The organism is Vagococcus proximus (genome assembly GCF_029143285.1).
GTDB classification, from domain to species: Bacteria; Bacillota; Bacilli; order Lactobacillales; family Vagococcaceae; genus Vagococcus_D; species Vagococcus_D proximus.
On the sequence record NZ_JAPDSH010000001.1, the window covers coordinates 287,799 to 345,469 of the forward strand.

At 33.2% G+C, this 57,671-nt stretch carries 57 protein-coding genes and 2 pseudogenes (2 of these 59 cut by a window edge); 54 read left to right on the forward strand and 5 right to left on the reverse strand.

Going from position 1 to position 57,671, the window contains the following annotated elements; genetic code table 11:
* The 15 genes from OL233_RS01390 to murQ all read left to right on the forward strand — a co-directional run.
* Positions 1-468, forward strand: partial view of an acetate and sugar kinases/Hsc70/actin family protein gene (locus OL233_RS01390; protein WP_275470581.1) — the 3' portion only. The gene continues 45 nt to the left of window position 1, outside the view; only the last 468 of its 513 coding nucleotides appear in the window; the start codon falls outside the window, past its left edge; the stop codon is at positions 466-468.
* Between the two features lie 2 nt (positions 469-470).
* Entirely contained in the window at positions 471-1,415 is a 945-nt protein-coding gene (locus OL233_RS01395; protein ID WP_275470828.1) for an FGGY-family carbohydrate kinase, read from the forward strand.
* A gap of 2 nt (positions 1,416-1,417) precedes the next feature.
* Entirely contained in the window at positions 1,418-3,199 is a 1,782-nt protein-coding gene (locus OL233_RS01400; RefSeq protein WP_275470582.1) for an L-fucose isomerase, read from the forward strand.
* Between the two features lie 50 nt (positions 3,200-3,249).
* Positions 3,250-3,897 (forward strand): L-fuculose-phosphate aldolase, encoded by a 648-nt coding sequence (locus tag OL233_RS01405; protein WP_437184397.1) that lies wholly within the window; start codon positions 3,250-3,252, stop codon positions 3,895-3,897.
* Between the two features lie 65 nt (positions 3,898-3,962).
* Positions 3,963-4,739 (forward strand): DeoR/GlpR family DNA-binding transcription regulator, encoded by a 777-nt coding sequence (locus tag OL233_RS01410; RefSeq protein WP_275470584.1) that lies wholly within the window; start codon positions 3,963-3,965, stop codon positions 4,737-4,739.
* A gap of 227 nt (positions 4,740-4,966) precedes the next feature.
* On the forward strand, positions 4,967-5,857 hold the full coding sequence (locus OL233_RS01415) for an N-acetylglucosamine kinase (protein WP_275470585.1): 891 nt from the start codon (positions 4,967-4,969) through the stop codon (positions 5,855-5,857).
* Positions 5,858-5,868: 11 nt separating this feature from the next.
* Positions 5,869-6,720, forward strand: coding sequence for a MurR/RpiR family transcriptional regulator (locus OL233_RS01420; protein ID WP_275470586.1), 852 nt, complete (start codon positions 5,869-5,871; stop codon positions 6,718-6,720).
* Between the two features lie 100 nt (positions 6,721-6,820).
* Positions 6,821-7,144 carry a PTS lactose/cellobiose transporter subunit IIA gene (locus OL233_RS01425; protein WP_275470587.1) on the forward strand — a complete coding sequence of 108 codons (324 nt, stop codon included), beginning with the start codon at positions 6,821-6,823 and terminating at the stop codon, positions 7,142-7,144.
* A gap of 7 nt (positions 7,145-7,151) precedes the next feature.
* The gene (locus OL233_RS01430; RefSeq protein WP_275470829.1) at positions 7,152-8,429 is read left to right on the forward strand and encodes a PTS sugar transporter subunit IIC; all 1,278 of its coding nucleotides are present in this window, start codon (positions 7,152-7,154) and stop codon (positions 8,427-8,429) included.
* 16 nt (positions 8,430-8,445) lie between these two features.
* Complete coding sequence (locus OL233_RS01435) at positions 8,446-8,751, forward strand: PTS sugar transporter subunit IIB (protein WP_275470588.1); 306 nt, start codon at positions 8,446-8,448, stop codon at positions 8,749-8,751.
* A 17-nt stretch (positions 8,752-8,768) separates the two neighbouring features.
* Entirely contained in the window at positions 8,769-9,035 is a 267-nt protein-coding gene (locus OL233_RS01440) for an acylphosphatase (protein ID WP_275470589.1), read from the forward strand.
* A 58-nt stretch (positions 9,036-9,093) separates the two neighbouring features.
* Positions 9,094-10,191: a DUF871 domain-containing protein gene (locus tag OL233_RS01445; RefSeq protein ID WP_275470590.1), complete on the forward strand. Its 1,098-nt coding sequence runs from the start codon at positions 9,094-9,096 to the stop codon at positions 10,189-10,191.
* A 4-nt stretch (positions 10,192-10,195) separates the two neighbouring features.
* Positions 10,196-11,314 carry an exo-beta-N-acetylmuramidase NamZ family protein gene (locus OL233_RS01450; RefSeq protein WP_275470591.1) on the forward strand — a complete coding sequence of 373 codons (1,119 nt, stop codon included), beginning with the start codon at positions 10,196-10,198 and terminating at the stop codon, positions 11,312-11,314.
* Positions 11,315-11,328: 14 nt separating this feature from the next.
* Positions 11,329-12,480 (forward strand): GNAT family N-acetyltransferase, encoded by a 1,152-nt coding sequence (locus OL233_RS01455; protein ID WP_275470592.1) that lies wholly within the window; start codon positions 11,329-11,331, stop codon positions 12,478-12,480.
* A 32-nt stretch (positions 12,481-12,512) separates the two neighbouring features.
* A complete protein-coding gene (gene murQ, locus OL233_RS01460; RefSeq protein WP_275470593.1) occupies positions 12,513-13,403 on the forward strand; it encodes an N-acetylmuramic acid 6-phosphate etherase in 891 nt (296 codons plus the stop codon).
* A gap of 310 nt (positions 13,404-13,713) precedes the next feature.
* Here murQ and OL233_RS01465 read toward each other — a convergent pair whose 3' ends face one another.
* Positions 13,714-14,484 carry a DeoR/GlpR family DNA-binding transcription regulator gene (locus OL233_RS01465; RefSeq protein ID WP_275470594.1) on the reverse strand — a complete coding sequence of 257 codons (771 nt, stop codon included), beginning with the start codon at positions 14,482-14,484 and terminating at the stop codon, positions 13,714-13,716.
* 165 nt (positions 14,485-14,649) lie between these two features.
* Between OL233_RS01465 and ulaG the strand changes: the two genes are divergently transcribed.
* Genes ulaG through araD form a run of 7 tightly spaced genes read left to right on the forward strand, consistent with a single transcriptional unit; the run spans position 14,650 to position 20,226 of the window.
* Positions 14,650-15,711: an L-ascorbate 6-phosphate lactonase gene (ulaG, locus tag OL233_RS01470; protein WP_275470595.1), complete on the forward strand. Its 1,062-nt coding sequence runs from the start codon at positions 14,650-14,652 to the stop codon at positions 15,709-15,711.
* Positions 15,712-15,723: 12 nt separating this feature from the next.
* The gene (locus tag OL233_RS01475) at positions 15,724-16,173 is read left to right on the forward strand and encodes a PTS sugar transporter subunit IIA (RefSeq protein ID WP_275470596.1); all 450 of its coding nucleotides are present in this window, start codon (positions 15,724-15,726) and stop codon (positions 16,171-16,173) included.
* A 9-nt stretch (positions 16,174-16,182) separates the two neighbouring features.
* Entirely contained in the window at positions 16,183-17,679 is a 1,497-nt protein-coding gene (gene ulaA, locus OL233_RS01480; protein ID WP_275470597.1) for a PTS ascorbate transporter subunit IIC, read from the forward strand.
* Positions 17,680-17,704: 25 nt separating this feature from the next.
* Entirely contained in the window at positions 17,705-18,007 is a 303-nt protein-coding gene (locus OL233_RS01485) for a PTS sugar transporter subunit IIB (protein ID WP_275470598.1), read from the forward strand.
* A gap of 12 nt (positions 18,008-18,019) precedes the next feature.
* Positions 18,020-18,658 carry a 3-keto-L-gulonate-6-phosphate decarboxylase UlaD gene (locus OL233_RS01490; protein WP_275470599.1) on the forward strand — a complete coding sequence of 213 codons (639 nt, stop codon included), beginning with the start codon at positions 18,020-18,022 and terminating at the stop codon, positions 18,656-18,658.
* Between the two features lie 4 nt (positions 18,659-18,662).
* Positions 18,663-19,520, forward strand: a complete 858-nt coding sequence (locus OL233_RS01495) for an L-ribulose-5-phosphate 3-epimerase (RefSeq protein WP_275470600.1) — start codon at positions 18,663-18,665, stop codon at positions 19,518-19,520.
* Complete coding sequence (gene araD / locus OL233_RS01500) at positions 19,510-20,226, forward strand: L-ribulose-5-phosphate 4-epimerase AraD (RefSeq protein WP_275470601.1); 717 nt, start codon at positions 19,510-19,512, stop codon at positions 20,224-20,226. Before OL233_RS01495 ends, araD begins: the two co-directional genes overlap by 11 nt.
* A 37-nt stretch (positions 20,227-20,263) precedes the next feature.
* Here araD and OL233_RS01505 read toward each other — a convergent pair whose 3' ends face one another.
* Positions 20,264-22,327, reverse strand: coding sequence for a 3'-5' exonuclease (locus OL233_RS01505; protein ID WP_275470602.1), 2,064 nt, complete (start codon positions 22,325-22,327; stop codon positions 20,264-20,266).
* A gap of 206 nt (positions 22,328-22,533) precedes the next feature.
* On the opposite strand from OL233_RS01505, the gene OL233_RS01510 reads away from it, so the two are divergent.
* Positions 22,534-22,899: a YxeA family protein gene (locus tag OL233_RS01510; RefSeq protein ID WP_275470603.1), complete on the forward strand. Its 366-nt coding sequence runs from the start codon at positions 22,534-22,536 to the stop codon at positions 22,897-22,899.
* A 43-nt stretch (positions 22,900-22,942) separates the two neighbouring features.
* Here OL233_RS01510 and OL233_RS01515 read toward each other — a convergent pair whose 3' ends face one another.
* Positions 22,943-23,689, reverse strand: a complete 747-nt coding sequence (locus OL233_RS01515) for a class I SAM-dependent methyltransferase (RefSeq protein ID WP_275470604.1) — start codon at positions 23,687-23,689, stop codon at positions 22,943-22,945.
* A 208-nt stretch (positions 23,690-23,897) separates the two neighbouring features.
* Between OL233_RS01515 and OL233_RS01520 the strand changes: the two genes are divergently transcribed.
* The 7 genes from OL233_RS01520 to rplS all read left to right on the forward strand — a co-directional run bounded on the left by OL233_RS01520 (position 23,898) and on the right by rplS (position 28,283).
* Complete coding sequence (locus OL233_RS01520; protein ID WP_275470605.1) at positions 23,898-24,236, forward strand: putative DNA-binding protein; 339 nt, start codon at positions 23,898-23,900, stop codon at positions 24,234-24,236.
* A gap of 18 nt (positions 24,237-24,254) precedes the next feature.
* The gene (gene ffh / locus OL233_RS01525) at positions 24,255-25,685 is read left to right on the forward strand and encodes a signal recognition particle protein (protein WP_275470606.1); all 1,431 of its coding nucleotides are present in this window, start codon (positions 24,255-24,257) and stop codon (positions 25,683-25,685) included.
* A 201-nt stretch (positions 25,686-25,886) separates the two neighbouring features.
* Positions 25,887-26,162, forward strand: a complete 276-nt coding sequence (gene rpsP, locus OL233_RS01530; RefSeq protein WP_126830757.1) for a 30S ribosomal protein S16 — start codon at positions 25,887-25,889, stop codon at positions 26,160-26,162.
* Between the two features lie 16 nt (positions 26,163-26,178).
* A complete protein-coding gene (locus OL233_RS01535) occupies positions 26,179-26,424 on the forward strand; it encodes a KH domain-containing protein (protein ID WP_126830755.1) in 246 nt (81 codons plus the stop codon).
* Positions 26,425-26,534: 110 nt separating this feature from the next.
* Positions 26,535-27,053 (forward strand): ribosome maturation factor RimM, encoded by a 519-nt coding sequence (gene rimM, locus OL233_RS01540; protein ID WP_275470830.1) that lies wholly within the window; start codon positions 26,535-26,537, stop codon positions 27,051-27,053.
* A 2-nt stretch (positions 27,054-27,055) separates the two neighbouring features.
* On the forward strand, positions 27,056-27,799 hold the full coding sequence (trmD, locus tag OL233_RS01545) for a tRNA (guanosine(37)-N1)-methyltransferase TrmD (protein WP_275470607.1): 744 nt from the start codon (positions 27,056-27,058) through the stop codon (positions 27,797-27,799).
* A 133-nt stretch (positions 27,800-27,932) separates the two neighbouring features.
* A complete protein-coding gene (gene rplS / locus OL233_RS01550; RefSeq protein ID WP_126830750.1) occupies positions 27,933-28,283 on the forward strand; it encodes a 50S ribosomal protein L19 in 351 nt (116 codons plus the stop codon).
* Between the two features lie 315 nt (positions 28,284-28,598).
* Here rplS and OL233_RS01555 read toward each other — a convergent pair.
* Positions 28,599-28,742, reverse strand: a pseudogene (locus tag OL233_RS01555) (helix-turn-helix domain-containing protein); the annotation flags it as partial.
* A 200-nt stretch (positions 28,743-28,942) separates the two neighbouring features.
* Here OL233_RS01555 and OL233_RS01560 point away from each other — a divergent pair.
* From OL233_RS01560 to uriH, 10 genes are all read left to right on the forward strand, one after another.
* Positions 28,943-29,785: a HipA domain-containing protein gene (locus OL233_RS01560; protein WP_275470608.1), complete on the forward strand. Its 843-nt coding sequence runs from the start codon at positions 28,943-28,945 to the stop codon at positions 29,783-29,785.
* Complete coding sequence (locus tag OL233_RS01565) at positions 29,782-30,531, forward strand: HIRAN domain-containing protein (RefSeq protein ID WP_275470609.1); 750 nt, start codon at positions 29,782-29,784, stop codon at positions 30,529-30,531. Before OL233_RS01560 ends, OL233_RS01565 begins: the two co-directional genes overlap by 4 nt.
* Positions 30,532-30,716: 185 nt before the next feature.
* Positions 30,717-31,529, forward strand: coding sequence for an abortive infection family protein (locus tag OL233_RS01570; RefSeq protein WP_275470610.1), 813 nt, complete (start codon positions 30,717-30,719; stop codon positions 31,527-31,529).
* Positions 31,530-31,635: 106 nt separating this feature from the next.
* Positions 31,636-32,019, forward strand: coding sequence for a site-specific integrase (locus OL233_RS01575; protein WP_275470611.1), 384 nt, complete (start codon positions 31,636-31,638; stop codon positions 32,017-32,019).
* 3 nt (positions 32,020-32,022) lie between these two features.
* Complete coding sequence (locus OL233_RS01580; protein ID WP_275470612.1) at positions 32,023-32,787, forward strand: tyrosine-type recombinase/integrase; 765 nt, start codon at positions 32,023-32,025, stop codon at positions 32,785-32,787.
* Between the two features lie 271 nt (positions 32,788-33,058).
* Positions 33,059-35,164: an AAA family ATPase gene (locus OL233_RS01585; RefSeq protein ID WP_275470613.1), complete on the forward strand. Its 2,106-nt coding sequence runs from the start codon at positions 33,059-33,061 to the stop codon at positions 35,162-35,164.
* A gap of 2 nt (positions 35,165-35,166) precedes the next feature.
* Positions 35,167-36,405 (forward strand): HNH endonuclease, encoded by a 1,239-nt coding sequence (locus OL233_RS01590; RefSeq protein WP_275470614.1) that lies wholly within the window; start codon positions 35,167-35,169, stop codon positions 36,403-36,405.
* A gap of 869 nt (positions 36,406-37,274) precedes the next feature.
* Positions 37,275-37,733: a GNAT family N-acetyltransferase gene (locus OL233_RS01595; protein WP_275470615.1), complete on the forward strand. Its 459-nt coding sequence runs from the start codon at positions 37,275-37,277 to the stop codon at positions 37,731-37,733.
* Positions 37,734-37,746: 13 nt separating this feature from the next.
* The gene (locus OL233_RS01600) at positions 37,747-38,220 is read left to right on the forward strand and encodes a hypothetical protein (protein WP_275470616.1); all 474 of its coding nucleotides are present in this window, start codon (positions 37,747-37,749) and stop codon (positions 38,218-38,220) included.
* 166 nt (positions 38,221-38,386) lie between these two features.
* Complete coding sequence (gene uriH, locus OL233_RS01605) at positions 38,387-39,322, forward strand: uridine-preferring nucleoside hydrolase UriH (protein WP_275470617.1); 936 nt, start codon at positions 38,387-38,389, stop codon at positions 39,320-39,322.
* Between the two features lie 44 nt (positions 39,323-39,366).
* Here uriH and OL233_RS01610 read toward each other — a convergent pair whose 3' ends face one another.
* Entirely contained in the window at positions 39,367-40,452 is a 1,086-nt protein-coding gene (locus OL233_RS01610; RefSeq protein WP_275470618.1) for a PfkB family carbohydrate kinase, read from the reverse strand.
* Positions 40,453-40,710: 258 nt separating this feature from the next.
* Between OL233_RS01610 and licT the strand changes: the two genes are divergently transcribed.
* The 14 genes and pseudogenes from licT to OL233_RS01680 all read left to right on the forward strand — a co-directional run.
* Complete coding sequence (gene licT, locus OL233_RS01615) at positions 40,711-41,550, forward strand: BglG family transcription antiterminator LicT (RefSeq protein WP_275470619.1); 840 nt, start codon at positions 40,711-40,713, stop codon at positions 41,548-41,550.
* Between the two features lie 89 nt (positions 41,551-41,639).
* A complete protein-coding gene (locus OL233_RS01620; RefSeq protein ID WP_275470620.1) occupies positions 41,640-43,502 on the forward strand; it encodes a beta-glucoside-specific PTS transporter subunit IIABC in 1,863 nt (620 codons plus the stop codon).
* The gene (locus tag OL233_RS01625; RefSeq protein ID WP_275470621.1) at positions 43,502-44,950 is read left to right on the forward strand and encodes a 6-phospho-beta-glucosidase; all 1,449 of its coding nucleotides are present in this window, start codon (positions 43,502-43,504) and stop codon (positions 44,948-44,950) included. Before OL233_RS01620 ends, OL233_RS01625 begins: the two co-directional genes overlap by 1 nt.
* Before the next feature lie 270 nt (positions 44,951-45,220).
* A complete protein-coding gene (locus OL233_RS01630) occupies positions 45,221-45,565 on the forward strand; it encodes a hypothetical protein (RefSeq protein ID WP_275470622.1) in 345 nt (114 codons plus the stop codon).
* 170 nt (positions 45,566-45,735) lie between these two features.
* The gene (locus tag OL233_RS01635) at positions 45,736-46,701 is read left to right on the forward strand and encodes a D-2-hydroxyacid dehydrogenase (protein WP_275470623.1); all 966 of its coding nucleotides are present in this window, start codon (positions 45,736-45,738) and stop codon (positions 46,699-46,701) included.
* Positions 46,702-46,724: 23 nt separating this feature from the next.
* Positions 46,725-47,285 carry an LOG family protein gene (locus OL233_RS01640; protein WP_275470624.1) on the forward strand — a complete coding sequence of 187 codons (561 nt, stop codon included), beginning with the start codon at positions 46,725-46,727 and terminating at the stop codon, positions 47,283-47,285.
* 265 nt (positions 47,286-47,550) lie between these two features.
* Positions 47,551-48,462: an ABC transporter permease gene (locus OL233_RS01645; RefSeq protein WP_275470625.1), complete on the forward strand. Its 912-nt coding sequence runs from the start codon at positions 47,551-47,553 to the stop codon at positions 48,460-48,462.
* A 14-nt stretch (positions 48,463-48,476) separates the two neighbouring features.
* Positions 48,477-49,358, forward strand: a complete 882-nt coding sequence (locus OL233_RS01650) for a carbohydrate ABC transporter permease (protein ID WP_275470626.1) — start codon at positions 48,477-48,479, stop codon at positions 49,356-49,358.
* 18 nt (positions 49,359-49,376) lie between these two features.
* On the forward strand, positions 49,377-50,975 hold the full coding sequence (locus OL233_RS01655; RefSeq protein ID WP_275470627.1) for a type 2 periplasmic-binding domain-containing protein: 1,599 nt from the start codon (positions 49,377-49,379) through the stop codon (positions 50,973-50,975).
* A 152-nt stretch (positions 50,976-51,127) separates the two neighbouring features.
* Positions 51,128-51,238: pseudogene (locus OL233_RS01660) on the forward strand (DUF624 domain-containing protein); the annotation flags it as partial.
* Positions 51,239-51,262: 24 nt separating this feature from the next.
* Complete coding sequence (locus OL233_RS01665) at positions 51,263-51,625, forward strand: hypothetical protein (protein WP_275470834.1); 363 nt, start codon at positions 51,263-51,265, stop codon at positions 51,623-51,625.
* Positions 51,618-52,520, forward strand: a complete 903-nt coding sequence (locus OL233_RS01670) for an acetylxylan esterase (RefSeq protein ID WP_275470628.1) — start codon at positions 51,618-51,620, stop codon at positions 52,518-52,520. The genes OL233_RS01665 and OL233_RS01670 overlap by 8 nt, the downstream gene beginning before the upstream one ends.
* A 71-nt stretch (positions 52,521-52,591) precedes the next feature.
* Positions 52,592-54,742, forward strand: a complete 2,151-nt coding sequence (locus OL233_RS01675; RefSeq protein WP_275470629.1) for a glycoside hydrolase family 3 N-terminal domain-containing protein — start codon at positions 52,592-52,594, stop codon at positions 54,740-54,742.
* Between the two features lie 17 nt (positions 54,743-54,759).
* On the forward strand, positions 54,760-57,671 hold the 5' portion of the coding sequence (locus tag OL233_RS01680; RefSeq protein WP_275470630.1) for a GH36-type glycosyl hydrolase domain-containing protein. Its footprint extends 364 nt past the window's final position; 2,912 of the gene's 3,276 nt are visible here — the first part of the coding sequence; it begins with the start codon at positions 54,760-54,762; its stop codon lies off the right edge, out of view.

Sequence of the window (57,671 nt, forward strand, 5' to 3'; positions counted from 1 at the left end):
GCAGTGTTAGCAGAAATATCCAAAAATGGTCAAATTAAGTTGAAAGAAGTGACGCGTTTTGGTGATTATATGATTACGAATGGTCAAAAAGTTTCATGGAATTTTTCTAAACTTATGAACGAGATAAAAAAAGCGATTATGCTTGCAGAAAAAATAACACCAAATTTTGATAGTCTTGCTGTCGATACGTGGGGTGTTGATTTCGGTGTATTAGATGATTCAGGACAGCTAAAAACAGATCCTCGTGCCTATAGAGATTCCTACACAAATGGAATGTTCAAAATGATTCCTTCTCATCTTTCAAAACGTCTTTTGTATCTTGAAACAGGGATTCAAAGCATGGAGATTAATACGCTATTTCAGATTTTAGCACAAAAAAAACTTGGATTATTGGAAGTGACTGACAGTATACTTTTGATGCCAGATTTGATTAACTACCATTTAACAGGAGAAAAAAAACAGAATTAACAATTGCCTCTACAACACAGTTACTTAATGGTGGAACAAAAGAGTGGTCTGAAAATCTACTAGAAAGTTTAGAGCTGAATTCAGATCTATTATATCCCATCGTTAAACCCGGGACTATTTTAGGCGAATTGTCATCAGAACTGTGTGAAGAGTTAGAAATAACACCAAAAAAAGTAATTGCTGTAGGTTCTCATGACACGGCGAGTGCGGTCTTTAGCATTCCTAATTTAGAAAATAGTTTTTTCTTATCTTCTGGAACGTGGTCCTTACTCGGTGCGACAAGTCCTAAACCTTACCTTACAGATCGAAGTTTTGGCTATCAATTTTCTCATGAACAAGGTGTTGAAGATGATTATTTAATATTGAAAAACTTAACAGGGTTATGGTTGATTGAGGAATTAAAACGAGACTATAAGAAACAAGGGATAACGTTTAGTTTCGATGACATAACGAAAATTACAAAAGAAAGTAGAACACTTTCTTTCTATTTTGATACCGATGATAGTGAATTAGCTTTGCCGGGAAATTGCATTGAGAAGTTAAAAAATTACGCATTGAAAACAGGACAAGAAAGTCCGACCACACCAGGAGAATTTTTCTTAGCAGTTTATCATAACCTAGCTTTAAAGTACCGAAAAACTTTTGAGGAACTTGAGGAACTGATGGGAGTTAAGAAGGAGACATTGGCTATTGTAGGTGGAGGCTCAAATGCAGCTATACTTAATCAACTAACTGCTAATTACTTAGGTAAGAAAGTGTATGCTGGTTTACCGGAAGCTACAGTAGTTGGTAATACGTTATTGCAATTTATAACATTAGGTAAAGTACCGATAGATGATAAAGAAAAATTAGTAAAAGAATCCTTTTACTTTACAGAGTTTCAACCTGAAAAAGGGGAATGGAATGCGTACTATCAACACTATATAAATAAAATGGAGGCGCTTTAAACATGACATATCCAAAATTAGGAATTCGTCCAACGATTGATGGAAGAAACGGTGGGGTTCGTGAATCTCTTGAAGAAAAAACAATGGCGATGGCCTATGCAGCAAAAGAATTAATTGAATCAACATTGCATTATGCAGATGGGACCCCTGTTCAATGTGTCGTTGCAGAGCGTACGATTGGCGGGCGAGGCGATGTTGGTGTCGTTGATAATCAATTTTCGACTGAGAATATTATCGGGACGTTAACGGTAACGCCAAGTTGGTGCTATGGAACTGAAACGATGGATTTAGATAGTTCAACAATCAAAGCAATTTGGGGCTTTAACGGAACAGAAAGACCAGGGGCTGTTTTCCTAGCGGCAGCAATGTCAGGTTATGCTCAAAAAGGCTTACCTGCTTTTAAAATTTATGGTACAGAAGTTCAAGAGTTAGATGATAATTCTATTCCAGAAGATGTTCAGGCGAAAATTTTAAGTTTTGCAAGAGGTGTCTTTGCAATTGGTCAAATGAAAGGGAAATCTTATGTAAATATCGGGGCCTCTTCAATGGGAATTGCAGGGTCTCAAATTAATAGTGAGTTCTTTACTAATTACTTAGGGATGCCTGTTGAGTTTTGTGATATGACAGAAATACTACGTCGAATCACGTTAGAAGTATACGATCCAGAAGAATATGCAAAAGCTTTAACTTGGATTAAGGAAAAGTGCCGTGAAGGTATTGATATCAATGAAGGGAAAGAGTTTCCTGACATTGTGGTTAAATCTAAGGTAGTGCCAGCAGATAAGGATTGGGAATTTATTGCAAAAATGTCGATTATTATTAAAGATATTTTATTTGGAAATCCTAAATTAAAAAAACTTGGATGGGATGAAGAATCACGTGGTCGTAATGCGATTGCAGGTGGATTCCAAGGCCAACGTCAGTGGACAGATTGGTTGCCAAACTGTGATTTTACTGAAGCAATTATGGCGTCAACGTTTGACTGGACAGGTGCGAAGCAACCGGTTGCCTTTGCTACAGAGAATGATACATTAAATGGTGCTTCGATGTTATTAGGGAGCCTTTTAACAAATAAAGCAGCAATATTTTCTGATGTCAGAACGTATTGGAGCCCAGAATCAGTGGAGCGTATTACAGGAAAAAAACTTTCTGGCAAAGCAGAAAATGGAATTATTCATTTATTAAACTCTGGAGCTTCAGCTTTAGATGGAAATTGTGCAGCACGTGATGAAAACGGAACTCCTGTTATGAAAGAATTTTGGAATATGACTGAGGCCGATATTAATGCATGTTTAGATAATACTGATTGGTGTCGTGCGAATTATGAGTATTTCCGTGGAGGTGGGTTCTCATCGCATTACTTAGCTAATGCTGAAGTTCCTCTGACGTTAATTCGTTTAAATATGATAGCGGGTGTAGGGCCAACTCTTCAAATTGCAGAAGGTCATACTGTTATTTTAGATGAAGATGTTCATAAGACATTGGATGAGCGTACGGATAAAACGTGGCCAACGTTATGGTTTGCGCCTCGTCTAGGAGAAAAAGGGTTTGAATCTGTTTATGAGGTTATGAATGCTTGGGGATCTAATCACGGTGCTTCAGTTCACGGACATGTGGGAGCAGAATTAATTACATTAGCTAGTATGTTGCGCATCCCAGTATCCTTACACAACATTTCAAGAGAAGATATTTTCCGTCCACATGCTTTTAGTGGCTTTGGGACAAAAGACTTAGAAAGTGCGGACTATGAAGCGTGCAAACAATTTGGTCCACTGTACAAATAGACTAACTGCTGAGGCAAATAAAAAAAAGAGAAGAGAGTTCAATTATGTTGATGGAAAAAGAGCGTCACTTACTAGTGGAATTTGGAAACAAATTAATAACAGACGGGTACACATTAGGGACTGGTGGAAATTTAAGTATTTGTGATCGTGAAAACAACTACCTAGCTATTACCCCATCGGGCATTCCTTTTCATGAAATTAAACCGGAAGATATTGTTATTATCGATTACGAAGGGACTATTGTTGAAGGAGACAAGAAACCATCAAGTGAATGGGTGATGCATAAGTTATTCTATGAACGTCGTACTGATATTAATTCGGTTATCCATGGCCATACGATTTATTCGACAGTATTAGCGGAGTTGCGCTGGGATTTGCCGGCGACACACTATATGATTGCGGTGGCGGGTGATGATGTGAAGTGTGCAGAATATGCGACGTACGGGACACCAGAACTTGCGGAAAATGCCTTTAAAGCAATGGAAAATCGTAAGGCAGTTTTATTAGCTAACCATGGTATCTTAGTTGGTGGAGATGATATTTTAAATGCGTACAATGTTTTAGAAGAAGTAGAGTATTGTGCAAACATCTATTATCGTGCTAAAAGTATTGGAGAACCTGTTGTCTTGCCGAAAGAAGAAATGACATTAATGGCAGATAAATTTCAAAGCTATGGTCAACAACATTTAGAACAATAGTCGAAAGAGTCAAGGGGACCCCTCTTGGCTTTTTGCCGTTAAATTCACGAAATTGGAGGTGCACAATGGCAGATTTAGAAAGACATAAAAATATTCTTGAGTTACTTAAAAATGAAGAGTATGCAAATATTGATTATTTATGTAAAAAATTATATGTAAGTAAATCAACAATCAGACGTGATTTAGTAGATATGGAGAAAAAAGGTTTGATTGTAAGGTATCACGGAGGGGTTACGTTATCAAATGCTTCTAATAAAGATAATAGTTATAAGGTACGGCAGGAAGAACATAAAGCTGCGAAAGAATTGCTAGCTGAAGAGACAATAAAATTTGTTTATGATAATATTTCTATTTTCGTAGATTCTAGTACAACAGTTTTAGCCTTAGTACCACTGTTAAATCGCTTTAAAAACCTAGTGATTATTACGAATGGACTTCAAACAGCTCTTGAACTGTCGGAGTATCAGTTTATTGATACCAAAGTACTGGGAGGCGACTTACTACCAGGTTCGACTTCTATGATAGGGAGCCGTACAACAGATGAAATCAATAATTATAATGTTGATTTGTGTATCATGTCATGTAAAGGATTAAATGAAAGAGGAATCTATGAAGCCAGTGATTTTCAAGCACAGGTAAAAAATAAAATGATTCGCAATTCAAAAAAAGTGATATTAGTTTGTGATTCGAGCAAGTTTGATCGTAGTCTTTTATATAAATCAGCAGACTATGTAGCGATAGATACGATTATTACAAACGCTGAACCTTCAGCGACAATAAAAAAACAACTGAACGCAAGTTATATTAATTTCATAAACATAAAGAATGAGAAAAAAAGATAGTAAAATTATTTTATACAATATTGGGAAAAGCTGCTTTGTTTAATGGTTCTACAAGAAATAAATATTATTTTTAAGATTCTGACTGCAAATATCAATCAAGATAATTTAGGTTTGAGAATAACTCTATAAAATGATAAAAGGAATAAAATTCCTTAAAAAATTGAAAAAAAATTCCGAAAAGAGTATGATGGACATATTAAATAATCTTACTTATTGGAGGTAAATATATGAGTTATATTATCGGTGTAGACGCAGGAGGAACGAAAACTGAAATAACAGCATATGATTCTACAGGAAAAGAGCTAAAAACTGTTATCAAGGGATCAGGTAACTTTGTTGAAAATTTTGAGGATGCATTAATGGTAATTATTGAAGGAATTAAAGATGTAAAAATGAGTATCGAGAAAAATGAAAGATGTAAACATATTGTTGTTGGTGCTGCTGGTATAAATGCGAGTGGTAAGGGAAGAATAATATCCCAAAGGCTTAAAGAATGCTTTTCAGTAAAAGTAACTCTAATAGGAGATGGGGAACTTGCCCATTATGCGATACTTCAAGGAGAAGATGGAGATTTGGTTATTGCAGGTACAGGATCGGTTATTATAAACAAGTACAAAGGTATTTGGAAACGTTATGGTGGATGGGGACCTATTCTAGGTGATGAAGGGAGCGGATATAAATTAGGGATTTCATTAATAAAAAACTGCTTAATGGAATTTGATTTAAATAAAAGTCAATCTGAAATATCAAAATCTGTTTTAGAACATCTAAACTGTGATGATATTATGAAGTTACCTTCAATTATTAAAACATTGACTAAATCAGAAATTGCAAATGTTACCAAAGTATTATTATCCCACGATGATTCTGATCCACTAGCGATAAAGATTATTAAGAGGGAGGCAGAGGGGCTTGCTGAGGAGTATATAACATTTCATAAGACTTTTTTTAAAGATAATAATGCTAATATTGGTTTAAATGGTGGGATTATTATAAATAATGATACCTTTAGGGAAGCTTTTTTGAATAAAATTACTTCAAGTAATTTTATCTTGAAAGTTAAAATGCCACAAAATAAAATTTCAAAAGGGGCGTATTATTTTGATTTATTGCAATAAGGGAGGACTATATGAAATCTGAAGTTATGACACGGATTGAAAGTATGTATGAACAACTAGCTAATTCTGAAAAAAAAGTCGCTAAATATATTATCAGTAATAGAAAAGATATAATTGATATGAGTATTCAAGAAGCCAGTCAAAAAATAGGTGTGAGTGCGTCTACAATCATGAGATTTTGTAAAACGATAAGTATTGATAGTTATTCAGCACTAAAGATTGAATTAGCAAAAATAAATACAAATGAAACAAAGAAACCGTCAATTGATATAACGCCTAATGAAACTATCGATGGCATAAAGGATAAATTATTAGCAAATGCTTATTACGCTTTATCAGAAACTGTATCACTTCAAAAAAATGATAAAATTGAAAAAGTTACTGAAAAAATGCAAATTTGTGACCATATTTTTGTTTATGGTTTGGGGGCATCTGGTTTAGTAGCACGGGATATGACGCAAAAGTGGAATAGAGTAGGGAAACATTTATTTTATTCAGAAGATGTACATTTATTAATTTCAAGTTTATCAGCATTTAAAAAAAATTCAATGTTAATTCTGATTTCTCACTCAGGTAATACAGAAGAAATATTAAGGATTGCAAATATTGCGAAAAAGTTAAATATTTTTGTCGTGTCTATTTGTCAATTATCAAATAATCGATTATCAAAAAAAGCTGATATTTCGCTAGAAACAGTCAAAACAAATGAAAGTGAATTACGTAGTGGGGCAACAAGTTCGTTACAAGCCCAATTAATGGTTGTAGATATAATTTTTTACGCGTACCTAACTAAAAATTATGAAAATGCTATTGATGATATTGCGAATTCACGAAAACTTATAAATGAATTTTCTAAAAAATAAGGAATAATATTCCTTATTTTTTTATTTATAGTTGACAATAAATTCCGTTGTGGTAATATTTAGTTGTAAAAGCGTTTTCTAAATTAAGGAGGAGAATATTTTGGAAGAATATGAAATGATTATTTTTGAAATTATAAATCATGGGGGGACAGCTAAATCATTAGCATATGAAGCTTTAGAATTTGTTGAAAATGGCAATTATAAAGAAGCAGATAATTTATTAAAGGAGGCAGATAAATCTTTATTAGCTGCTCATAAAGTTCAAACAAGTTTGATCCAAAGTGAGGCAGCAGGAAAACATCATGAAGTAAGCTTACTTATGGTTCACGCACAAGATCATTTAATGACTGCTATAGAAGCGAAAAGCTTAATTGAAAAAATGATTTTAATTTACAAAAAAATTGATGGAATTAAGGAGAATTAATAAAATGATGAATAAGATATTAGGCTTTGTAGAAGAAAAATTACTACCACCAATGGCTTCCTTATCCGAACAAAAACATTTTAGAGCAATTCGTGATGGTATTATTTCAGCAATGCCATTAATTATGATTGGAAGTTTTTTTGTTTTAATGGTTAATTTTCCGATACCAATGTGGACTGAGTTTATTGCACCGTATGTTCCGAAATTAATGTTACCTTATAGAGTGACCGTTGGAATGATGTCTGTTTATGCAGCTTATGGTATGGGGGGCTCATTAGCTAAATCGTATGGAATGGATAGGACATCAGGTGGAGTACTTTCATTGGGCGCATTTATGATGACGATTATCCCTTTCGCTGCATTTTCAGAAAATGGCGATGCGTTAGGTATGGTTTTACCAATGCAGTATCTTGGTGGAAGTGGTATGTTCACAGCTATCTTATGTATGATTTTTGCAGTGGAAGTATTACGTTTATTTAAACAAAAAAACTTTACAATAAAATTACCCGAACAAGTACCGGATTCAGTTGCCCGTTCATTTGAAGCGATTTTACCAGGTCTATTTACAATGACTATCGTTTGGTTAATATGTGGTCTTGGAGGATTTAATATTAATGAAGCTATTATGAAATTATTTTCACCTATCGTTTCAATTGCAGGTAATAGTTATCTAGGTGTCATTATTCCAGTATTTTTAATCACTCTATTATGGGCAGCAGGTATTCATGGAGATTCTGTAATTGCTTCATTGATTCGACCATTATGGTTAGTGTTATTGGATGAAAATATGGCGGCTGTTGCTGATGGTCGTTTAGCTCCTAATGTCGGAGTTGAAGGTTTCTTCGATGTATATATTTGGATTGGAGGTTCAGGGGGGACTTTAGCATTATGTATTTTATTCATGATGAGTAAGTCTTCGTATATGAAAGAGATAGGTAAATTATCTGTAGTACCTGGTATTTTTAATATTAATGAGCCAATTATCTTTGGTGCACCAATTGTTTTAAATCCAATTTTAGCAATACCGTTTATTCTAGGTCCGTTAGTTGCGACTACCGTAACATACTTTACTTTAAATGCAGGATGGGTTTTAAATACTTCAGTTATTTCACCGTTTGCTGTTCCGGCACCTATTAAGGCGTTTTTAACAACTGGTGGAGATTGGAAAGGTATTATTTTAGTATTTGTTAATATAGCAATCTATTTTGCAATTTACTATCCGTTTGTAAAATCATATGAGAAAAAAATGTTAGCAGAAGAAGCAGAAAATGCTGAATTAGCATAAAAAGGAGCGTATTAAAATGAGAATATTATTTGTTTGTTCACAAGGTATGTCTAGTACTATTGCGGTAAATGCATTAAAAAAAGAGGCAGAAAAAAATAATGTAGATATGGAAGTTTTAGCTGTTAGTACTCAAGAATTTCAAGAAGAAGTTAAAAATAATTGGGATATGGCTATGGTCGCTCCACAAATAAAGCATCGTTTTAAATTGTTAAAAGGTAATGCAGATGATGCAGGTGTTCCATGTGAACTTATTGAACCTATGGCATATAGTCCGATGGGCGGTCCAAAATTATTTAAGAAAGTTATGGAAATTATTGGTTAGAGAGTAGGGTGAAGATAGTGAGAGTAAAAGTTATTTGTACGGGAAACTTTAAAGATGGTGGAGCCCGCTATGTTGCACAGAGATTAGCATTAAAAAATAGTATTAAAGGGTTCGCTAAAAAAGAAAATGAATCAACGATGAGCTTAGAGTTACAAGGAGATGAAACTTCTGTAAATCAATTATTAGAAACTTTTTCAAAAGGTAATGCATTTTATAGTGTAGAAACAATAGAAAAAGAGTTAATTGATGAAGTTTCAACAGAAAAATTCTTTTCAATTAAATAATCAGAATAAAAAAACTTAGATAATTTTATCTAAGTTTTTATTCTAAAAAGGAGTTATTATGAGAAAATTAGGAATATCAATTTATCCTGAAAAATCTACTATGAATGAAATGAAAAATTATATAGAGAGTGCAGCAAGAGTTGGCGTATCAAGGATGTTTACTTGCTTACTATCTATGGACGAGAGAAAAAAAAATGATACAATAAAAAATTTATATGAAATTGTGTCTTTTGCTAAGAAATATAAATTTGAAATTATCATAGATATTAATCCTAAAGTACTTGGGATGTTAGGGATAGAATTTAATGATTTAAGTTTTTTTAAAGAACTAAATGTGGATGGAATTCGATTAGATTATGGTTTTGGTGGTAATGAGGAATCTCTTATGACTTTTAATCCTGAAAATTTAGATATTGAAATTAATATGAGTAATGATACTCATTATATTGAGACAATTATGGATTTTTATCCAAATCGTTATAAATTAAGAGGATGTCATAATTTTTATCCGCATAGATATTCGGGATTAAGTATCAGCCATTTTAAATCATGTAGTCACCGTTTTAAAAAATTTGGATTGAAAACAGCCGCTTTTGTTACAAGTCAAGCAACGAATACATTCGGACCATGGCCTGTAACGGAGGGCTTGCCGACTTTGGAAGCACACCGAGACCTACCATTGCTATTACAAATAAAACATTTAATAGCAATGGATGAAGTTGATGATATTATTATTTCTAATTGTTACCCTACAGATGAGGAATTATATAGTTTAAATGAGCTGTCATTGTGCTTGACTACTTTAAACGTTGTATTAGAAAAAAATATACCAGATGTTGAACGTAGCATATTGCTAGATGAACTTCATTATAATAGAGGTGATGTTTCTGGAAATATGATTCGTTCTACAGTTAGTAGAGTCAAATATAAAGGGCATAATTTCAGTATATTTAATGTACCAGATATTATTAGACGTGGTGATGTTATCGTAGAAAGTAGCTTATATGGGCATTATGCAGGAGAAATGCAAATAGCCTTAACTGATATGGTAAATAGCGGAAAATCAAATGTAGTAGGACAAATATCGTCTGAAGAGTTATTCTTGCTAGATGAAGTTAAGCCCTGGAAAAAGTTTAAATTAAAAGAAGCGAAGTGATTAAATGCTAGTAAATGTCAAAAATGGAGTTGACCGGTTAAATGAATTTGAAGAAATATTCAGAAATAAAAAAATTGGTTTAATAACAAATATCACTGGTATGACTAAAAGTTTTATCTCCACGGTTGATGCTTTAGATGATTATGGGGACGTTAAAGTCTTATTTGCTCCCGAGCATGGGGTTAGAGGCGATAAACAAGCTGGTGAAGTTCTGGGTAGCTATTATGACAGTTTTTATAAAAAAGATGTCATAAGTTTGTATGGTGATAAAAAGGCACCAAGTATTGAGGAAATCAAAAATTTAGATCTTTTAGTATATGACATTCAAGATATTGGGACACGATATTATACTTTTATTTATACGATGTATCTATCAATGAAAGCTTGTGAAAATGCTGGAATTAAATTTATTATTCTAGATAGGCCTGATATATTCGGGGGGGAGCAAGTGTCTGGAAATATGATTAATCCACAGTTATTCTCATTTGTTGGTGATTTACCACTGCCTAATCAGTACGGAATGACTGTGGGAGAGTTAGCGTTATTTACCAGGAAAGAATTAAATATTACTGTTGATTTACAAGTTATAAAGATGGTGGGGTGGTACAGGGGGCTAGCTTTTTCAGAAACAGATCTTCCATGGATTGCTCCATCACCAAATATTCCGACAGTTGAAACGGCTAAGTATTATGTTGGGACATGTCTTTTTGAAGGAACTAATTTATCAGAAGGGCGAGGAACGACACTGCCATTTGAGCAAGTAGGCGCCCCTTGGTTGGATAACGATGGTTTATGTAAAGAATTAAATACAATTTTTAAAAACGAATGTATCCATTTTCAACCTGTATTTTTTACACCCACTTTTTCTAAGTATAAGAATCAGCTTTGTGCGGGGATAAAATTATATGTTGAGGACTTTTTTCAAGTAGACATAATTGAAATTGTAATAGAGGTAATTAAGCTAATTAGTTTAAAACATGATGAATTCAAAATAAATATTCCTTTCGAAAATTCCAAACACCTATTTTATGAGCATTTATCTGGTTATTTTTTAGATGAGATTCCGAAAAAGAATCTAAGTGAGTTTAATAAGAAAAGGGAACATATTTTGCTCTATAAGTAAAGGTGGTATATAAAATGGAGATTAGAAAAATCAAAAAAAGTGAAAAAAATCAAATGGTGACTTTGAGAGATTATTGTTTTAGTAAAAAATATAATAATGCTAAACTTTTAGATTATAAATATTGGACTCAAATTAGTGAGTGTATAGGGTTGTTTGATGGAGATAAACTAGGTGGACAATTGATCATATTGCCATTGAGAATGAATCTTTATGGAAGAGACTGTCGATTTGGTGGTATAGGTTTTGTTGGACTATATCCAGAATATCGTTCTGGTGGTTATATGAAAAAAATTATTATAAAATCTTTAGAAACTATGAGAGAAAATGGACAGCTTCTTTCTATATTAGGACCATTTTCAATTTCATATTACAGAAAAATGGGTTGGGAAATATTGTATGATGTAGTCTCTTATGAAGTTAATATGTCTGATTTTCCAAGGTTTGATAAAATACTAAATCTACATTTTGAACGTTTTGATTTTAATAATATAGATATATCGAATGTAAAAGAAATACATAATAGAGCAGTTCAAAAAAATAATGGTTGGATGTATCGTACAGAGGATTGGTGGAAGCGTCTAGAGTCAAGAGAACCAGATTCTATGTTTGCAGTATTTGAAAAAGGATATTTAAGATATAACAAAGAAGGTACATCATTTATAATAAATGATTTTGTTTTTCTTGATTCAGAAACTGAAAAGAATTTATACAATTTTATTTCATTACATCGATCAAATTTCTTTGTTGTTAAAGGAGTAACTTCAATAGATAGTAGTATGAGTTATCGCCTTTCAAACACTCAAGCGATTCGTTCATTAGGGAATAATGTTATGGCTCGCATTGTTGATGTTGAAAAATATATAAGTTTTCTTGAAAAAAAAATAGATAGCCCGCTATATATTAAAGTAACTGATCAATTGTGTTCTTGGAATAACAAAATATTTTTATTAGATAAAGATAATATAGAAGTCGTAGATATTTTAAATATAGAAGACCAAGATAGTTGGGTGAAGGTTGATATTGCGACGCTAAGTGCCAGTATTTTAGGATATTTTAAAATGAATAAAATGGAATCGCTTGATCTAATTAGAGGATCTCAAAGTGGTAAATTATTATATGAAAAACTTATACCAAAAGATACGACAATAATGTTTGAGCATTTTTAAATAAGATTTGATGGAAAGAAGAGGATCAGGGAATGGATTTGAAAAGTCTTACAACGGAACAACAAAACCAAAACTCAATGAATTTGGACAGTTTGAGTGTTAGAGAAATTCTTGAGTTGATGAATGAAGAGACTAAAAATATACCACTAGCAATTGACTCAGAAATACCTGGGATTGTAAAAATAATCAACGCAACAATTGACTCACTGAATAAAGGGGGACGCTTAATTTATTTAGGTGCAGGGACTTCAGGAAGATTAGGGATACTAGATGCGGTAGAATGTGTTCCTACATTTAGTACAGACCCTGATATGGTACAAGGAATTATAGCTGGTGGAGAGGCAGCTATGATGCTAGCTGTTGAAGGTGCGGAGGATTCTAAGGAACTAGGTCGCCAAGATTTAATTGACCGTAATTTATCAAAAGATGATGTTGTTGTAGGAATAGCAGCGAGTGGCCGTACACCATATGTCATAGGCGGCTTAGAATATGCTAATGAAATAGGAGCTACTACTGCAAGTGTGTGCTGTAATAAAAATGCAGAAATTTCTAAGTATGCAACTTTTTCTACTGAAATTGACGCAGGACCAGAGGTTTTAACAGGTTCTACACGTTTGAAAGCGGGAACAAGTCAAAAGCTTGTTTTAAATATGATCTCAACAGCTTCAATGATAGGTATTGGTAAAACTTATAAGAATCTAATGGTTGATGTTAAACCAACGAATCAGAAATTAATTGAAAGAGCGAAAGGGATAGTCATGACAGCTGCTGAATGTGATTATGAAACAGCGGAATCTGCATTGCAAAAAACTGAAGGTAATGTAAAAGTTGCTATTGTTATGGTATTGTGTCATATCGATGTTTTCGAAGCCAAAGAACTGCTGAAAAAGTCTGATGGTTTCATCAGTAAAATTGTCAATTAAAAAATACTGAATGAGATTATAAAAACAGTCCTATCATTATTGTTAGGGCTGTTTTATTGTATTTTTTTAATCGTAAATAGAATATTAAATCATATGAGTGGTATTAAAGTTATATTAAAAAAATTACTTGTTGTCTATACAAACGAAAAAGCACTAAGATGGTTGCCCATCCTAGTGCTTTTAATCTTGCCTCTAACACACCTTCCACAAAGTATTACCGTTAGAGGGGGGACTCCCACTGCGAGTCCCGTGTCGCCTCATCGCATGTTGAAAGTATAACACATTAGGTTAGGGAATACTAGCTAGTTTTTTAAAGCGTAACTTGAATAAGTTGAATGTTATATTTTTCAAGTTGATTGATATAAATATTAGGTAAGTATGAATCAGTAATAATGTAGTCGAAATCTTTAATATTAGCGAAATGGTCTTCCGATTCTTTCCCAAATTTACGATAGTCAGCCAATAGTATTTTAGTACGGGTTGTGTGTTTAACCATTGTTTCATTAATTTTACTTTCAGTCATAACCGATGAAAAAACATGACCTGTTTCTAGTGATATTCCATAACACCCTACGATACATACTTGTGCAAATTTAGTTTCTAATAGTTTTATTGCATCTAATCCTGTAAGGGATTTTTTATTTGGCCTAAGTGTTCCACCTGTCAAAATTATTTTTTTATTAGTATCTAGATCGAGTTTAAAGATGTGCATATTATTCGTGATAATTGTATTGGAGTGATGATTAAGGTAATTTAATGATTTTAAAGCAGTGGAGCTGCTGTTAATAAAGACAGTATCCTCATTTTTGATAAGTGAGGAAGAGAATTTAGCGATTTCTTCTTTAATTTTTGTAGGACCAAAACTATCGAAGTTTGGTGAATAGTCAGGATTAAAGTAAACGTATCCATATTTTTTTACTAAAGCCTCTTTTTCGTGTAGTTCATTGATATCTCGTCTAACTGTATTAATAGAACAGTCAAGTAGGAGTGAAAGTTGGTGAGGAGTCATTTTATCATTTATTTTTAAAAGGTTAATCAATTTATTTTGACGATTTAAAATATGTTCTGTTGTATTTTTCATAAGACATCTCCTGTTCAAAAAACGTTAAACTGTTAACAAAACCATAAAACAACCATAAAAAACTCGTAAAACACTTTTTATTATAAAGAAAAACCATATAATTGGCAACCGCTTTCAATGTTTTCGGTAGATAATAGAGTCAGTTAAGAGAGGAGACGATATCAAATGAGTATTGAGAATATTACAAAAGAAGGTTGGATGAATTCAGTTTTTCCGGAATGGGGAACATGGCTAAACGAAGAAATTGAAGAAACTGAAGTTCCAGAAGGTAATGTGAGTATGTGGTGGTTAGGTTGTACCGGAATTTGGATTAAATCACATGAGGGAACAAATATCTTATGTGATTTGTGGACTGGAACAGGTAAACGATCACATGGTGCAGGAAATATGAAAAAAGGTCATCAAATGATGAGAATGAGTGGCTGTCAAGAGTTGCAGCCTAATTTAAGGGTTCAACCTTTCGTGATTGATCCATTTGAAATTAAGGATGTAGATGCTTTGGTGGTAACGCATATTCATTCAGATCATTTAGATATAAATACAGCGGCTTGTGTTCATCATAATTGTCCAAAAGCGAAGTTTATTGGACCTCAAGAAGTAGTTAATACTTGGTTAGAATGGGGAGTTCCAAAAGAAAAAACAATCGTTGTGAAACCGGGAGATTCAGTAAAAGTAAACTCAATTACAGTTAAGGCATTAGAAGCATTTGATAGAACTGCACTTGTAACCTGTAATGATCCTGAAGAAATATTAAAAGGTAAAATGCCTCAAGATATGGATGAAATTGCAGTGAACTATTTATTTGAAACATCTGGTGGAAATATCTATCATGCAGGTGATTCACATTACTCTAATAAATTCGCTCAACACGGAAATGATTATAAAATTGATGTTGCGCTAGGAGCTTATGGAGAAAACCCAAGAGGTATTACAGATAAATTAACCTCTATTGATATTTTACGAATGGCAGAATCTTTAAATACGGAAGTTGTTATTCCTGTTCATCATGATATTTGGGCTAATTTTATGGCAGATCCAAATGAAATTGTGATGTTATGGCAATTTAAAAAAGAACGATTAAACTACAAATTTAACCCAATGATTTGGCAAGTCGGAGGTAAATTTACTTATCCTCAAGATAAAGGTGTTATTCATTACCATCATTACAGAGGATTTAGAGATGTCTTTTCAACAGATAATGATACACCGTTCCCATCATTCTTATAAGAGGTGATTCCTATGTTAACCCAGTTTTTAGATAGAAAGTTAGTAAGTTTTTCGCAAGTAGAAAGTCATGATTGGCAAAGTGCAATTAAAAAAAGTTGTGAAGGTTTAACGACAGAAGGGTATATTTCATCAGCATATGCTGATGAAATAATCGACTGTGTGAATAAATACGGTCCTTATATTGTCATAATCCCTGGAGTCGCAATGCCTCATAGTTCTGAAGGAAGTATTAATGTTAAAGGGACAGCAATTAGTTTAACTATTTTTGATAAGGATGTAACGTTCTCTGAAGATAAAGCTGCCCGTTTATTTTTTACATTAGCAGCGAAAAATCCAGAAGAACATACTGAAAATATTTCGAATTTATCAGAAATGCTAATGACAGATGGTCTCGTTGAGGATTTAATGACAGTTAAAAACTTAGACGATTATCAAATGGTTGCAAGTAAGTACAACATTTAGGAGGAAAATATGGATACAGTGATTAATGTTTTATTTACCATATGGAAGTATTTTGCAGATAATATTTTAACTCAACCGGCATTTTTAATAGGTTTTATTGTATTACTCGGCTATATTCTTTTAAAGCGTGATTGGTATGAATGTCTAGCGGGTTTCCTAAAAGCGACTGTAGGTTATTTTATACTGTCAGTTGGTTCTAGTGGCTTAGTTAATAACTTTCGACCTATTTTAACAGGACTTAAAGACCGTTTTAATTTAGATGCGATGGTAATAGACCCGTATTTTGGTCAAAATGCTGTAGATAATGGATTAATGAAAACTTTTGGTAAAACATTTGGTGATGTCATGATTCTATTGTTGATTGCCTTTGTTATGAATATTTTATTAGTTCGTTTTCAAAAATATACGAAGCTACGAGCTGTTTTTACAACAGGGAATGTTCAGATTCAACAAGCGGCAACAGCCTTTTGGATTCTATTATTCTGTTTTCCAAATTTAGGCAGAATTGAAGTATTACTAATAATGGGATTAATTCTTGGCTTGTATTGGGCTGTCGGGTCTAATTTGACTGTAAATATGACGCAAGATTTGACTGAAGGTGCAGGGTTTGCTGTAGCCCATCAACAAATGTTTGGTATTTTCTTTGCAGGGAAACTTGCAGAAAATATGAAGAAACGTGAATTGAAAAAAGGAAAAGTTAATGAAACTAAAAAAATTGAAGACATTAATTTACCTGGATTCTTATCAATATTTAACGAAAACATGGTTGCGACTTCCGTACTTATGCTATTTTTCTTTGGTATTATTTTATTAGTCTTAGGTAAACCATACCTTGTTTCACAAGAGTTTATGGGAGCGGATCAAAGCTTCCTATTCTATATTTTAACAACATCATTAAATTTTGCTGTTTACTTGGCAATTTTACAATTAGGTGTTAGAACCTTTGTATCGGAATTAACTGAAAGTTTCCAAGGTATTTCGAATACTATTTTACCGGGTGCTGTTCCTGGGATTGATGTGGCGGCAACATTTGGTTTTGGGTCACCAAATGCAGTGACCTTAGGGTTCTTATTTGGTTCATTAGGTCAATTCTTAACAATTGGCTTACTTATCTTATTTAAATCACCAACAATTGTTATCGCTGGGTTTATTCCATTATTCTTTGATAATGCAGTGATAGCTGTATACGCAAACAACAAAGGCGGTCTGAAAGCAGCGTGTATCTTACCATTCTTGTCAGGGATTATCCAAGTTGTAGGGTCAGCTTTATTCGCTACATGGATTGGCTTATCGAGTTTTGGTGGGTACTTAGGTATGTTTGACTGGGCTACTGTTTGGCCGGCATTTACAATTATCATGAAAGTTTTAGGATATGCGGGAATTGCAGTTGTTGTGCTAATTCTGGTCATGATTCCACAAATGCAGTATAAACATGATCCAGAAAATTATTTCTTAATAGTAGATGATTATGAAGCTTACGCTGAAAAGAAAGCGATTACTAAATAAAAAAACAGTATAGGGAGAGATAAAGATGAAAGTATTAGTATCTTGCGCAAATGGATCAGGAACAAGTTTGATGATGAAAAAAACAGTAGAGAAAGCTCTAAAAAAGATGGGATTTAATGTAATGCAAATACATCACTGTCCAATTTCAGAAGGTAAAAGTATTGCTGGAACATATGATGTTGTCTTTACGCCATTAAACTTTGTAGATATGTTTAAACATGCGAAAGATAAAGGGATTCCTATTATTGGTGTAAAAAATGTGTTATCGGAAAAAGAGGTTACTGAATTAGTAACAGCTTCTGAATTACCAAATAAATTCTTAAAATAAGGAGGGATAGACATGGCAGTACCAAATTTACAAATTGCACTTGATCATAATGAATTAGAATCCGCTATTCAAGATGTTATGAAAGTAGGAGATATAGTAGATATTATTGAAGTTGGGACTATCCTATGTTTACAGGAAGGGCAGAAAGCAATTAAGTGTATTCGTGCGATGTATCCTAATAAAATCATTATTGCTGACACAAAATGTGCTGATGCGGGTACAACTGTAGCTAAAAATGTAGCAGAAGGTGGCGCTAATTGGATGACCGCAATTTGTAGCGCAACGTTGCCTACTATGGAAGCTGCTTTAAAAGAAGTAGATGAACTGCAAGTTGAGTTGTATGGAGATTGGACTCTTGAGCAAGCCAAGGAATGGTATAAACTGGGAATCAGTCAAGTTATTTACCATCAAAGTCGTGATGCTTTATTAGCTGGTGGGTCTTGGGGTAAAAAAGATTTAAATCAAGTCCAAGCATTAATTGATTTAGGGTTTAAAGTTTCCGTAACAGGTGGGCTTACAGTTGATACCTTGAAATTATTTAAAGGAATGGATGTCCATACTTTTATTACAGGAAGAGGTATTACTGGGGCTAAAGATCCAGTAAAAGCAGCTTCAGAATTTAAAACAGAAATTAGATCCATTTGGGGGTAAAAATATGACTAGGGTCGGTATTTATGAAAAGGCGCTCCCTAAGGATATATCATGGCTAGAGCGACTAAAGTTAGCAAAGAAATTAGAATTTGATTATGTCGAAATGTCTGTTGATGAAACGGATAAACGACTTGCAAGGTTAGACTGGACAAATGAAGAACGTCATCTAGTTAAAAGGGCTATGGAGGATACTGGCGTAATGATTCATTCGATGTGTTTTAGCGGTCAAAGACGTTATCCTATGGGAAGTCATGAGCTAGAAGTTAGAACGAAATCTTTGAATCTAATGTTTAAAGCAATTGATTTAGCCTATGATTTAGGAATAAGAATTATTCAAGTAGCAGGATATGATGTCTATTACGAAGATAAAGATATTTTAACACGCCATTATTTCATCGAAAATTTGAGAAAATCACTTGATTATGCGGCTAGTAAAGGGGTTATATTGTCGATTGAGATTATGGATGATCCTTTTATGAATTCAATTTCACGTTTCTTAGATATAAAAGAAGAAATAGCGTCACCTTATTTACAAGTTTACCCTGACTTAGGAAATCTCTCAGCGTGGGGTGAAAATAATGTTGGTGATGAGCTTAAACTAGGTATTCCGTATATAAGTGCTATTCATTTAAAAGATACATACTCTGTCACACCGGAATTTCCAGGTCAATTTAGAGATGTTACTTTTGGTGAAGGATGTGTTGATTTTGAAGGATGTTTAAAAACACTAAAACGATTGGGATATTCTGGGCCATTTATGATAGAGATGTGGAGTGAAAAGGCAGAAAATCCAGAAATTGAGATAGCTAAAGCTAAAAACTACTTATATCCCTTAATCGAAGGAGCGGGTTATGATGTGTAGAGAGAAAGTAATTGAAGAGATGAAACAAAGAGTTTATAGAGCTAATATTCGTTTGGTAGATGAAGGGTTAATCAAGTTGACTTGGGGAAATGTTAGTGAGATAAATAGAGAGTTAGGTATAATTGTAATCAAACCAAGTGGCGTATCGTATTCTACAATGAATGTTGAAGATATGGTGGTAACTGACCTTTCTGGAAATCCAATTGAAGCGGGTTTGAAACCATCTTCTGATATGGCGACTCACGCTTATTTATATGAGCAATTTAAAACAATAGGAGCAGTTGTTCATACGCATTCAGAAAATGCTGTTATGTGGGCTCAAACTGGACGCGATGTTCCAGCTTACGGCACAACTCATGCTGATCATTTTTACGGAAATGTTCCTTGTACCAGAGAGTTAACAGTTGATGAAATTCAGTTAGATTACGAATTAAATACAGGGAAAGTTATCGTGGAGAAATTTAAAACGGAAGAGCTAGACCCAGAAGCTGTGCCAGGTGTTTTAGTAAAAAGTCATGGACCATTTTGTTGGGGAGAGACATCCACGAAAGCAGTTGATAATGCGATCGTATTAGAAGTCATATCAAAAATGGCTAAAGAGACTGAAATTTTAAAATCTCTTGAAAAGATTCAAGAAATTCCAAATTACTTATTAGATAAGCACTATTTTAGAAAACATGGAAAAGAAGCTTATTATGGTCAATAAAAAAGAGTGAAAGACGTTAATGTCTTTCACTCTTTTTCTATTCTCCCACAATGTCATAACACTCAGCAGGCAATTCATAGACTAATTGATTGGCTTGTGTCAGGTAGAAAATATCTAATAAGTGACGTGAGCGTGTGAAGGCCACGTAAAATAACTTTCGTTGTTGATTCCAATAATCAAAGTTTTCATCAGTTTTTTCTGTTAGTTTAGGGTCGCTAGAAAAATCATAAATCTGAACATAGTCAAATTCAAGCCCTTTCGACGTGTGCATCGTCAAGAGATGAACAAAGATATCATCAGATTGGACAATTTCAATTTTTTGATTTAAGGAATGGTGTTTGATACCTTCAGCTTTGAGATAATCAGAAACGATTTCTATTTGTTTTTTTGTTTTGACGAGAATACCGATTGATTTTCCTGGTGAATTCGCTAGATAATTTTTGATTTTTTTTATCATTAAGCGGTGTTGGGTAGCATTATCCTCAAATCGGTAAAGCGTTGGAACAGGTCCTTGATAAAGTGTATTAAAATACGGTTCTGTATAATCGTCTGATTTTAATGTAATATCGTTTTGCTGCAAAGCAGAAGCAAATTTAAACACTTGGTACGTTGAACGATACGACTCATTTAGACGAATAGAATTACTAGCATTAACAGTTAAGCCAATATCCTTATAAGTATAAAATGTATTGTACAGTTTCTGTCCTCTGTCAGAGGCTAGATAAAAGCCTTTCCTTGCCAACTGACGTAGTAATTGTAGTTCGGCTAAGTTTAAATCTTGGGCTTCGTCAACATAGATGTAGTCATATTTAGGTAACCTGTCGATTTGTTCCAATAGATAAGGCGCGTGGTCAATAAATTCCATTTTATTCTGACGTGCTTTTCCGGCGACATAGTCGTCATAGATAGAGAAAATAATACTGCGATCTTGTGAATTTTTTCTGATTTTAGGGAGATTTCCACGCCCTTTACGTGTTAGATTTTGATAATCTTCTTCGGTTTTTAGTTGAAGAGTCGTAAGGTAGTGGCATTCCTCAAGGAGAAAATCAGTATATATATCTTGGTCTAAAAAGCGATTATCCGTATGGGTGGCGAGTTTAGCTTGCAGTGACGCAATCATTTTTTTCGTATAATAACTTGTCGTTGAAATATTATCAACAGCACATGGTGTGTTATGTTTGATTTGATAATAACTCCATTGATGAAAATTGCGAACGTGAAGTGCCATCGTATTGGGGTCCATCTCGTTTTTATAAAGTAAGTTTCGGATGGTTTGGGCAAGTAGTTTATTGTAGCAAATAAAAAGAACACGAGCGCCTTCATCCATTTTTCGCTTAGCACTGGCAGCCATACATAGGGTTTTACCGCTACCGGCGACGCCATTAATCACTAAGGATTTACCTGTATAATCGACAATTTTAGCCTGCTTATCGGTCAACTTTAAACCGTTATAATAGTGAGTAATAGCTTCGTCATAGTCTGGAATATAGTCGAAATGAGGATTTTTGTCGAAATCAATTGAGCCAAATAATAACGTTTTGACATCATCAAAGGTGACACCATCCAGGCTTTGTTTGAATCCGATATTCGGAATAGCTTTTAGTTTTTCGAAGAGTTTATCTGGGCTCTCTAAATCGTCTTTAAAAATAATAGGCGGTAAGAAAGCGTAGAGACTAAAACCGGCAGCGTGCCAATCCTCTGATGTGATATAAGGCAGACAAATAATACCTTTAATCGGAACGGCATGGAGATTGTGCTTATCACAGTGTACTCTAAAATTTTGAGTGGTTTCTTCAAGCTGTCTAACTGGATGGATAAAGTCTGTGTAAAATTGCTCTTTAGTGTGCCATCCTTCATAAGAGATACTTTCAATTTGATTAAGGTAAATGCCTTTTATTTCGACAAATAGGGCACCCAGTTTACTATTTAATATTAAAATATCAGTTTCACGACGGCTTAGTGTTCCAGCGAGGTGCCACGGATAACTTAATGCTCCGATAGTGCGGTCTTGTCGCCTAGATTCAAATAAATTTTTAAACGAATCAAATGCTAAACGTTCACCGAAATACTCGCTAGTCCCGGTAAAGTAGGTTGGTGCCATAATCAAGCCTCCTCCTCTCATTAATAAAAATAAAACACTAAAACCGTGTATGTTTATAGAATGCGACTTTTCAATTTTATCATAAAAGCCTTTTAAAAAGGGAGAGTTTAAGCCTAAAGTCTGACTGAAACTAGGTCGCAGTTCGGATTTAATGAGTGGTTTTATTTGTTAAAGTTAAAAAGAAGTTGAGAGAAGGAGATTATACAATGAAAAAAATAGCATTAGTACTTGTGATTATTCTGGGAATGGTAGTTGTTTTGCCGTCTACATTAAAAGCGGTTGTACCAGAAGGGCAATTAGTAGATCGTTTCAATCCCTTTGTCAAAAAGGAGGATTGTTATGTAAAAACAGCAGATAAATACGGCACAGCAAAATCACAAGGAGGGTACGATTATTCTCAAAAAGCAGTCAATGATAGTGGAGAAGCGAGAGAGATTACATTTTATGCGGGGAAAAAACTAAAGGAAAAGGTCTATCTCAAATTAGACTCGAAAGGGAGTTTTGTTGAAAGTTGGGAAGAGGTAACAGAAGAGGAAGTGCCTGAAAAAGCCTTGTCAGAGTTAGCGAAATAGAAAAAAGAGAGCCATCAACTGACGGCTCTCTTTTTTGTTTTAATTATGCTTCGGCAAAAAAAGTAAGGGTATCATGGTTGCCGGTTTCTTTTTCATAGTCCCACACGACACGGATGTTTGAAAAGCCAAGTGATTCTAAAATCAAACGGAATTCTTCAACACCGTACCACGATAAAACAAAGCGAGACAGTTCCGTTCCGACTAATTCGCCATTACGCCATTTTTCATAACGGTGAACTTCTGTGGTACGTTGGTTTTCCCAGTCGATTTCAAGTGAGGTACTGTTGAACAAAATACCTTCTTCCGGTGTTAATTGGAAAATAGAAGAACTAGAGTCTCCTACAGTAAAGTCTTTTGGTAAAAGTAAATCGACAATGAGCTTGCCACCAGGATTTAGATGTGTTTTGAATGATTTTAACCCGTTCATCATAATCTCACGAGTAGGTAAAAGTGCGAAGCTGCCAGTAGGCATCATGATTAAATCATAGCGATGAGGCAAATCTAATGTCGTAATATCTTGTTCATAAAGAGGGGCATGTAAGTCACGTTTATCCAAGTTCTCTTGGCATTTTTCTAACATGAAGGGAGATAAGTCCACGCCTTCCATATCAATCCCTTGTTCGATAAATGGGATGAGTAAACGACCAGTACCGACACCAGCTTCTAAGACTTTTCCATTTACTTTTTTAGCTTGTTCTAAATAATAAGCCAAGTCGCCATCAATAGAGTAGCCAACTGGTTTAGTGTGTTCGTATAATTCTGTACTTAATTTTCCGTATTCTTGAAACATTTTATCATCTCCAAACGGTTGTTTTTTATTAGTTTAGCACAGGTATATTGAAAAAAATAGCGAGTACCTTGCAATTTGGAATCAAATTCAGTAAAAAAGTTAAGACGACTATTTTTTCACAATTATCCCCTAGAAACTACCCCCTATTTAGTGGTATAATGATTAGTCAGTAGGACTTTTTTAGTTCTCGAAAAAAGGAGGGAATTAGATGAACATTGAAAAAACAAACCGCATGAATGCCCTGTTTGAATTCTATTCTACTCTTTTAACAGAAAAACAGATGAATTACATTGAATTATATTATGCGGATGACTTTTCTTTGAGTGAAATTTCAGAGGAATATGATGTAAGCCGTCAAGCTGTTTATGACAACATCAAACGGACAGAAAAAATCTTAGAAAACTATGAGCGTAAGTTACATTTGTATTCTAATTTTATTGTCCGTGAAGAATTAATAAAAAAAATGCAACAACATGTTGCTGAAAAATATCCAGAAGATGATGAGTTGCAAGAGTTACTTAAAGCAGTTCAAGAAATCGAAGAATAGAGATAGGGGAGTAAGAAGATGGCATTTGAAAGTTTAACCGATCGTTTGCAAAATGCAATGTCTAAATTACGTCGTAAAGGAAAAGTATCTGAAGCAGACGTAAAAGAAATGATGCGTGAGATTCGTCTTGCGTTACTAGAAGCCGATGTAAACTTTAAAGTTGTAAAAGACTTTACTAAGCGTGTAAGCGAGCGTGCAGTAGGGATTGAAGTATTAGAAAGTTTAAGCCCAGCTCAACAAATCGTTAAAATTGTTGACGAGGAATTAACAGCAACACTCGGGACAGAAGCAGTTCCATTAAATAAATCACCAAAAATCCCGACAATCATTATGATGTCAGGGTTACAAGGGGCAGGTAAAACAACTTTTGTAGGTAAATTAGCGAAACACTTAATGAAAACAGAAAATGCTCGTCCATTATTAATTGCAGGTGACGTGTATCGTCCAGCCGCTATTGAGCAGTTAAAAGTATTAGGACAACAAATTGATGCCCCTGTCTTTGAATTGGGTACAGAAGTAAGTCCTGTCGAAATCGTTCGCCAAGGTTTAGAAGAAGCCTATGCGAATAAAAATGACTATGTCTTCATTGATACGGCGGGTCGTTTACATATTGATGAAAAACTAATGGATGAGTTAAAACAAATTAAAGAATTAGCTAATCCAGACGAAATCCTTTTAGTAGTCGATGGGATGACCGGTCAAGATGCGGTTACTGTTGCTGAAAGTTTCAATGAACAATTAGATATCACTGGGGTTGCTGTTACGAAATTAGATGGCGATACTCGTGGTGGTGCGGCGCTGTCTATCCGTGCCGTAACAGGTAAACCAATTAAATTTGTCGGTACTGGTGAAAAATTAACAGACGTTGAAGTTTTCCATCCAGATCGTATGTCTAGCCGTATCTTGGGTATGGGTGACATGTTAACTTTAATCGAAAAAGCAGAAGCTGAGTACGATGAGCAAAAAGCCGCTGAACTTGCGACTAAGATGAAAGAAAATAGCTTTGACTTTAATGACTTCATCGAGCAATTAGATCAAGTCATGGGTATGGGACCGATAGAGGATTTACTTAAAATGATTCCAGGTATGAGTAATATGCCAGGATTAGATCAAATTAAAGTTGACCCTAAAGATGTAGCACGTAAAAAAGCAATCGTCTTCTCTATGACACCAGCAGAGCGTGAAAATCCAGACTTATTAAACCCAAGCCGTCGTCGTCGTATTGCTGCGGGTTCTGGTAATAGTGTTGTAGAAGTGAACCGTATGATTAAACAATTCAACGAGTCACGTAAAATGATGCAACAAATGACTAAAGGTAAAATGCCAGCGGGTATGGATCAAATGTTTGGGACAGGTATCAAAGGTAAAATGGGTAAAATGGCCATGAACAAAATGATGAAACAACATACTAAAGGCAAGAAGAAAAAAGTGAAGAAAAAGAAAAAATAAAGATTAATATAACAAAAAGGACTGATTTTAGTATTGAAATCAGTTCTTTTTTTAGAAAAATAAAGACTTTAAATCCTGATATAACAGCATTTTTAAGAAAAAAACTAAAAAAATAGAGGGTGTAAAGAAAAAACACTTTACATGATGTTTTTCTCGTGGTAAACTAAGTCTTGTAAAAAGTTAATGGAGGTGTATTTATCAATGTCAGTTAAAATCCGTTTAAAACGTATGGGTTCTAAAAAAAGTCCTTTCTACCGTATCGTAGTTGCAGATTCACGTTCTCCACGTGATGGCCGTTTCATCGAAACAGTAGGAACTTATAATCCTTTATTAGATCCAGCTCAAGTAACAATTAAAGAAGATTTAGTTTTAGAATGGTTATCTAAAGGTGCTCAACCTTCTGATACAGTTCGTAACTTATTATCTACTGAAGGCATCATGCAAAAACATCATGAAGCTAAATTCTCTAAAAAATAATAAGGTGGGATAACTTATGACAGATGTGAAAGAATTGGTCTTAACAATCGTTCGTCCATTAGTCACTCATCCCGATCGTGTTAAGTTAGACTTAGTAGACTCTGATGAGTATGTTGATTATAACTTAACCGTTGATCCTGAAGATATTGGTCGTATCATTGGGAAGCAAGGACGTTTGGCGAAAGCGATTCGTACTGTTGTTTACAGTGTACGTATCGATGGACCTAAAAAGGTTCGTCTGAATATATCAGATGGTAATTAACTCTTAGGTGCTTAGGCACTTGAGAGTTTTTTTGTTGGGCTTATTTTTATAGCATATTGCGTGAGCTAATGATACAATATTAAGAGAATTGACAGATGAAGGAGACTATTATGGTAGATTTTTATAATGTAGGTAAGATAGTAAATACACAAGGATTACGAGGAGAAGTTCGTGTGATTTCAAAGACGGATTTCGCTGAAGAACGCTATAAAAAGGGACAAGCACTTTACTTATTCCAAGAAGGAAGTAAGTCACCCATTAAATTAATTATTAAGTCGCATCGTAAACATAAAAACTTTGATATCGTGAGTTTTGAAGGTCATCCAAGCATTAATGACATTGAAAAATATCGTGACGGTATTTTAAAAATTCGTGCTGAGCAACAGCACGAACTAGAAGAAAATGAATTTTATTACCATGAGATTGTTGGTTTACAAGTTATTGATGAAAATAATGAAGAATTAGGTAAAATCAAAGAAATCTTATCACCAGGAGCCAACGATGTGTGGGTTATTCAACGTCTTAAAGGAAAAGATGTGCTAATTCCTTACATCGAGTCAGTTGTGAAAACGATTGATTTAGAAAATGGTGTGGTTCACGTTGAAATTCCTGAAGGGTTGATTGATTAATCATGAGAATTGATGTCTTAACACTATTCCCAAGGATGTTTGAAGGTCCTTTAACTGAGTCTATCTTAGGAAAAGCGATTGAAAAAGAATTACTTGAAGTTAAAGTAACCAATTTTAGAGATTTTTCTGATAATAAACATCAAAATGTTGATGATTATCCGTACGGTGGTGGAGCAGGTATGTTGCTTAAAGTTCAGCCGATTGATAATGCTTTAACTCAAATCAATGAGGAACGTCCTGATACAAAAAAACGTGTTATTTTATTAGACCCAGCGGGCAAGAAATTCGACCAAAAGATGGCAGAAGAATTTTCTGAAGAAGAACACTTGGTCTTCATCTGTGGGCACTATGAGGGCTACGATGAGCGCATCCGAAGCTATGTGACAGATGAAGTGTCACTTGGTGACTATGTCTTGACTGGCGGTGAACTAGGGGCTATGGTCATGATTGATGCAACGGTTAGATTATTACCTGATGTTTTAGGAAATGACCAATCAGCGATTACGGATTCACACTCTACAGGATTACTAGAACACCCACAATACACACGTCCTGCTGACTATAAAGGGATGGAAGTGCCAGAAGTTATCCGTAATGGTAACCATAAATTAATAGCAGAGTGGCAATTAAAAGAATCATTAAGACGCACGTATCAAAGACGTCCAGAGATGTTAGATAAATTAGAGATGACCAAAGAGATGACTAAATTATTAGCTGAAGTGAAAAAAGAAGAAGCTAATAAGTAATTTGTAAAGAATTAACTCTTTACATCGTTATAAAGCTATGTTAAACTATTTTTTGAGTGCAAAAGTACTCAACTATTACGATATTCCGCTGTGACGTGCTCATATGAATGTTTGTTAAAAGGAGAAAGATAAAATGAATCCATTAATCGAAGCTATCACAAAAGATCAATTACGTAGTGATATCCCAGACTTCCGCCCAGGAGACACAGTTCGTGTTCATGCGAAAGTTGTAGAGGGTACTCGCGAGCGTATCCAGTTGTTTGAAGGTATTGTTATCAAACGTCAAGGTGCTGGAATCAGCGAAACTTATACAGTTCGTAAAATTTCTGGCGGTGTTGGTGTTGAGCGTACATTCCCAATCCACACTCCACGTGTTGCAGAAATCGAAGTAATCCGCCAAGGTAAAGTTCGTCGTGCGAAACTTTATTACATCCGCGAATTACACGGAAAAGCAGCTCGTATCAAAGAGATGCGTCGCAAATAGTCTCGACTATCTGCAAACCGCGAAAAGTCCTGAGAAATCAGGGCTTTTTCTTTTGTCTAAAAATAGGTGGAAAGTGCTTAGAAAGGTAGTAAAGGGACGCTAACGCTTAGATAGAGTAAGAGTTGAAGAATTTCAAAAAAAGTTCTCAAAAAGTTCTCAAGAAGTTTTTAAGACATCATATTATTGAGTGAGTAGTTCAAATAAAATTGTAAAAAAAAGACATATTAGAATTTATAATATGTCTTTTTTTTTTGATTTTAAGTGTTTAAGGTAGTCTAAAAGTTGTTGTTATTGATTAGGTGGAATTTGAGAATATTATTCTATAAAGTCAGATGAACTTTTTTCGTTACCAATAAAAATTTGAGGTGGAACATTTAAACTTCCAGCTATCTCAGGAAGTTTTTCCATTTTAGGACGACGTTCTCCTGAACGCCAACGACTTATAGTTGTTCGGTTAACATTAACTAATTCATCAGGTTGTTACAATGCTTGTATGTGTTCCGCTTTTTGAATGGGCTTGCCATAGTATGTGCTCCTTTAATTTCAGTATTAAGAATTATAAAAGAGTTCTCATATGGATACAATTTATTTCATACAGCATATCTATTGTGGTAGAATGTAATTAAGTTAATATTATTTTTTTATAAAGAAGGTATATAATGGTTATTAGGGATGTTAGTGATTGGTGTATTATTGATGAAATGACCACTGGTGCTAGAGAGAAAACTTGGATAAAAAGTAATGATAATGATGAAGTAATATACCTTTTAAAATATCCAAAAACTGATGGTGAAATCTATGCAGAATTTTTATCATATGTTTTAGGAACGAAATTATTTGGTATTGAAATTCCTGAAACTATTGTAGCCGTATATGATGGAAGAAAATGCGTTTTATCTAAAGATTTTGTTGGTGAAAATTCAGAATTTCTTGAAATCATAGACTTCTTTGGGGCTGATTTTGATAAAAATAACTTACTTGAATATACGATAGATAGAGCTTTGATGATTTGTAAGAAATATAATATTGAGGCTTTATTTTTTAAAATGTTATTTTTTGATTATTTAATTGGTAATCAAGATAGACATTGTGAAAATTGGGGATTAATATATGATATTAATATATCCGAGTACAGAATGAGTCCAGTTTATGATAACGGATCTTCTTTATTAAATGGTTATGCTGATAAAAGAATAGACCAAATGTTGACAGATAAACAGATGTTAGAAGCGTATATTAATAGAGCGAAATCTATTTTTACAGTGAATGGTGTTAAAAATCCGGAATACAAAATATTATTAGAGTATTTATTGGAATATGATTATAACCTATTTAAAAAAACAGTAGAAGAATTATCTGTTTCAGAAAAAGATCTAATGACAGTTTTGAATATAAATACTTATAATGAAATTAGTGAGAACAGATATCAAATATTAAGTAAAATAATATTGAGAAAGTCAGAAATATTACATGAGTATGTCAAAGGAGGAGATACTAAATGAGAAAGAAATTATGCCTGTTGTGGCAAAATAGAGAATCAAGAAGTTGGTATCATGTAGCTGATTTAACTATGCGGAGTAGTAACTCATATATTTTTGAATACACTAAAGCAGAAAGTGAAAAGAGTTTAGACGCAGCTTTAGAATCAGGGTATAGAATGCATCCAGCTTTCCCAGATAGAAATAAAAAATATGAGTCTAGTTTTTTATTTAGTACATTTAGTAGAAGATTGCCTAGTATTAATAGAGAAGATCAGAAATTATTTTTTGAAAATATAGACAAAGATAACAATGAAGGTAATATTGAATTCCAACTATTATCAGAAACAGGTGGAGTTTTAAGGTCAGACAATTACGAATTTGTTAATCCGTTGGAATTTAATAACAATAAAATTAATTTAGATTTTTATTTAAGAGGATGGAGACATAATAATTCATCTTCAGATTTTTTAGATTCTAAGAAAGATAAATTAATTTTAAATAGTGAACCATCGAATGTATATGATAGTTTTGCCGTTGAAATTTATAAAAATAGTATTGAACCCAATAATAGAATTGGATATATTCCAGCTTTTTATTCAGAGTTCTTTACAGATGTTTTAAATGAAGGAATTGAATATAATATTAAGTTTGAATTTAATCTTGAAATGCCATCAAGATATAAAGTTGTTCTTAATGTCACAGGTATTATTCCTCAATATATGATTGATAAATATGACGAATCAATGAATGTGATAACTTGTAATTAATTATTTTTGATGTAAAATAATTGCTAATATGTTTAGTTTTTATTATCTATTAAATTTATAAAAGTCTGAGAAATCGGGCTTTTTCTTTTTATTAATATAGTAAAAAATAATAAATAGAATGATAAATTTTAGATTTTTTTTAGTGTGAATATAAGCGTGATTTTATTATTTAAGGGTGGTATTAAATGGGAATGGATTTTTATGAAAAAAAAGCATTAAAAGATTTTTTTAATTGTGGTGGTTTTATTTTAGATTTCAATGATAGCGAATTTGATTTATTTACAAAGGAAATCGTAGGTATAAGTCTAAAAAAAGAGTATGAGTTGTCTAAAGGAAAAAGTTTTGGAAAATTTGTTGATGAACAGAGTGATGATAAGGTTATTAGGCTATGTACCTCTTTATTGGAGTATTATGACCGCTTGTCTCCAGATTCATATTATAAGGCAGAAAATGATAGATTAGAAAAATATGATGAGGTAAAGAATATTATTGAAAAATATTCATTAGATAAAATATCAGAGGTGCATTCTTATAATTCAGAGTATATTTTGTTTAAATTTAACAGCGAATATATAGAAAGCCAATTAGGTTTGATTATTAAAGAGATTGAAGACTCTCCAAGGATTGCAATTGGGAAATCAAAAGAATTATTGGAATCATGTTTTAAATATATTTTAGATGAATTAAGTATAGAATATAAAAAATCAGCTACTATTGGAGATTTAAGAACAGAAGTTTTTAAAGTTTTAGATCTCAATGCTAATCATAATCAACATTCAAAATCTAATAAAGAAGTAAAAAAAATTTTAAATTCTTTATCACAAATTGTGGATGGTATTAGTACTTTGAGAAATGACAAGGGCGATGGACATGGAAAAGGCTCAGATTTTAAAGAGCTTCCACCAAGGTATGCTTGGCTTGTGGTTAATGCGACAGCGACTATTGTTAGATTTATTTGGGAGACATATGAGTATAAAAATCCATTGATAGAAAAATAATTTAAAAAAATATAAAGCAGTTAAAAAAGGAAGTTAAAAAATGAATGGTAATACTAGAAAGAGTGTCCCTAGAGGGTGCTCTTTTTTGATAGGAGGTATATTAAACGTGGCTTATTTTGGAATGTATGAAACTAAAAAAGGAGTATTTTGGTACTATAAGACTGATAGCAGGCACACGAAGAGGGGCTTTAAAACGAAACGTGATGCGGTTAAACACTATAAGGAAAGTGATTATAGTAAATTACAAGGTATTGAGATTAAAAATAACGTGTTGTTTGAGGACATGGTAAATATATGGTTATCAGATTATGTTAATTCAGGTGTTAAAGAAAGTACTATAGAAAATAGACGATCTAGGGGACTACCTAATTTATTGAAATACTATGAGGGTAAACGATTAAATGAGATTACAGCAGATAATTACTTTGAACTGCTGCAACAATTGAAAAATAGAGGATATAAAAAGAATACAATACATGGTATTAAATAAGCAATGAGCCTTATTATAAGGGATGCTGTAAGAAGAGGGTTTCTGACTTATAACCCAATTCAATATGTTAAGATGCCCAGGTTTGTAGTAAGCGTTAAAGATAGTAAAGAAGAGCTGAATGATTCTTACCTTAGTAATAGTGAAATAAAAGACCTGACGCTAAAAATAGATAACTACTCTGATATAATTTACCGAACACTATTTCAAGTGATGTTACAGACAGGCATGAGAGTTAGTGAGGTACTAGCTCTTAAAAAAGAGGATATAGATTGTGATAATAATGTTATCAAAGTCTATAAGACGTTATATAGACCAGGTAATGCTATTAAAAACTATGAACTTACTTCGCCCAAAACACGTTTTTCAACAAGAGCGGTATATGTTTCTGAAGAACTCATAGATAAGCTTAAAATTTTAATTAAATTGATTGAGAACGAGCGAAGAGTTGAGGTATTTCAAGTCGATGATGACTTTTTATTTATTTATTTGAAATCACGATTTAGGGATTATCCGATAACAAAAGGGCAAGTTAATAGAAGATTGTTAAAAGTGATTGAAAAAACAACTATAAAAAAAGAGTTTACGTCACACAAGTTTAGACATGTTCATATCACTCAATTAGCGGAAGCTGGTGTGTCATTAAAAGCTATTAAAGAACGTGTAGGACACATTGACAGCAAGGTTACAGAACAAATTTATCTTCATGTTACACAGGAGGAAAGAAAGAATATTCCAGAAAAATTACAGTTGTTTTTAAACCAAGTATAGCTCTGAGAAATCAGGGCTATTTTTTTTGTTTAGAAAAGTTCTCAAAAAGTTCTCAAATGATATAGAATAAAATAAAGGGTTAAGTTATACTTAACGAGGTGTTATTTTATAATTGTGTTGCTCGATTTGAAAGCGTTCCCTATATTAATAGTGAACCAACTATACCAATTTATTTTTAACAGGAAAGAGCTGTAATGTGTTGGTATGAGGGCAACTTAATATAATCTGTGTTATGTAAAGTTGGAAGTAATAATAAAAAGAGGGCAAAATTATGGAATTAATATATACATATTTAAAAGAATACAATGGGATTCAATTTAATTTTAAAATAAATTATTCATCTGATTTTAGAGTAGAATTTATTAATAATATGTTAAAAATAAATTCAATAAGTTCGATTGTACCAAATGGATTTTATGGTGATAATATCAAAAATATTAACTTGTTAGTTGGGAAAAATGGTATTGGAAAGACTACATTATTAAATTTTATTACTAATGAATATGACAGTAAAGATTTTATAAATCTTCAAGAATACAGTGGTTTTAATTTATACAAAAGTGATGTTAAGGATGAATTTTATATTGATATAGTAAATCTAAATATAAAGAATTTATTTATAGACGGTGATGTATTGAATAATATATTTAGATTTAGTGTTGTGGAAGGAACATTTTATTCCCCGGAACCTGTATCAGGGTCTGTTAAAGAGATAATAATAGGGATAAATCATGCTAAAAGGAATAAAAAAACTATAAAAAGTTTATTTGAGTACAATCGTGGAATGATAAAAGTTAAATATATGGAAAATGTAAAAATTTTTGACAAATTAGATTTTATAAATCATGAGTATTTAGATTTTGTAGAAAAAAATGTCGAAAAAAAAGGGTATATAAAAAATAAAAAAAGAAGAGAAGCATATGTGAATTTAGACGTTAATTTTTTAGATGAAGACGAAAAAAAAGAAATAGAGAGTCTATACAATGAAATTTTTGAAATAAAAGACATAGAATTACGAGATATGGGAATGAAAAGAGAGCCTAAAAGACCTAGATTTTTTTATGATGGAAGTAAGGAATACTTAAGGATAAGTGAAGTATATTTAATACCTGATTTTTATTATTATTATAGTATGAATAGTAGTATAAAAGACAAATTTGCTATTCAGTATTTAAAAAATATTATTTTGGAAATTTTAACCGATATAAAAAATGCAAAGTTAACAGCTAAAGAAAGACTAGATGTTTATACAGGTATGTTAGAGTTTGCAAATGGACATAATAATATAAAAAAATTTCCTTATATCGATGAAAAAAAATTCAGGTATTATGATGATAGTCATGCTTTTTTTACTAAAATGAATTCTCATGGTAGTTATGATCTGTATGTGAGTATTTTTGAATATATAGGCTTTCTAATGTCGTTGAGTGAGTGGGTTAATAAAAGAACAAGTGTCAAAGATTTAGATCAGAAGATTAATAATTTGCGTAAGGTTCTAGATAGTATTTATCAATTAGATGAAAGTTTTTTTTGTGATCAATTTACTTTACAAATTAAAATGGGTACTAGTATTGATAGGTCAATAGAACAATTATTGAAAATAGTAGTGGCAGAAAAGAAAACTTTAGAAACCCGAGGCTTAGTGTATGATATACCTTTTTTTAGTTCAGGAGAGAATCATTTAATAGAACATTTTGTGTCTATTTTTAAGTTCATACAAAATGAAAGAGCTAAAAATATAATGCTATTAATTGATGAGCCCGATATTTATCTACATCCAGATTGGGTCAGAGAATACATTGAGAGACTCTCACTGTATTTAAATAAAAAATATTCAGATAAAAATTTTCAGATTATAATAACAACACATTCATTTTTACTTGTCAGTGATATACCCAAAAACCATGTTCATAAATTAAATATCGACAATAATCTTGATGAAGTATCTTATGGTTTTGGAAGTAATTTTTATGATATTATTAATGATTCATTTTTTTTAAATAACAGTATTGGAGAATTTTCTTCTAATAAAATAAAACTGATTAATAAAATATTTTCAGAATGTTTAAGTTCAGAGGTTCAATCAAATGAAAGTATGCAAAAAATAGTAATAGATAATGTAAGAAAGTTAAAGAGCTCAAATAGTAATAAACTTATGGAGTTAAAAGAGGCTATGAAGATATTGGAGCTAACTATAAATATTATTGATGATCCTCTTTATAAAAATTTATTTTTAAGTCATTTTAAAGAACTTAAAGAACGCTTATATGAAACTTCTGGATATATTGATAGTGATTTTTTAAATACTGAGTTAGAGAAATATAAAGAAATTATAAAGAATTTAGAGGAGAAAATCGAACGGTATGAAGGAAAATAAGAATGATTGAAATAAATGTTGAAAAGTATAAAGAATTAGAGCCTATATATAGCAATGTTATAGATGACTTATTTCAAAATAAAATTAATAGCTTTATTTTTGGAAATTTCGATAAGCTAATTAAAGTTAAGAAAAATAGAACTATTGTTGAAGATACTATAAATGAAAAACTCCCGCAACAAAATAATGTTGTTGAATTCTTTAATTTAGTTAATAACTGGAGTGGAGAAAAAAAATTATCTGTGCGAATGCTAGGTGAGTTGAAAACTGTGAGTTTAAATGGAAAAGCTAAACAAGAGTTGTATTATGATATTTTGAACAATTTAAATAAGGTATTAAAAATAGAGTTGTTAAATTATGTAAATAGTTATATGCCATTAGATAAAAAAATTGATTCTTTAACCCAGTTATGGACGGCATCTTATGAAGATATACGTACTATTGTATATTCTGGGAATTTTTATCCAAAAACAAATAAAAAAACTGTTTATTATAAATTATTACATTCGTTATACGATTTTATGACTGATAAATACTTTTTAAAATTGGAAGAATATGATACTAGTGTTGAAAAGTTATATATAGCAGAGAAATCAATAAAGGATTCTGAAAAAAAAAATTATACCAAACTAGCAAATATTTTAATTGAAATTTTAAATATGAATATATGCCCATATTGTAATAGAAATTATATTGTTTCAAGAAATGATAAACTTGGGTGCAATCTGGACCATTTTTATCCGAGATCAAATTACCCGATGTTTTCTGTTAGTCTATATAATTTAATTCCTGTATGTAGCACATGTAATTCATTAAAATTAGATTATAAGTTTAATTGTTCACCCTATGATAGTGAATATAAAGCTAACGAAGTTTATTATTATCAGTATACGTCACTTGAAAATAATATTGTTAAAGAGATAGATATAAAATATCTAGATAATAATTTTGGGTTGAAGCAGGACTTTGATATTCTTAAAATAAAAGATACTTATCAAATTCATTGTATAGAGGCAACAAAGTTTGTACAATTAAAACAAAAGTACAATAGAAAGAAGTTAAATGAGATATGTAATATTTTGAATAATGAGAAAAAAAATGGACCTAAAACTGATATAGAAGAGTTGGAAAAATTGATATTTGGTCAATCAATAGAGGATACAGAGTTAAATAGTATATCGTTGTCTAAGTTTAATTGTGATATACGTAATCAGGTAGAGAAAGCTGATAATAGTAATTAAGAAAATAAATCGAGTTCTTAGATACAAATAAATCTTACTGTTTAAAAGTCATAAATGAGACGAACATGATATGTTTATTAGGAGAGCGTTATTCTATAAATGCCAAAGCAGATGGGGGGTAGCGAATAGTGTACTCTGATAATCAAAGAAATGCGTCGCAAATAGTCTTAACTGTCTGCAAAGCGAACAAAGTCCTGAGAAATCAGGGCTTTTTCTGTTTGTCTGAAAATATGAGTTTACTTATGAAAAGATTATTTATTTTTATTAGTTTCAAACTTTAGTTATTTAGTTGCAAATTATGATAGTTTAGCTAAGCTTATTAATTCTGTTTTTACTTAGTATATGGAAAGATAGAAAACTACTGCTATATATTTATTATTTTGAATACACTATAATAAAATTGAAAGTAATTATCAGTTATTGATAGACATTAATATTTGTATAATGCACAAAACTAGAAAGCATTTCTAGTAAATATGTTGTAACTAGATATTAAACAAATCGATTTTTGAGTTAGGAGTTAATTATGTTAAATCATTATAAAGATTTTTCAATAAAACATCCATATTGGCACGTCATTTTTATTCTAAGCATAGCTAGTTTACTTGGCATTTTAATTGAATACTTAATTAATAGGGATTTTATAGGTTCAGGAATATATGCTACTATTTTTTTTGGAATAATTGAAATTTTTAGAGTGAGAAGAAAAAATATGAACAACTAGGAATAGTTCAAGCCCATAGGAAATTATGTGGGCTTTCTTGTTAAGCTAATTAAGAAGTATGTTTGCGAAATTGTTAAGGTTCAGCTGAAATTCTAAAACCAATTGAATGAATTTAAGGTATACTTAATGTAAAAGAGGTGAGTTTATGACGTATAAAATTTTAAATTTAGATGAAGATAAATCGTTACATAAAAAAGCTGCTGAGTGGTTTTCTAGTAAATGGAATTTGGATGCCGCTATTTATCTTGAAAGTATCAGTAGTACAGAGTTAATCCCGAGTTGGTTTGTAGTCTTAGACGAAGCTAAGAATAAGATAGTAGCTGGAGCTGGTGTTATTTCAAATGATTTCCATGACCGCCCTGATTTGACTCCGAACTTATGTGCGTTATATGTCGAGGAGGACTATCGTGGCAAAAGGATTTCGGAGAGGTTGATAGATGAAATAGGTCACTATCTTAATTCTCAGGGAATAGAGACACTCTATTTGATTACAGATCATGTTGGTCTCTATGAAAAATACGGGTGGGAATTCAATACGATGGTTAAGGAAGATGAAACAGAGCAATCTATTAGATTGTATGAAAAGACGTTAAATCTTATTTAGGATAGGTAAAGTTATGACATATAAGGATAAAGTAGTGCATTGGTTAGAATCGAATCTAGATTTTAAAGCTGTTGAAAAGGAAAGTGTTTTTACGGACGCTTTTATTGAAAGTCATGTCTATAATATTTTTCATTCATCAGACTTTAAAATGGGTGGCTCTTTAAGAAAAGATAATTTATATGATTGTATTATGTTTGAAAAAGAAAATACTATTAAAGATAATATCTTTGTTTATAAGATAGTCAAAAATGATAAAAGTGAGCGTTATTTTAAAGAGGTTGTAGATGAGGATCTACTTTTTGTTTTAGTTTACGATGATCCAAATCAAGAGACAGTTGACTATGTGGCTAGTAATTCTAATCGGTTATTTATGAAAATTGTGTTAGACATTGGTATTTCTGATGCAGACATAAGGGATAAAACTGAAAAATATTTGAGTTATATGAGTTTTAAAGAGTTCTATTCTGAAGATTATGGCGATGAATAGATAGCGATATAAAAAATACTAGTTAGATTCTTTTAATTGAATCTAGCTAGTATTTTTTTGACTAATAAGCAAGAGGTTATAAACTTTTATTTAGGTGTATATAGAAATGTTTAATTGATTAAGGTATAATAAATTTGTAAACGCAAACAAAAAAGGGGTAATTAAAATGGTAAGAAAAATTATTTTAGATTGTGATCCAGGTCATGATGATGCGATTGCTATGATTTTAGCTCATGGTAATCCGAACATAGAACTTTTAGCTGTTACGACAGTAGTAGGGAATCAAACATTAGAAAAAGTAACGTACAATGCTCGTGCTGTTAGTACAATGATAAATATGACGGAAGTTCCAATCGCAGCAGGTTGTGAACGTCCTTTAGTTAAAGAGATTGAAGTAGCTGAAGACATTCACGGTAAGTCAGGTTTAGATGGTCCAGAATTACCTCAACCTGTTATGGAAGTTTGTGGGCAACATGCAGTAGATGTGATTATTGATACTGTAATGAGTGAGCCAGCAGGAACAGTTACACTTTGTCCAACAGGTGGTCTGACTAATATTGCGATGGCAATTCGTAAAGAACCTAAAATTATTGAACGTGTACAAGAAGTTGTCTTGATGGGTGGCGGCTACCATACAGGGAATTGGAGTGCCGTTTCAGAGTTCAATATTATTATTGATCCAGAAGCTGCCCATATTGTCTTCAATGCACCGTGGAAAGTAACAATGGTAGGTTTAGATTTGACACACCAAGCACTTGCTACTCCAGAAGTACGTGAGAAAATCAAAGCGATTAATACGGTTCCTTCTCAATTTGTAGATGAGTTACTAGAGTTCTTTGGAACGATGTACAAGAAAAGCCAAGGATTTGATTTCCCACCTGTACACGACCCATGTACAGTAGCCTACTTGATTGACCCAACAGTTATGACAACAAAAGCTGTGCCAGTTGATATTGAGCTGTACGGTAACCTAACTAGAGGTATGACCGTAGCTGATTTTAGATACCCAATACCAGAAGACTGTCACACACAAGTCGCAGTTGATTTAGATCATGAAAAGTTTTGGGGTATGATTTATGATGCGTTAAAAAATATAGGCTAGCAAAAAGCACCACTTTACCAAACGGTAGAGCGGTGCTTTTTAATTTAGTTAAAAAGTAGTGATTTTTTAGCAGTGAGGGTATCTTCTGTTAGGTCTTCGCTAATTGGATAAGGACTTTCGAGGCTAATTTCTGCAGCAGCATAAGCGTGGTGAAGGCTATCTTTCCAAGTGTAATTCTTAGTCAGTGCCCACACAAGAGCAGCGGTAATAGAGCTTTCAGTCCCAAGTTTACTTGTAGATATGCCGGTAGTTTGGATGTGAAAATGTTCCTCTTTATTTTTAAAATACAGCCCTTCAATAGGGGAGTAGACAACAAGATTTTCAATACCAGTATCAAGTAGTAACGCCAGTGACTGGTTTAAGTCCATCTCTTTCTCCGTTAGTTCTTTGATGAGACCTTTTAAATCATTAGGTGTCGTAATTAACGTATTGATTTTATCAAGTTGGCTAAGCAATTTGTAGTTTTTATTTTCAGCTACAGTTGTGACAAAAAGCGGAACTTTACAGTTATCATATAACCAATTAATAGCGTCTGCGGTTAGGTTGGTATCAACAATACAGTATCTTGAATTATTAATAATCTCACTTTTTTCTTTTAAGAAATCAGGAGTGATATGGTTATAAATCGCCATGTCCTCAATCGCAGCGGTACGATTACCATTATGGTCATCAATGTATAGATAGGTTGAGGTTCTTTCGTTTGGTAACTCTTTAACATATTGGATGTTCATGCCATGTTGTTGAGCATCCTGTTTAAATTTATTGCCGTTAATATCATTTCCATGAACTGAAATAAAGTAGTTAGGTACGTTTAATTGAGTAAGGCCTAGTGAAATATTTCGGCCTGCACCTCCTTGAGAAAATGCGATAGTACCAGGATTAGGGTGGTTAGGAGAGAGCGGAGCAGAGGCAATGCCAGAGATATCCATATTGATGCCACCAATAATTGTGACAAACTCGGATTCTTTGATAATATACCCTCGACCTTCGATGTATCCTTTTTTAGTTAAATTGAATATATGTGCAGCTACACCAGATCTAGAAATACCTAGTTCTTCAGCGATTTCATTCTGCGAAATCAACGGATTAGCTAGTATTAGCGAAAGTATTTCACGTTCTCTTTCAGTCATATCCTCACCTCTTCATTTTATAAATTAAGTATAGGTTAAAAATAGCCCAAAATCAAACGGCGTAAGGGATTAGTAGTTCGTTATTGATGGGAAGTGTTTAGGACGAGCGACATAGAGTGGTTATGAAAACGTTCACTAAAAAATATTGACAAAAAAAATATCTGATGATATGCTGCACTTGAGATTGTTACCGCTTTAAAAAGTGGGCTATACTTAAAATCGATTCAATATATTGGATACAAAGCAAGGGAGCCTAGTATGTTTGTTAAAAAAATAATAAACAATAATGTTGTTATCTCGTTGGATGAGTCTAATAATGAGATGATTGTCATGGGAAAAGGCATCGGATTTAAGAAGAATATAGGAGATAACATATCACTTTCAATGATTGAAAAAAAGTATGTTATAACAAATGACTGGAATGAGAATAAATTAGTTAAGTTGTTAGAAAATATCCCCCTAGAGCATATACAGGTTGCCAATGAAATAATTAGTTTTGCTAAAATATCTTTAGGGAAAAAGTTAAGTGAGAATATATTCTTAACATTAACTGATCATATTCACTATGCTATTGAGAGAAAAGAAGAAGGTTTAGAGATAAAGAATGCTTTATTATGGGAAATAAAAAGATTTTATAATCATGAGTTTCTAATTGGTAAAGAAGCGATTTCTATTATAAATAATAGATTGAATATTAGTTTATCTGAAGATGAGGCTGGTTTCATAGCATTGCATATTGTAAATGCTAATTTAGATATGGGGGAAGTTGGTCATGTCTCTGAAATGACAGAACTTATTCAGAATATTTTAAATATCGTAAAATATCATTTTAATGTAGAAATTGATGAGTATTCATTAAATTATGAGCGTTTTGTCACGCATTTAAAATTTTTCATTCAACGATTGTACAGTGATGTTAGATTGAATGATGCTGAGACAATCCAGTTTATGATGAAAATTAAAGAGCAATATGTTAAAGAATATGAGTGTGCTCTAAAGATAAGTAGTTATGTAGAATCTAAATTCCAACGTAAACTTGAAGAAGACGAATTAATTTATCTAACAATACACATAAAAAGAATAACCAATCAAGATTAGGATTGTTACCAATTGTGGGCTATACCTAAACAAACTCTTATCACAAGATGAGTTTGTTTAGGTATTTTTCTTTTTAGAAGGAGGAAAATATGAATTACAAAGAACTAGCACAACTGATTATTGAAAATGTTGGTGGAAAATCTAATATAAAAAGTTTAACTCATTGTGCAACAAGACTAAGATTTGTTTTATTAAATGAGTCTTTGGCTAATAAAAAAGTATTAGAAAAAACAAAAGGCGTTGTAGGTGTGACATCTGGTGGTGGGCAGTATCAAGTGATTATAGGTAGTGATGTCCGTCAAGTATATAAAGAAATAGAGCCGCTATTGGATTTAAAGGAAGAAGCTAATCAAAAGAATGTGACTGAAAAGAAAAAAGGGATTGGAGCAAAATTTCTTGATACAATTTCAAGTATTTTTACGCCAATTTTACCTGCGATAACAGCATCCGGAATGATAAAAGCTTTTCTAGCGCTATTAGTAGCGTTTAATTGGGTAGATAATACAGCTCAAACCTATCAAATTGTTAGTTTTATGGCAGATGCAGGTTTTTATTTTTTACCTTTACTACTAGCAAATTCGGCTGCTAAAAAGTTTGGAGCTAATCCTTACCTTGCGATGATGGTTGGTGGGGTATTACTTCATCCGAATTTTGTATCAATGGTAGGCGCCTCTATTGAATCTGGAGAAGCGATAAAGTTATCATTCCTGCCTGTTTATAATGCAACATATGGCTCATCTGTAGTTCCTATTATATTATCAATCTGGTTCATGTCTTATGTTGAAAAATATGCGGACCATTATTCACCTAAGATGATAAAATTCTTTACAGTTCCTTTAATAACTATCTTAGTCACAGGTATTGTTAGTCTAGTTGTATTAGGTCCAATCGGTTTTGTTATCGGTAATGGAATAGCATCAGCCATCACTTTCTTAGATCTACATGTTGGTTGGTTAGTACCGATGATTTTAGGTGGCTTGTTCCCGTTATTAGTTTTAACGGGTACTCACTACGGTGTGATCCCGATTGGAGCAAATAATATAATGACCGTAGGATATGATGCTATGATAGGTCCTTCAAATTTAGCTTCAAATATTGCTCAGGGTGGAGCGGCACTCGCTGTAGGTATGAAGACAAAAGATAAAACATTAAAAGAGTTAGCTGTTTCTGCAGGAATAACTGCAGTGTGTGGTATTACAGAACCTGCCTTGTTTGGTGTAAATATGAGATTTAAAACACCGTTATATTCATCAATGATTGGTGGTGCAATAGGAGGTCTATTTATTGGAATGTTTGGTGTTAAAAGGTTTGCATCAGGATCTCCTGGACTTATGACATTACCAGTATATATTGGAGAAGATGGATTTAGTAATTTGATATTTGCATGTATAGGAGCCCTAATAGCGTTTGTGATTGCTTTTATAATTTCTTATGTATTATATAAAGAAAACGAAGAACAAGTAGAGTCGGATAGTGACGGAAATATAACAGAACCTATATTATCAAAAGTATATGCACCTGTTGAAGGAAAAGTAATACCGTTACAAGAAGTTCAAGATTCTGCATTTTCTAGTGGAATAATGGGGGAAGGGTATGGAATTATACCAGAAAAAGGAGAGTTTTATTCGCCTGTAAGTGGCAGTATAGAAATGGTTTTTGATACAAAACATGCTATTGGAATTCGATCAGATGACGGATTAGAATTATTAATTCATGTTGGTTTGGATACTGTGAAAATGGAAGGTAGACCTTTTGAAGTGTTTGTTAAAACAGGAGATAAAGTGAAAATGGGTGACAAATTACTAAATGTTGATTTACAAATGATTTTAGATGAAGGGTATGATATAACAACCCCAATTATAGTAACCAATCCAAAAGATTTTTCAGATATAAAACTGAAAGCAAACGATAAAATAATAACGGGTGACTTGTTATTAGAAGGAGGAAACTGATGGTTAATAGCATTGAACAAAAATTTCCAAAAGATTTTTTATGGGGAGGTGCGACAGCTGCTAATCAATATGAAGGTGGATTTGGACAAGGTGGCAAAGGTAAAGCACTTGTTGATGTTATACCTTCTGGAAATAAGAGACGTGATGTTATGAGAGGAATGTTTGATTATAAAGAATTAAATGAGGAGAGTATCTACCCAGCACGAGAGGCTGTTGATTTTTACAATCATTGGGAGGAAGATATTGATTATATGATTGAAATGGGGTTCAGTGTTTATCGTTTTTCTATTTCTTGGAGTAGAATTTTTCCTACAGGGGAAGAATGTGAGTCAAATAAAGAAGGAATCGACTTTTATTCTAAAATTGTAGATAAATTATTAGCGAATAATATTGAACCATTAATTACAATCTGTCATTTTGATATGCCCCTTCAACTAATAGAGAAATATGGATCATGGCGTGACCGTAAAGTCATTGATGCCTATTTGAAATATTGTAAGGTATTATTTGAAACGTTTAAAGGAAAAGTTAAATATTGGATAACATTTAATGAAATTAATATGCTTTTACATATGCCGTTTATGGGAGCGGGAATTTTATTTGAAGATGGAGAAGATAAAGAGCAAGTAAAATATCAAGTGGCGCATCATGAACTAATCGCTTCTGCCTTAGCAACAAAACTTGCTAAGGAGATTGATAGTACATTCCAGATAGGGTGTATGCTTGCCGCTGGTCAGTTTTATCCGTACTCCTGTGATCCAAAGGATGTTTTTGATGCTTTAGAAAAAAACAGAGAAACTTTTTTCTTTAGCGATGTTCAAGTAAGAGGGCATTACCCTGAATATGCCAAACAGAAGATGAAGACTAACGGTATTGAAATAAAGATGTTGCCTGAAGATGAGATGATATTATCAGAAAATACTGTTGATTTTATATCATTTAGTTATTACGCATCACGTTTAACAAGTTCAGATCCTAGTAAAGGTGAATCAACAGGAGGGAATGTTATCCCAACCTTAAGGAATCCTCATTTAGAAATAAGTGATTGGGGATGGCAAATTGACCCACTAGGTTTAAGGTTAACATTAAATGTATTGTTTGAAAGATACGAAAAACCATTATTTATTGTTGAAAATGGTTTAGGGGCAGCCGACGAAGTGAAGGATGGCAAAATTAACGATGATTATCGTATTGATTATTTGCGCAAGCACATGAAAGCAATGTCAGATGCAATGACGAAAGATGGCGTTAATTTATTGGGATATACGTCTTGGGGATGTATTGACTTAGTTAGTGCCTCAACAGGTGAGATGGCGAAAAGATACGGTTTTGTATACGTAGATAAAGATAATGAAGGGAATGGAACTTTAAAAAGACTGCGAAAAAAATCATTTTATTGGTATAAAGAAGTCATCGGAACCAATGGTAACTCATTATTTGTAGAATAAAAAACAAGCTCTGAGAAATCAGGGCTTATTTTTTGTTATTTTAAAATAAATTTTGAGTTACTGAGATACATAAGGAGTGTTAGTTTTAAGATGAAAAAGAATAATAGATAGTTTTAAATTAAGTAGTAAATGCCGTTATATATGTATTGGCATGATTTTATTAGCTATAAGGAGTGCTATAATGAAGTTATAAAAGGTTCTTAGTTAAGTAGCTAGAATGGAGATGATTTTGTGATGAAAAAAAGTGGGTTTAAATTTTTTCTTCCTATTATGATAATTGTAATAGGCAGTGTCGTAACGGTTCAATTTTATTCTAAAAAATCAAATGCAGATCATGATAGGGTCACAGATGCTAATGTATCAAAAGTGAGTAACTTAAATACAGATGAAGTGAGATCACTTTATGATTATGCTATAAAAAAAGACATCATTGATCCGAAAAAATATCTGTTTTCACATTTTGTTAAAGATGAAAAAAATAGGTTTAGAAACATGTATGAACAATTCAAAAAAGATGTTGATACAAAAGATAACCCAGTGTCTTATAGAGATTGGTTAGAAATGAATAATTTTGGAGTGATGCCTGATACTAAAGAATCAATTTATGATTTTTAAGATAAAAACATTTAATAAATTTATGAGAGAGAATCATGTTTACACTTGCTTCTCTTTTTTTCATTACTTATAATTCTAAAATTCTAATGCCTTATTACTGTTTAACTCAACTCAAAATGATATGATTAAGACAGTAAAAATACTTAATCACACAAATGGAGGATTTTAAGATGAAGATGGTTATTTTAGATGGCTATGGTTTAAATCCAGGAGACTTAAGTTGGAAAGGTTTGGAAGAATTCGGAGAGCTAACGGTATTTGACCGAACAGATATAACGGATAATGCATTGATTATTGAACGTATAGGACAATCAGAGATGGTTTTTACAAATAAAGTTCCAATAACAGACGAGATTATGGAAGCTTGTCCAAGTCTTAAGTATGTTGGTGTGTTTGCAACGGGATATAACGTGATTGATATCGAAGCTGCTAAGACAAGAGGGATTGTTGTCACGAATATTCCGAGTTACGGGACAGATGCGGTAGCTCAATTCACATGGGCGTTATTACTAGAAATCGCAAGTCAAGTGGGAAGACATAACCAATCTGTAGCAAGTGGTGATTGGGAAAATAGTATTGATTTTACGTATTGGAAAACGCCTTTGTTAGAACTAGCAGGGAAAACAATAGGGTTAATAGGCTACGGTAAGATTGCTCAAGCAGTTGCTGAGATTGCAAGAGCCTTTAAGATGAGTGTTATTTATTATAATCACCGTCCTAAAGAGTCAGGGAGTACATTTATTAAGCAAGTGAGTCTTGAAGAGTTATATGAAAAGTCTGATGTGATTAGTCTGCATGTCCCTCAATTTCCAGAAACGCTAGAGATGATAAATGATGACGCGATTAATCAAATGAAATCCGATGTTATTTTAATTAATACATCAAGAGGTGGATTGATTGATGAGCAAGCAGTAGCTAATGGTTTAAATAACGGAAAAATTCGAGCATACGGAGCGGATGTTGTTTCTCATGAACCGATTCTTTCCAGTAACCCATTACTAAAAGCTAAAAACTGTTATTTAACACCCCATATTGCGTGGGCTCCAGTCGAAGCGAGAGAACGACTATTATCAATTGCAGTAGAGAACGTTAAACAGTTTTTAAACGATACGCCTCAGAATAATGTGGCAATTTAAACGATTAAAGGTGGGAGATTTAAATGAATATTGTTGTCTATTGTGGTGCAAACTCAGGGAATAATAAAGAGTATACGTTAGCTACAGAAAAATTAGGGGCATGGATTGCCAAGAATAATAATAGTTTGGTATACGGTGGAGGTGCAGTTGGTTTGATGAGAACAGTCGCCGATTCTGTACTAAATAATAAAGGGAAAGTAACTGGAGTTATGCCAGAATTCTTAGCTGCTAGAGAAATTGCCCATAATGATTTGACGGAGTTGATCGTGGTAGAAACAATGTCAGAAAGAAAGCAAAAAATGATCGAATTAGGAGATGCTTTTATTGCCTTGCCAGGTGGACCAGGTACTCTTGAAGAAATAACAGAGGTAGTGTCTTGGGCGCGTTTAGGTAAAAATAACAGTCCTTGTATCTTCTATAATTACAAAGGCTTTTATAATTCGATTATGACTTTGTATGATACGATGGTTCAAGAGGGATTTCTTACACGAGAAGACCGCGATAAGATACTCTTTTCAGAATCGCTAGTAGAAATAGGTACCTTTATAAATAATTACACACCACCTGAAGTTCGACAGTATTAAGAACAATCAAGAAAGTATGTTGCAAATAAAAAGGTCTCTTAGTTCAATACTGAGAGAACTTTTTTATTTAATAGTTTAAACAAATTCATTTGAAAGGGTTTACAAGTTTAAAATATGGAGTTATAATAAAAAACGTAGAAACGTTTCACTAGAAAAAGAGAGAGAACTAATAAATAAAGTTATAAAGTGAGGAGGATATGTCTAAATTCATTATTTTTTTACTATTTTGTAGAAACGTTTCACCAAAAAGAAAGGAACCGTGCATATGAAAAAACTTAAACAGTTTTATGATCAACGTCAATTGCATTGGATGGTACTTCCTGGCGTAGCATTCATGATTGTATTTAATTACATTCCAATATACGGAATTATCATTGCTTTTAAAAACTATACTATCGTTGATACTTTTTCTTCCGCACCATGGGTAGGATTAGAAAATTTTAGAATTATAATGGAAGATAGTTTCTTTTGGGAAGCTGTTCGTAATACTTTAGCAATCAGTTTAATGAAGTTATTTTTAGGTTTCGCGATTCCAATTATTTTAGCAATTATGATTTATGAAATGAAAGATGGACGCTTAAAGAAAACCATTCAAACTATTTCTTATATTCCTCATTTTTTCTCTTGGATTGTTTTTGGAGGAATGTTAATTTCTTGGTTATCAACAAATGGTTTTATAAATCAAATCTTGATGTCATTAGGCTTAATGGATCAAGGGGTTAACAATTTATTAGACCCAAATAAATATTGGTGGATAGCTGTTCTTTCAGATTTGTGGAAAGAAGTAGGTTGGGGAACTATTCTTTATTTAGCGGGTATGTCTAGAATTGATCCAACATTTTATGAAGCGGCTAGAATTGATGGCGCTTCCAAGCTGACGCAAATTAGAACGATTACGTTACCGTTATTAGCCCCGATTATTTCATTGAATCTAATTTTGAATGTTAGTGGTTTATTAGGATCTAATTTAGATCAAACATTAGTTTTAATGAATGCGCAAAATCAAAATAAATCAGAAGTAATTAACTCTTTCGTTTATAGAATGGGTCTGACCCAAGGTGATTTCTCTTATGCAACGGCGGTTGGTTTAGGAATTTCAGTTATTTCTATTATATTGTTAGTTATTACAGATCGAATTACTAGAAAAATGAATAATGGAAGATCGGTTATTTTATAAAGGAGGCAACAAATGTGATTAAAAGAAAAACAAAAGAAAACAAATGGTTTTATTTTTTCAATACGTTGATTTTAGTCTTGTTTTCTTTAGTGATTATCGTACCGATTTGGAATATTTTAGTCTCTTCCGTTTCATCTAGTACTGGATTAGCTGATAAGGGACTTGTACTTTGGCCGAAAGGCTTCACGTTAGAAAATTATAAAAAAGTATTTTCTGATAGTAGTATTCCCCGAGCTTTTTTCATCTCGGTTCTTAAAACAGTTATTGGAGCATCGACGCATACACTATTTTGTGCAGTCGTTGCCTATGGTTTGAGTAAATCTAGATTAATGGGACGTAGTATCTATACGATGTTAGGTGTGGTTACTATGTATTTCGGTGGAGGAATGATTCCAACTTATTTATTAATTAAATCATTAGGCTTACTAGATACTTTTTGGGTATATATTATCCCTGCATTATTTAGTTATTATGATGTTGTGATTTTAATGAATTTCTTCCGAGAAATTCCACCTTCATTAGAGGAGTCAGCGAAAATTGATGGTGCGAGTGAGTTCCAAATTTTTTACAAGATTTTCTTACCTTTAACAAAACCTGCATTGGCAACTATCGTTTTATTTAATGGTGTGAGTCAGTGGAATGATTTTATGACAACAAAACTTTATATTACCAAAGAGCATCTTTATCCGTTACAGATGAAAATCTACGAAATCATTGTTCAGTCTAATCTGAGTACAATGACTGAAAGTGGTAGTACCGATATGGTGACTCAAGCAACAACACATGGCGTACAGTTAGCTACTATAGTTATTACAACAATACCGATTTTAATTATTTATCCATTACTACAAAAACACTTTATCGGCGGAATGATGGCCGGTGCAGTAAAAGAATAAAGAAAGTAGGGAAAAGATATGAAAAAAATTTTAGGTGGTTTATTAGTAACAACGGCCGTATTTGGTTTAACAGCGTGTGGAAGTGGAGATAAAAAAGCAGGTTCAGATGTCTCAATTAAAGATCGTTACGAATTAGATGAGAAAACACCAGCCTGGAAATTAGATAAGAAAGAAGAAACAACAAAAATAAGATGGTACATTAATTCAGCCTGGACATCACTACCTTTCGGGAAAGATGTTACTACAGCTCAGATCAAAAAAGATTTGAATATGGATATTGAATTCATCTCGGGTGATGATTCTAAACTAAACGCTATGATCTCTAGTGGTGACATGCCAGATATCGTGACACTTACGAGTATGACAGGTCAAGCAGCAGTAAAAGCAAATTCATGGGCACTCCCTTTAAATGATCTAGCAGAAAAATATGATCCATATTTAATGAATGTAGTAAATAAAGATACGTTTAAATGGTACGCATTAGATGACGGTAAAACATATGGTTATCCTAACTATTCGAATACTGCGGCAGACTATGAGAGTGGCAATATTCCGGTTAATGATAATTTTGTGATTCGCGAAGATGTCTATAATGCATTAGGTAAGCCAGACGTTACGACGCCTGAAAGTTTTGAAAAAGTAATGAAACAAATTAAAGAAAAATTCCCTGATTTATTACCTATGGGATTCACTGCAGTAGGCGATGGAGCAGGCGTATTCTTAGCTAAATTGCAAGACTTTTTAGGTGTTCCTTTAGAAGATAAAGATGGAAACTATTACGACCGTAATCTAGATAAAGAGTACATTGAATGGTTGAAGACATTTAATAATGTTTATAAAGATGGCAATATTACGGATGATAGTTTTACTGACGACGGTCCAACATTTGATGAAAAAGTAAAACAAGGTAAATATGCGACAATGCTTGTTGATGGTACGAGTGGGCAAATTGGAAATTTTGCAGAATTCATGAAAAATTCTGATACACGTTATATTGCTATTGATGCTCCAAGCAGCACGTCTGGAAGAAAAATAACACTTAATCAGACGGGGATATCAGGGTGGTTAAGTAATTATATTACAAAAGATACAAAATCACCTGAGAAAGTAACACAATTATTTACTTATTTAATTGATGAACCAGGACAAATTTTAACAAAATACGGCGTTGAGGATGTAACATTTGCTTATAATGAAGATGGTAAAATTGATTATTTACCAGAAGTTAAAAAGTTAGAAGAAACGGACAATGATGCTTATAACAAAAAATATGGCATTAGTCGTTTCTTATATTTCAATAATGACCGTGTTAATCAATTAAAAGTGCCAATGGAAAATTCATTAACACAAATGCAAGAGTGGGGTAAAGGTAAATTAGTACCGCACTTTGTAGTTGAAAATATTGATCCAGATGCAGGGACACCAGAGGCTCGAGCAAATACTGCTGTAGATACTAAGTTAAATACTACAGTTATTTCTATGATTCGTGCTAAAGACGACAAAACATTTGATAAGACATTAGACGATTATAAAGCATTTTTAAAAGCTAATAAGTGGGATGATGTTAAGAAAATTAAATCTGAAAAAATGGCAGAAAATCGCGAAAAACTTAAGTAAGAGAGGAGGAGAGAAAAGCGTATTGAGCAGTAGGTTATACGCTTTTCTCTTTTAATATGACTAAATTCTTTGCATATGAAGGTTGGTATTACAAAGTTTTTTCTTTTATTGCGAATATCATTATAATCAATTTCTTATTTTTAATGACCTGCATGACTGTAATTTTTAGTGGAGTCGGCTTGATTGCTATGTATAGAACGGTTTATCTTCTCTATTTAGAGAAAGATATTCCTATTCTTAGAACATTTTGGAAGGCACTGAAAAATAATCTAATGAGAGGTTTTCTTTTGACTGGATTAATCGGCATAGGTGGTTTAATTGCTGGTTTAGTCATAACTAGTTTATTTAACTTATCAGTTAGTTTGGGATTTTTGGGAATCGTATTATTAACTTTAGCGGCACTAGCCCTAACAGTATTCACTTTTTTATTTTCTGTATTCAACTGGCCGATTAAGCAAACAATAAGTGAAACATTTTATGTTGTATTAAGTAGTAGTGCTAATGCCATTATTTTATTTATACTACCACTCTTGATGCTTGTCATTTTTAGTAAAATAAATTTATTTTTTTATATGTCATTAGGTTTTGCAACAACAGCGCTTGTCCAAATTATTTTTTTTAAGAAAGTGTTAGGTGTTGAGAATGACTAATTATTTTGAGTTTTGGCAACATACACAAAAAGAGTTGTCGGAAATTCCATTGGATATAAATCGAAAAATCATTGACTATCCTTTGGATACGATCCAAGTGGAGCAAGTGAGTTTCTTAAGCTTATTAGGAGAACGGATATATGGATATGTCTTACTTCCTAAATCCAAAGGACCACACCCTGTCGTTATAGAATGCTTAGGGTATATGAATCATATTCAGGAGCCTTGGCAGTTTGCCCATTGGGCACAAGTAGGGTGTGCCTGTTTGGTGATTGATAATCGTGGGCAAGGTGGTCTAACAAAAGACAGTGCTCCCTATCAGACGGTATGGCATGAAGAACCGTTAGGAAGAGGTTTTTTATCAGTAGAAGACTGGTACCAGAGAAGATTATATGCAGATCATTTGCGTAGTGTTGAAGTTATTAGGACATTTGATGAGATAGATCAAGATAAAGTGATATTGAGAGGTGGATCTCAAGGTGGTGGGATTGTACTGATGGTGAATAGTTTAACGCCTCATCCAATCTTAGCAACATTTGCCGATGTTCCGAGTCATTCTTCTTTAGCTAAACGAATCAAAGATGGGACAGGCTCTTATCACATCATAACTCGTTACCTTAGCGAAAATCCTGAAGCTCAAGAGAAGGTTGAAAGAATACTACCGTATTACGATACACAACAGTTTGTATCGCAGATTAAAAACCCTGTCTATACCTCAGTAGGTAGTGCAGATCCAATCTGTCCGATGACAGAATTCTTTCCAACATACCATAACTTAAAAACAAAGAAAGAGTTACTCGTGTATTGGAATAAAGGTCATGGTGGAGGAGAAGCTAAGCAAATTCGTAAAGAAATGTCTAAGATAAAGCAATTGTTAGAAACATTAACCAATTAGTATTGATGGTCATTATCCATCAGATCATTTTCCATTAGAAGTGGAATGTGATAGAGAAGAAAGGTGAGAATATGAATAAAAAACAATTAATCCAATTAGTAGAAGAAATGACAATAGATGAGAAAATTAACCAATTATTACAACTAGCAGCTGCATTTTATTCAGATAAGGCTGAAGAAAAAACAGGACCGATGAGTGATTTAGGTTTAAATCAAGATATTATCGATACTGCGGGAACAACACTAGGGATTTCAGGAGCTAAAGAAGCCAAACGTGTGCAAACAGAATATATGAAGAACAATCGTTTAAATATTCCGACAATTTTAATGGCAGATATTATTCATGGATTTAGAACAATTTTCCCGATCCCATTAGCTTTAGGAAACTCGTGGGATGAAGGTGCTATTGAAAAGATGGCTGAGATTTCTGCAAAAGAAGCTGCGGTATCTGGCCTACATGTCACTTTTTCACCAATGGTTGATTTAGTAAGAGACCCACGTTGGGGCCGTGTAATGGAATCAACAGGGGAGGATCCATTATTAAATAGTCGTTTAGCTGCAGCTATGGTAAGAGGATATCAAGGTGAGAATTTAAAAGAAGATCATATGAGAGTAGCTGCTTGCGTCAAACATTTTGCAGCATATGGCGGGGCATTAGCTGGTCGTGATTATAATTCAGTAGACTTGTCTGAACGTCAATTACGAGAAATGTACTTACCTGGTTACAAAGCGGGACTAGATGCCGGAGCAAAATTAGTGATGACATCATTTAATACGGTTGATGGCGTGCCAGCGACAGGTAATGAGTGGTTATTCAGAGATGTTTTACGTGAAGAATTTGGGTTTGATGGTGTTGTTATTTCTGACTGGGGAGCAATTAAAGAGCTGATTGCTCATGGTGTAGCAGAAGATGAAAAACAAGCAGCTGAGTTGGCAATTAAAGCAGGCGTAGATATTGAAATGATGACAATGTGTTACCCTAATCATTTAAAAGAATTGATTGATGAAGGTCGAATTACAGAGTCATTGATTGATGAAGCAGTGTTAAGAATTTTAGAGTTGAAAAATGATTTAGGTTTATTTGAAAATCCTTATCGTGGAGCGGATGAACAATTAGAAGCTGAAGTGATCCTAAGTGATGACCACCGTCAAATAGCTAAAGAAATTGCTCAGAAATCAATGGTCTTATTGAAAAACGACTCAATTTTACCGCTTAATGCGCAAGAAAAAGTGGCTATTGTAGGGCCCGGTGCACAATCGACTGATATTTTAGGTGCATGGTCTTGGCAAGGGAAGAAAGAGGAAGCTATATCTTTAGTCGAAGGAGCTCATTTATTATCAGAGAACCTGCTTGTTGCGACAGAAAAGTTTGATTATTTTGACCCAAGTGAAGTAGCGATTAATGAAGCTATTGAATTAGCAGGACAAGTAGATAAAGTCGTTCTTGCACTAGGCGAAACGGATTGGATGAGTGGTGAAGCAGCAAGCCGTAGTGATATTCGCTTACCAGAAAAACAATTAACAGTATTTGCTAAAATTATGGAAAAAAATCCAAATGTAGTGGTAACGGTGTACAGTGGTCGTCCACTAGATTTACAAGGGATAGAATCAGCTAAAGGGATTGTTCAAGCATGGTTCCCTGGTACAGAAGGTGGTAGTGCTTTAGCTGAAATTTTATGGGGACGATATAACCCAAGTGGTCGCTTGAGTATGTCATTCCCTGAAACGGTTGGACAAGTTCCTATCTTCTATAATGTAGACAATACTGGACGACCTTACGAATCAGCACCTGAAGAAAAATATGTATCAAAATATTTAGATGTATCAAATTATGCTAAATACCCATTTGGTTTTGGCTTAAGTTACAGTGACTTCGAGTATCAAGATATGAGAACTAATTCTGACACATTCACAAAAGAAGAGCCATTAGAAGTTTCAATTACAGTAAAAAATAATGGTCAAGTGGCTGGTGAAGAAACAGTACAATTCTATGTTCGTGATCTTGTAGGAGAGGTTTCACGTCCTGTAAAAGAATTAAAAGATTTCCAAAAGGTGTGGCTAGAACCAGGAGAAACACAAACTATTCGTTTCATTCTTTCAGAAGAGATGCTTCGTTATGTTCATAAAGATTATAAAGTTAAGAGTGAACCAGGCCAGTTTGTTGTAATGATTGGTGGAAATAGTAGAGATTTAACAACAATGACAGTTAGGTTAAATGACTAGATAGGAAGGTTACAGTTATGCAAACAATAACACTTAATCAAGCAGAAACGCTTGTTACATTTTTAGAGACAGGTGATTTAAAAGAAATAACAAGTTTTGGCATGATGGTCAATCAATTAGAAGGAAATTCATTAGATGGTAGTGTTAACCAGCTATATCTTAGAAAAATAAAAGGTGATACTATTAGCTACGCACCGATGATTGGATCAAATAGTCAGAGTGAATTTTATAGTTCGGATAATCAATTGACATGGAAAGGTCAATTTGAAGAGCTAACATATCAAGCAGATTTTAAGCTAGGACCGAGTAACCAGTGGTTCTGGCGCATTCAAGTTGAGGGTGAAGGGGAGATTGATATTGTTTACGGACAAGATATTGGTCTTGCTTTAAAAGGGGCAGTTCAGTCTAATGAGGCCTACGTGTCACAATATATTGATCACCATATTTGGAAATCTGAAAAAGAATTGGTTGTACTTTCAAGACAAAACCAACCACAACAAGGTAAGTTCCCTGCACTTATCCAAGGAAGTCTTCAAGAATTAGTCGGCTATTCAACAGACGGTTATCAGTTCTTTGGACGTCAATTCAAACAAACTGACACTCCGGAAGTATTAGAAAAAATAACACTAGAAAATGAAGTTTATCAATATGAATTTGCCTATACAGGGTTGCAAACTAAACCTGTTAAATTAGCAGGTGACTCTGCCGAATTTGTATTTTACGGAGCAGTGAATGAAACGCAAACGGAGGCTTCTGAAGAGCCGTTTTTATCAAAACAAAGTTTACAAGAACTATATGATGGGTTAATTTTTGAAGAGTTATCAGATAAAAAAGAAGTATCTAAAAAATTAATAGGAGAACCAATCACAGGTTTATCATTATCTGAAAAAGAACTGGATGCAATGTATCCTGTTAAGAAGCAGATAGAAGAGGTCAATAATCAAACCTATTCTTTCTTTACTGAGGATTATCGACACGTGGTTCTTCAAGAAAAAGAACAGGAAATGGAACGTGCCCATGGGCATATTCTATTAAGTGGTATGGATTTAACTGTAGATAAACCGTTATTAAGCACATCAGTTTATATGTATGGTATTTTTAATTCTCAGATTGTTCTGGGTAATACAACAATGAATAAATTAATGAGTAATAGTAGAAATTCATTGAACGTAATGAAACGCTCTGGGCAACGTATTTATATTTTAGATAATGGGGTTTGGCGCTTATTAACAATGCCATCGGTTTTTGAAATGGGGTTAAATTCAGCTTCGTGGTATTATAAATTAGACGACGATATTATTCGTATACGAACTTTCACTTCACCAGATTCAAGGATGATTCAATTAGATGTGACAAGTGAAAAAAATAAATATGTTTGGGCAATTTCAAATCATTTATTGATGGGGCCAGAAGAGAAGCCAACATATACAATGGAGCAAAATGGTAACACGTTAAGAGTGACGGGGAATCAGTCACCAACAGAAGCGTACTACCCAGAATTAACGTACGAATTAACGATGAACAGTGAGTTTCAAGTCACAGATAGTCAATTATTAGGTGTCGATGATGCTGATTTAGTTATTTTAGAAGTTGAAAAAACAGAGGCATTCACTTTAAGTATTGCGGGTTCATTAGATGGAACGTGTACTAAAGGAGAAGTATTGAATTTTACTGATTCAGAGAAACAGTACTTAGATTATATCGATAACTTACTAAATTCATTTAAACTGACCCATTCTGACCCATCTGTTGATCAGATGAATGTGTTAACGCGTTGGTATACACATAATATGTTAGTTCATTATTTATCACCTCATGGTTTAGAACAATATGGTGGTGCTGCTTGGGGGACTCGTGATGTATCCCAAGGTCCTACTGAGTTTTTCTTAGCGACTCATCAGCCTGAAATGGTAGTTTCTATTATTCAACACTTATTCGAGAATCAATTTGAAGATGATGGGAATTGGCCACAGTGGTTCATGTTTGATAGATATGAAGAGCAAAAGGCAGGAGAAAGTCATGGCGATATTATTGTATGGCCACTAAAAGTAGTCGCGGATTATTTAGAGCATACGGCAGACTTTTCTATTTTAGACTTACAAATTCCGTATACAAGACGTGAGAATAACTTAAAAACAGCGGAAACCTATTCTTTACTTGATCATTTGAAAAAAGAAGTAGCTTATATTGAATCACACTTTTTACCAGGTACATTCTTATCATGTTATGGGGACGGAGACTGGGACGATACATTACAACCGAACGAGGCTAGTCTAAAAGAGCAGATGGCTAGTAGTTGGACAGTTGCTTTGACGTATCAAGTATTAGAAAAATTCTCTAAATTTATCATGGCTGTTGATCCTGAGTACAGTAGACACTTAGCTGAGTTAGCACAAGGCATTCAATCAGATTATAAAAAATATATGTTAGCAGATGAGACTATTCCTGGCTTTATTTATATGGACACACCAGATACGGTAGAGCAGATTATTCATCCAAATGATAAAAAAACAGGGATTCAGTATCGTTTATTACCGATGACACGTAGTATGCTAGCAGAGTTATTGACTCCTGAGCAAGTGGCTCATCATTTAAGCATTATTGAAAATGAATTAATGTTCCCAGATGGTGTTCGTTTGATGAATAAACCGGCGACTTATGCCGGAGGTGTTAGTACAAACTTTAAACGAGCAGAACAAGCGGCTAACTTTGGTAGAGAAATTGGTTTGCAATATGTCCATGCTCATATTCGCTATACGGAAGCTATGGCGAAAATTGGTGAAAACGAAAAAACATGGTCAGCGCTGATGAAAATAAATCCAATCCAATTAAAAGAGGTTGTGAACAATGCTGAATTACGACAAGCTAATGTCTATTTCAGTAGTTCTGATGGAGATTTTAAAACAAGATATGAATCGCAAGAAAACTT

Excerpts from the sequence above, each read along its gene's own strand:
- OL233_RS01625 (WP_275470621.1), top strand. The coding sequence starts at position 43,502 with ATGGTTAATAGCATTGAACAAAAATTTCCAAAAGATTTTTTATGGGGA.
- OL233_RS01675 (WP_275470629.1), top strand. The coding sequence starts at position 52,592 with ATGAATAAAAAACAATTAATCCAATTAGTAGAAGAAATGACAATAGAT.
- OL233_RS01450 (WP_275470591.1), top strand. The coding sequence starts at position 10,196 with ATGCTAGTAAATGTCAAAAATGGAGTTGACCGGTTAAATGAATTTGAA.
- OL233_RS01655 (WP_275470627.1), top strand. The coding sequence starts at position 49,377 with ATGAAAAAAATTTTAGGTGGTTTATTAGTAACAACGGCCGTATTTGGT.
- OL233_RS01535 (WP_126830755.1), top strand. The coding sequence starts at position 26,179 with ATGACAGATGTGAAAGAATTGGTCTTAACAATCGTTCGTCCATTAGTC.
- OL233_RS01400 (WP_275470582.1), top strand. The coding sequence starts at position 1,418 with ATGACATATCCAAAATTAGGAATTCGTCCAACGATTGATGGAAGAAAC.
- OL233_RS01520 (WP_275470605.1), top strand. The coding sequence starts at position 23,898 with ATGAACATTGAAAAAACAAACCGCATGAATGCCCTGTTTGAATTCTAT.
- OL233_RS01585 (WP_275470613.1), top strand. The coding sequence starts at position 33,059 with ATGGAATTAATATATACATATTTAAAAGAATACAATGGGATTCAATTT.
- OL233_RS01595 (WP_275470615.1), top strand. The coding sequence starts at position 37,275 with ATGACGTATAAAATTTTAAATTTAGATGAAGATAAATCGTTACATAAA.
- OL233_RS01465 (WP_275470594.1), bottom strand. The coding sequence starts at position 14,484 with ATGAAAAATACAACAGAACATATTTTAAATCGTCAAAATAAATTGATT.
- araD (WP_275470601.1), top strand. The coding sequence starts at position 19,510 with ATGATGTGTAGAGAGAAAGTAATTGAAGAGATGAAACAAAGAGTTTAT.
- OL233_RS01435 (WP_275470588.1), top strand. The coding sequence starts at position 8,446 with ATGAGAATATTATTTGTTTGTTCACAAGGTATGTCTAGTACTATTGCG.
- OL233_RS01430 (WP_275470829.1), top strand. The coding sequence starts at position 7,152 with ATGAATAAGATATTAGGCTTTGTAGAAGAAAAATTACTACCACCAATG.
- OL233_RS01510 (WP_275470603.1), top strand. The coding sequence starts at position 22,534 with ATGAAAAAAATAGCATTAGTACTTGTGATTATTCTGGGAATGGTAGTT.
- OL233_RS01630 (WP_275470622.1), top strand. The coding sequence starts at position 45,221 with ATGATAATTGTAATAGGCAGTGTCGTAACGGTTCAATTTTATTCTAAA.
- OL233_RS01570 (WP_275470610.1), top strand. The coding sequence starts at position 30,717 with ATGGGAATGGATTTTTATGAAAAAAAAGCATTAAAAGATTTTTTTAAT.
- ffh (WP_275470606.1), top strand. The coding sequence starts at position 24,255 with ATGGCATTTGAAAGTTTAACCGATCGTTTGCAAAATGCAATGTCTAAA.
- ulaA (WP_275470597.1), top strand. The coding sequence starts at position 16,183 with ATGGATACAGTGATTAATGTTTTATTTACCATATGGAAGTATTTTGCA.
- licT (WP_275470619.1), top strand. The coding sequence starts at position 40,711 with ATGTTTGTTAAAAAAATAATAAACAATAATGTTGTTATCTCGTTGGAT.
- OL233_RS01590 (WP_275470614.1), top strand. The coding sequence starts at position 35,167 with ATGATTGAAATAAATGTTGAAAAGTATAAAGAATTAGAGCCTATATAT.
- rimM (WP_275470830.1), top strand. The coding sequence starts at position 26,535 with ATGGTAGATTTTTATAATGTAGGTAAGATAGTAAATACACAAGGATTA.
- OL233_RS01560 (WP_275470608.1), top strand. The coding sequence starts at position 28,943 with ATGGTTATTAGGGATGTTAGTGATTGGTGTATTATTGATGAAATGACC.
- OL233_RS01475 (WP_275470596.1), top strand. The coding sequence starts at position 15,724 with ATGTTAACCCAGTTTTTAGATAGAAAGTTAGTAAGTTTTTCGCAAGTA.
- murQ (WP_275470593.1), top strand. The coding sequence starts at position 12,513 with ATGGATTTGAAAAGTCTTACAACGGAACAACAAAACCAAAACTCAATG.
- OL233_RS01580 (WP_275470612.1), top strand. The coding sequence starts at position 32,023 with ATGAGCCTTATTATAAGGGATGCTGTAAGAAGAGGGTTTCTGACTTAT.
- OL233_RS01600 (WP_275470616.1), top strand. The coding sequence starts at position 37,747 with ATGACATATAAGGATAAAGTAGTGCATTGGTTAGAATCGAATCTAGAT.
- OL233_RS01490 (WP_275470599.1), top strand. The coding sequence starts at position 18,020 with ATGGCAGTACCAAATTTACAAATTGCACTTGATCATAATGAATTAGAA.
- OL233_RS01640 (WP_275470624.1), top strand. The coding sequence starts at position 46,725 with ATGAATATTGTTGTCTATTGTGGTGCAAACTCAGGGAATAATAAAGAG.
- trmD (WP_275470607.1), top strand. The coding sequence starts at position 27,056 with ATGAGAATTGATGTCTTAACACTATTCCCAAGGATGTTTGAAGGTCCT.
- OL233_RS01670 (WP_275470628.1), top strand. The coding sequence starts at position 51,618 with ATGACTAATTATTTTGAGTTTTGGCAACATACACAAAAAGAGTTGTCG.
- OL233_RS01485 (WP_275470598.1), top strand. The coding sequence starts at position 17,705 with ATGAAAGTATTAGTATCTTGCGCAAATGGATCAGGAACAAGTTTGATG.
- OL233_RS01565 (WP_275470609.1), top strand. The coding sequence starts at position 29,782 with ATGAGAAAGAAATTATGCCTGTTGTGGCAAAATAGAGAATCAAGAAGT.
- OL233_RS01405 (WP_437184397.1), top strand. The coding sequence starts at position 3,250 with ATGGAAAAAGAGCGTCACTTACTAGTGGAATTTGGAAACAAATTAATA.
- rpsP (WP_126830757.1), top strand. The coding sequence starts at position 25,887 with ATGTCAGTTAAAATCCGTTTAAAACGTATGGGTTCTAAAAAAAGTCCT.
- OL233_RS01610 (WP_275470618.1), bottom strand. The coding sequence starts at position 40,452 with ATGACTGAAAGAGAACGTGAAATACTTTCGCTAATACTAGCTAATCCG.
- OL233_RS01415 (WP_275470585.1), top strand. The coding sequence starts at position 4,967 with ATGAGTTATATTATCGGTGTAGACGCAGGAGGAACGAAAACTGAAATA.
- uriH (WP_275470617.1), top strand. The coding sequence starts at position 38,387 with ATGGTAAGAAAAATTATTTTAGATTGTGATCCAGGTCATGATGATGCG.
- OL233_RS01620 (WP_275470620.1), top strand. The coding sequence starts at position 41,640 with ATGAATTACAAAGAACTAGCACAACTGATTATTGAAAATGTTGGTGGA.
- OL233_RS01645 (WP_275470625.1), top strand. The coding sequence starts at position 47,551 with ATGAAAAAACTTAAACAGTTTTATGATCAACGTCAATTGCATTGGATG.
- OL233_RS01420 (WP_275470586.1), top strand. The coding sequence starts at position 5,869 with ATGAAATCTGAAGTTATGACACGGATTGAAAGTATGTATGAACAACTA.
- OL233_RS01495 (WP_275470600.1), top strand. The coding sequence starts at position 18,663 with ATGACTAGGGTCGGTATTTATGAAAAGGCGCTCCCTAAGGATATATCA.
- OL233_RS01505 (WP_275470602.1), bottom strand. The coding sequence starts at position 22,327 with ATGGCACCAACCTACTTTACCGGGACTAGCGAGTATTTCGGTGAACGT.
- OL233_RS01455 (WP_275470592.1), top strand. The coding sequence starts at position 11,329 with ATGGAGATTAGAAAAATCAAAAAAAGTGAAAAAAATCAAATGGTGACT.
- OL233_RS01445 (WP_275470590.1), top strand. The coding sequence starts at position 9,094 with ATGAGAAAATTAGGAATATCAATTTATCCTGAAAAATCTACTATGAAT.
- rplS (WP_126830750.1), top strand. The coding sequence starts at position 27,933 with ATGAATCCATTAATCGAAGCTATCACAAAAGATCAATTACGTAGTGAT.
- OL233_RS01635 (WP_275470623.1), top strand. The coding sequence starts at position 45,736 with ATGAAGATGGTTATTTTAGATGGCTATGGTTTAAATCCAGGAGACTTA.
- OL233_RS01515 (WP_275470604.1), bottom strand. The coding sequence starts at position 23,689 with ATGTTTCAAGAATACGGAAAATTAAGTACAGAATTATACGAACACACT.
- ulaG (WP_275470595.1), top strand. The coding sequence starts at position 14,650 with ATGAGTATTGAGAATATTACAAAAGAAGGTTGGATGAATTCAGTTTTT.
- OL233_RS01410 (WP_275470584.1), top strand. The coding sequence starts at position 3,963 with ATGGCAGATTTAGAAAGACATAAAAATATTCTTGAGTTACTTAAAAAT.